The 57,671-nt window shown below is 66.4% G+C and carries 46 protein-coding genes, 1 tRNA gene and 3 pseudogenes (1 of these 50 running past the window's edge); 25 read left to right on the top strand and 25 right to left on the bottom strand.

What is annotated here, in order from left to right; genetic code table 11:
• The 3 genes in view from AWX74_RS09475 to AWX74_RS09465 are tightly spaced (each overlapping or abutting the next) and all read left to right on the top strand, a layout consistent with a single transcriptional unit that may run on beyond the window.
• On the top strand, positions 1-1,101 hold the 3' portion of the coding sequence (locus AWX74_RS09475; protein ID WP_091273881.1) for a glycosyltransferase. 234 nt of this gene lie to the left of the window's left edge; only the last 1,101 of its 1,335 coding nucleotides appear in the window; its start codon lies off the left edge, out of view; the stop codon is at positions 1,099-1,101.
• Positions 1,098-1,997, top strand: a complete 900-nt coding sequence (locus tag AWX74_RS09470; RefSeq protein ID WP_091273877.1) for a CDP-alcohol phosphatidyltransferase family protein — start codon at positions 1,098-1,100, stop codon at positions 1,995-1,997. The genes AWX74_RS09475 and AWX74_RS09470 overlap by 4 nt, the downstream gene beginning before the upstream one ends.
• Positions 1,994-2,479, top strand: a complete 486-nt coding sequence (locus tag AWX74_RS09465; protein WP_091273875.1) for an FAD synthase family protein — start codon at positions 1,994-1,996, stop codon at positions 2,477-2,479. The genes AWX74_RS09470 and AWX74_RS09465 overlap by 4 nt, the downstream gene beginning before the upstream one ends.
• 72 nt (positions 2,480-2,551) lie before the next feature.
• Here the strand turns inward: AWX74_RS09465 and AWX74_RS09460 are convergent, their stop codons facing one another.
• The 4 genes from AWX74_RS09460 to AWX74_RS09450 form a co-directional block, all read right to left on the bottom strand.
• Entirely contained in the window at positions 2,552-3,313 is a 762-nt protein-coding gene (locus tag AWX74_RS09460) for an SDR family oxidoreductase (protein ID WP_091273869.1), read from the bottom strand.
• Positions 3,314-3,408: 95 nt separating this feature from the next.
• On the bottom strand, positions 3,409-3,564 hold the full coding sequence (locus tag AWX74_RS39920) for a hypothetical protein (protein ID WP_165615545.1): 156 nt from the start codon (positions 3,562-3,564) through the stop codon (positions 3,409-3,411).
• A 212-nt stretch (positions 3,565-3,776) separates the two neighbouring features.
• Positions 3,777-4,361: a HEPN domain-containing protein gene (locus AWX74_RS09455; RefSeq protein ID WP_226931283.1), complete on the bottom strand. Its 585-nt coding sequence runs from the start codon at positions 4,359-4,361 to the stop codon at positions 3,777-3,779.
• Between the two features lies 1 nt (position 4,362).
• Entirely contained in the window at positions 4,363-5,574 is a 1,212-nt protein-coding gene (locus AWX74_RS09450; protein WP_091273866.1) for a DUF262 domain-containing protein, read from the bottom strand.
• Positions 5,575-6,407: 833 nt separating this feature from the next.
• Here AWX74_RS09450 and AWX74_RS41195 point away from each other — a divergent pair.
• Together AWX74_RS41195 and AWX74_RS09440 are read left to right on the top strand one after the other, a co-directional pair.
• The gene (locus AWX74_RS41195; protein WP_091273864.1) at positions 6,408-8,552 is read left to right on the top strand and encodes an NACHT domain-containing protein; all 2,145 of its coding nucleotides are present in this window, start codon (positions 6,408-6,410) and stop codon (positions 8,550-8,552) included.
• 208 nt (positions 8,553-8,760) lie between these two features.
• Positions 8,761-8,837 (top strand) — tRNA-Ile (locus AWX74_RS09440).
• Positions 8,838-9,102: 265 nt separating this feature from the next.
• Here the strand turns inward: AWX74_RS09440 and AWX74_RS09435 are convergent.
• Positions 9,103-9,651, bottom strand: coding sequence for a GNAT family N-acetyltransferase (locus AWX74_RS09435; protein WP_091273862.1), 549 nt, complete (start codon positions 9,649-9,651; stop codon positions 9,103-9,105).
• A 116-nt stretch (positions 9,652-9,767) separates the two neighbouring features.
• Entirely contained in the window at positions 9,768-9,989 is a 222-nt protein-coding gene (locus AWX74_RS09430; RefSeq protein ID WP_226931284.1) for a hypothetical protein, read from the bottom strand.
• 159 nt (positions 9,990-10,148) lie between these two features.
• Between AWX74_RS09430 and AWX74_RS09425 the strand changes: the two genes are divergently transcribed.
• Entirely contained in the window at positions 10,149-10,430 is a 282-nt protein-coding gene (locus AWX74_RS09425) for a hypothetical protein (RefSeq protein WP_226931285.1), read from the top strand.
• Between the two features lie 4 nt (positions 10,431-10,434).
• Complete coding sequence (locus tag AWX74_RS09420) at positions 10,435-10,671, top strand: hypothetical protein (RefSeq protein WP_006539717.1); 237 nt, start codon at positions 10,435-10,437, stop codon at positions 10,669-10,671.
• Between the two features lie 242 nt (positions 10,672-10,913).
• Here the strand turns inward: AWX74_RS09420 and AWX74_RS09415 are convergent, their stop codons facing one another.
• The 5 genes from AWX74_RS09415 to AWX74_RS09395 all read right to left on the bottom strand — a co-directional run bounded on the left by AWX74_RS09415 (position 10,914) and on the right by AWX74_RS09395 (position 14,835).
• Positions 10,914-11,141 carry a helix-turn-helix domain-containing protein gene (locus AWX74_RS09415; protein ID WP_091273853.1) on the bottom strand — a complete coding sequence of 76 codons (228 nt, stop codon included), beginning with the start codon at positions 11,139-11,141 and terminating at the stop codon, positions 10,914-10,916.
• Positions 11,142-11,399: 258 nt separating this feature from the next.
• Positions 11,400-13,625, bottom strand: coding sequence for an FtsK/SpoIIIE domain-containing protein (locus AWX74_RS09410; RefSeq protein WP_091273850.1), 2,226 nt, complete (start codon positions 13,623-13,625; stop codon positions 11,400-11,402).
• A 247-nt stretch (positions 13,626-13,872) separates the two neighbouring features.
• A complete protein-coding gene (locus AWX74_RS09405) occupies positions 13,873-14,064 on the bottom strand; it encodes a DUF2304 family protein (RefSeq protein WP_091273847.1) in 192 nt (63 codons plus the stop codon).
• 49 nt (positions 14,065-14,113) lie between these two features.
• On the bottom strand, positions 14,114-14,476 hold the full coding sequence (locus AWX74_RS09400; protein ID WP_091273846.1) for a hypothetical protein: 363 nt from the start codon (positions 14,474-14,476) through the stop codon (positions 14,114-14,116).
• A gap of 167 nt (positions 14,477-14,643) precedes the next feature.
• The gene (locus tag AWX74_RS09395) at positions 14,644-14,835 is read right to left on the bottom strand and encodes a hypothetical protein (RefSeq protein ID WP_091273843.1); all 192 of its coding nucleotides are present in this window, start codon (positions 14,833-14,835) and stop codon (positions 14,644-14,646) included.
• 492 nt (positions 14,836-15,327) lie between these two features.
• On the opposite strand from AWX74_RS09395, the gene AWX74_RS09390 reads away from it, so the two are divergent.
• The gene (locus AWX74_RS09390; RefSeq protein WP_091273841.1) at positions 15,328-15,735 is read left to right on the top strand and encodes a hypothetical protein; all 408 of its coding nucleotides are present in this window, start codon (positions 15,328-15,330) and stop codon (positions 15,733-15,735) included.
• 842 nt (positions 15,736-16,577) lie between these two features.
• Here AWX74_RS09390 and AWX74_RS09385 read toward each other — a convergent pair.
• The 3 genes from AWX74_RS09385 to AWX74_RS09375 are packed head-to-tail and all read right to left on the bottom strand — an operon-like array spanning position 16,578 to position 19,751.
• Positions 16,578-17,477: a glycosyltransferase family 2 protein gene (locus AWX74_RS09385; RefSeq protein ID WP_091273839.1), complete on the bottom strand. Its 900-nt coding sequence runs from the start codon at positions 17,475-17,477 to the stop codon at positions 16,578-16,580.
• Positions 17,470-18,036, bottom strand: a complete 567-nt coding sequence (locus AWX74_RS09380) for a hypothetical protein (protein ID WP_242666147.1) — start codon at positions 18,034-18,036, stop codon at positions 17,470-17,472. The genes AWX74_RS09385 and AWX74_RS09380 overlap by 8 nt, the downstream gene beginning before the upstream one ends.
• The gene (locus AWX74_RS09375) at positions 18,033-19,751 is read right to left on the bottom strand and encodes a hypothetical protein (protein ID WP_242666146.1); all 1,719 of its coding nucleotides are present in this window, start codon (positions 19,749-19,751) and stop codon (positions 18,033-18,035) included. Before AWX74_RS09375 ends, AWX74_RS09380 begins: the two co-directional genes overlap by 4 nt.
• Positions 19,752-20,048: 297 nt before the next feature.
• On the opposite strand from AWX74_RS09375, the gene AWX74_RS09370 reads away from it, so the two are divergent.
• Both AWX74_RS09370 and AWX74_RS39460 read left to right on the top strand, forming a co-directional pair.
• Positions 20,049-22,067 carry a TIR domain-containing protein gene (locus AWX74_RS09370; RefSeq protein ID WP_091273837.1) on the top strand — a complete coding sequence of 673 codons (2,019 nt, stop codon included), beginning with the start codon at positions 20,049-20,051 and terminating at the stop codon, positions 22,065-22,067.
• Positions 22,068-22,706: 639 nt separating this feature from the next.
• Positions 22,707-23,660: a hypothetical protein gene (locus tag AWX74_RS39460; RefSeq protein ID WP_131799437.1), complete on the top strand. Its 954-nt coding sequence runs from the start codon at positions 22,707-22,709 to the stop codon at positions 23,658-23,660.
• Positions 23,661-23,688: 28 nt separating this feature from the next.
• On the opposite strand, the gene AWX74_RS09365 is transcribed toward AWX74_RS39460, so the two are convergent.
• On the bottom strand, positions 23,689-24,831 hold the full coding sequence (locus AWX74_RS09365) for a site-specific integrase (RefSeq protein WP_091273835.1): 1,143 nt from the start codon (positions 24,829-24,831) through the stop codon (positions 23,689-23,691).
• Positions 24,832-25,927: 1,096 nt separating this feature from the next.
• Between AWX74_RS09365 and AWX74_RS39455 the strand changes: the two genes are divergently transcribed.
• The 3 genes from AWX74_RS39455 (at position 25,928) to AWX74_RS09355 (ending at position 31,032) form a co-directional block, all read left to right on the top strand.
• Entirely contained in the window at positions 25,928-26,488 is a 561-nt protein-coding gene (locus AWX74_RS39455; RefSeq protein WP_131799436.1) for a hypothetical protein, read from the top strand.
• Positions 26,489-26,725: 237 nt separating this feature from the next.
• Complete coding sequence (locus AWX74_RS09360) at positions 26,726-30,448, top strand: CHAT domain-containing tetratricopeptide repeat protein (protein WP_091273833.1); 3,723 nt, start codon at positions 26,726-26,728, stop codon at positions 30,446-30,448.
• A 191-nt stretch (positions 30,449-30,639) separates the two neighbouring features.
• Positions 30,640-31,032 carry a DDE-type integrase/transposase/recombinase gene (locus AWX74_RS09355; RefSeq protein WP_193209834.1) on the top strand — a complete coding sequence of 131 codons (393 nt, stop codon included), beginning with the start codon at positions 30,640-30,642 and terminating at the stop codon, positions 31,030-31,032.
• A 46-nt stretch (positions 31,033-31,078) separates the two neighbouring features.
• On the opposite strand, the gene AWX74_RS09350 is transcribed toward AWX74_RS09355, so the two are convergent.
• The gene (locus AWX74_RS09350; RefSeq protein WP_091273829.1) at positions 31,079-31,258 is read right to left on the bottom strand and encodes a tetratricopeptide repeat protein; all 180 of its coding nucleotides are present in this window, start codon (positions 31,256-31,258) and stop codon (positions 31,079-31,081) included.
• Here AWX74_RS09350 and AWX74_RS09345 point away from each other — a divergent pair.
• The 4 genes and pseudogenes from AWX74_RS09345 to AWX74_RS42830 all read left to right on the top strand — a co-directional run.
• Positions 31,224-31,559: pseudogene (locus AWX74_RS09345) on the top strand (DDE-type integrase/transposase/recombinase); the annotation flags it as partial. The gene AWX74_RS09350 and the pseudogene AWX74_RS09345 sit on opposite strands and share 35 nt — an antisense overlap.
• Before the next feature lie 102 nt (positions 31,560-31,661).
• Positions 31,662-32,106, top strand: a pseudogene (locus tag AWX74_RS09340) (DDE-type integrase/transposase/recombinase); the annotation flags it as partial.
• A 424-nt stretch (positions 32,107-32,530) separates the two neighbouring features.
• Complete coding sequence (locus AWX74_RS09330; protein ID WP_091273827.1) at positions 32,531-34,465, top strand: TIR domain-containing protein; 1,935 nt, start codon at positions 32,531-32,533, stop codon at positions 34,463-34,465.
• An 84-nt stretch (positions 34,466-34,549) separates the two neighbouring features.
• Positions 34,550-35,146 carry a helix-turn-helix domain-containing protein gene (locus tag AWX74_RS42830; protein WP_091273825.1) on the top strand — a complete coding sequence of 199 codons (597 nt, stop codon included), beginning with the start codon at positions 34,550-34,552 and terminating at the stop codon, positions 35,144-35,146.
• On the opposite strand, the pseudogene AWX74_RS09320 reads toward AWX74_RS42830, so the two are convergent.
• The 5 genes and pseudogenes from AWX74_RS09320 to AWX74_RS39910 all read right to left on the bottom strand — a co-directional run.
• Positions 35,070-35,690 (bottom strand): annotated as a pseudogene (locus tag AWX74_RS09320) (IS6 family transposase); the annotation flags it as partial. The gene AWX74_RS42830 and the pseudogene AWX74_RS09320 sit on opposite strands and share 77 nt — an antisense overlap.
• Before the next feature lie 156 nt (positions 35,691-35,846).
• Positions 35,847-36,344 (bottom strand): PIN domain-containing protein, encoded by a 498-nt coding sequence (locus AWX74_RS09315; RefSeq protein WP_091273823.1) that lies wholly within the window; start codon positions 36,342-36,344, stop codon positions 35,847-35,849.
• Complete coding sequence (locus AWX74_RS09310) at positions 36,341-36,727, bottom strand: helix-turn-helix domain-containing protein (RefSeq protein ID WP_091273821.1); 387 nt, start codon at positions 36,725-36,727, stop codon at positions 36,341-36,343. The genes AWX74_RS09315 and AWX74_RS09310 overlap by 4 nt, the downstream gene beginning before the upstream one ends.
• Positions 36,724-36,978, bottom strand: coding sequence for a hypothetical protein (locus AWX74_RS39915; RefSeq protein ID WP_091273819.1), 255 nt, complete (start codon positions 36,976-36,978; stop codon positions 36,724-36,726). Before AWX74_RS39915 ends, AWX74_RS09310 begins: the two co-directional genes overlap by 4 nt.
• 98 nt (positions 36,979-37,076) lie before the next feature.
• Positions 37,077-37,214, bottom strand: coding sequence for a hypothetical protein (locus AWX74_RS39910; protein ID WP_165615542.1), 138 nt, complete (start codon positions 37,212-37,214; stop codon positions 37,077-37,079).
• Between the two features lie 77 nt (positions 37,215-37,291).
• On the opposite strand from AWX74_RS39910, the gene AWX74_RS09300 reads away from it, so the two are divergent.
• The 6 genes from AWX74_RS09300 to AWX74_RS09265 all read left to right on the top strand — a co-directional run bounded on the left by AWX74_RS09300 (position 37,292) and on the right by AWX74_RS09265 (position 41,575).
• Positions 37,292-37,819, top strand: coding sequence for a helix-turn-helix domain-containing protein (locus AWX74_RS09300; protein ID WP_091273817.1), 528 nt, complete (start codon positions 37,292-37,294; stop codon positions 37,817-37,819).
• A gap of 128 nt (positions 37,820-37,947) precedes the next feature.
• The gene (locus AWX74_RS09290; protein WP_091274594.1) at positions 37,948-38,583 is read left to right on the top strand and encodes an ATP-binding protein; all 636 of its coding nucleotides are present in this window, start codon (positions 37,948-37,950) and stop codon (positions 38,581-38,583) included.
• A 107-nt stretch (positions 38,584-38,690) separates the two neighbouring features.
• A complete protein-coding gene (locus AWX74_RS09285) occupies positions 38,691-38,981 on the top strand; it encodes a nucleotidyltransferase family protein (protein ID WP_035912985.1) in 291 nt (96 codons plus the stop codon).
• A gap of 19 nt (positions 38,982-39,000) precedes the next feature.
• Positions 39,001-39,342, top strand: coding sequence for a HepT-like ribonuclease domain-containing protein (locus tag AWX74_RS09280; RefSeq protein WP_226931291.1), 342 nt, complete (start codon positions 39,001-39,003; stop codon positions 39,340-39,342).
• Between the two features lie 278 nt (positions 39,343-39,620).
• Positions 39,621-39,992: a hypothetical protein gene (locus AWX74_RS09270; RefSeq protein ID WP_091273815.1), complete on the top strand. Its 372-nt coding sequence runs from the start codon at positions 39,621-39,623 to the stop codon at positions 39,990-39,992.
• Between the two features lie 329 nt (positions 39,993-40,321).
• Entirely contained in the window at positions 40,322-41,575 is a 1,254-nt protein-coding gene (locus AWX74_RS09265) for a phosphatidylserine decarboxylase family protein (protein ID WP_091273814.1), read from the top strand.
• Between the two features lie 99 nt (positions 41,576-41,674).
• On the opposite strand, the gene AWX74_RS09260 is transcribed toward AWX74_RS09265, so the two are convergent.
• The 4 genes from AWX74_RS09260 to AWX74_RS09245 all read right to left on the bottom strand — a co-directional run bounded on the left by AWX74_RS09260 (position 41,675) and on the right by AWX74_RS09245 (position 46,721).
• Positions 41,675-43,210 carry an MFS transporter gene (locus tag AWX74_RS09260; protein WP_091273812.1) on the bottom strand — a complete coding sequence of 512 codons (1,536 nt, stop codon included), beginning with the start codon at positions 43,208-43,210 and terminating at the stop codon, positions 41,675-41,677.
• A gap of 85 nt (positions 43,211-43,295) precedes the next feature.
• Positions 43,296-44,258 (bottom strand): SDR family NAD(P)-dependent oxidoreductase, encoded by a 963-nt coding sequence (locus tag AWX74_RS09255; RefSeq protein WP_091273811.1) that lies wholly within the window; start codon positions 44,256-44,258, stop codon positions 43,296-43,298.
• A 42-nt stretch (positions 44,259-44,300) separates the two neighbouring features.
• Positions 44,301-45,548 carry an aminotransferase class I/II-fold pyridoxal phosphate-dependent enzyme gene (locus tag AWX74_RS09250; RefSeq protein WP_226931292.1) on the bottom strand — a complete coding sequence of 416 codons (1,248 nt, stop codon included), beginning with the start codon at positions 45,546-45,548 and terminating at the stop codon, positions 44,301-44,303.
• Positions 45,549-45,593: 45 nt separating this feature from the next.
• On the bottom strand, positions 45,594-46,721 hold the full coding sequence (locus tag AWX74_RS09245; protein ID WP_091273809.1) for a sulfotransferase family protein: 1,128 nt from the start codon (positions 46,719-46,721) through the stop codon (positions 45,594-45,596).
• Positions 46,722-47,667: 946 nt separating this feature from the next.
• Here AWX74_RS09245 and AWX74_RS09240 point away from each other — a divergent pair.
• Both AWX74_RS09240 and AWX74_RS09235 read left to right on the top strand, forming a co-directional pair.
• The gene (locus AWX74_RS09240) at positions 47,668-47,916 is read left to right on the top strand and encodes a hypothetical protein (protein ID WP_091273808.1); all 249 of its coding nucleotides are present in this window, start codon (positions 47,668-47,670) and stop codon (positions 47,914-47,916) included.
• Between the two features lie 1,498 nt (positions 47,917-49,414).
• On the top strand, positions 49,415-57,671 hold an 8,257-nt coding region (locus AWX74_RS09235; protein ID WP_091273806.1), incomplete at its 3' end, for a DNRLRE domain-containing protein.

The following is a 57,671-nucleotide window of genomic DNA, read 5'->3' as shown; positions in this document are numbered from 1 at the left end:
CGGCACCGGCCGGACGTCGCGCTGCTCTTCAACGCCGCCAACGCCCCCCTCTTACCCCTGCTCCGGCTGCGGAAAATCCCGGTGGCCGTGCACGTCGACGGGCTGGAGTGGCGCCGCGGCAAATGGGCCGGCGCCGGGCGGCGCTACTACATGATGGCCGAGGCCCTCGCGGTGGCCTGGGCCGATGACCTGATCGCCGACTGCACGGCCATCGCGGACTACTACCGCTGGAAGTTCCACGCGGACTCGACCGTGCTCACCTACGGCGCCCCACTGCTCGAATCCGCCGCTACCGCCCGGGTCGCCGAGCTCGGCCTGCGCGCGAAGGAGTTCCACCTGGTCGTCGCCCGGATGGAACCCGAGAACAACATCGACCTCATCGCCCGCGGATACCTGGCGAGCGGCTCCCGACATCCACTCGTGGTCGTCGGCGGAAACCCCTACCCGACGCGGTACACCCGCGACCTCACCCAGCTCCTCGCCACCGACCCGCGGGTCGTCTCCCTGGGCGCGGTCTACGACCAGGAACTGCTCAACGCGCTCTACGCGGCCAGCCTGACCTACCTGCACGGCCACAGCGTCGGCGGCACCAACCCGTCGCTGCTGCGCGCGATGGGCGCGGGCGCCACCGTGATAGCCACCGGGAACCGCTTCAACCGCGAGGTGCTCGGCGACGCCGGTTTCTATTTCACCGAGCCGGACGAGCTGGCCCGCCACCTCGAAGCGACCGAAAGGAACCCGATCATCGGCGATCGGTACGGCCTGCTCGCGCGAAACCGGGCCGCCGCGAAATTCGACTGGGACGAGGTCGCGGTCGGCTACGAGAAACTCTGCCTCCGCCTCGCCGGCCGTGACCCGCACTGGCGGCCCACATTGACCAGCTCCCTTCGCCGATTCACCGAGAGCGGGGACCTTGCGCCCGTCACCGCTCCCGGTCCCGTCCCCGTTTCGGTTCCTGCCGCTGTTCAGCTTCAGCTCCCGCTCCAGCTTCCACTTCCGCTTCCGCGCCCGCTTTCGGCCCCGCTTTCGGCTCCGCTTTCGCTTCCGGGTTCGGTGCCGCGGCGGCAGGCGCTGCGCCTCGCGAGCCGGAGGCACGCATGAGCGTCTCCCCGCCGGCCGGTTTCCGCGCGGCTCTGGATCGGCTGAACTCCGCGCAGAAGTCACCGAAAGGCGCACCCGCCTACTCGCGTTTCGTGAACCGGCGGCTGGGTCGACTGTTCGCCGCCGCCGGCTACACCGCCGGGCTCACCCCGAACCAGGTGACCGCCATCAGCGGGCTGTTCACCTTCGGCGGCATCGCCCTGCTCGCGTACGCCCGCCCGACCGCACCCGTCGGCGTCGCCGTCTGCCTCGCCCTCGTGATCGGCTACGCCCTCGACGCGGCCGACGGCCAGCTCGCCCGGCTGCGCGGCGGCGGCAGCCCGGTCGGCGAATGGCTCGACCACGTCTGCGACTCGGCGAAGATCCCGCTGCTGCACCTGGCCGTCGCGGTTTCCTGCTTCCGCTTCTCCGCCCTCGGCCGCGGCGAGTTCCTCCTGGTCCCGCTGGCCTTCGCGGCAGTCGCCACGGTCACCTTCTTCTCGATGATCATCAGCGACTTCCTGCGCCGGACCCGCCCAGTGGCCGCCGCGACCGGGACGAACGCTCCGATCTGGCGGTCGCTTCTCGTACTGCCCAGCGACTACGGGCTGCTGTGCCTGATTTTCGTCCTGCTCGGCGCAGGCACCGCGTTCAGCGCCCCGTTCTGCGTCGCCTACGCGGCCCTCGCCGCCGCGAACGCGCTCTACCTGCTCGGCGTGCTGCTGCGCGGCTACCGGGCGATGACCGCACTGGGGGTGACCACCCCGACCGCTGCCACCGGCGCGACCGCCGCGAACGGCGCCGTTGCGACCTCGGCGGCTCCAGGGCCGCTCGCTCCGCCGGCGCCCGCTCCGACATCGTTCATGCCTGGGGTGAACGTTCGCGTCGTGAACGCTGTGCGGGGCGGTCGACGATGACCGTCGTCGGCTACGTTCCCGGTGTCTACGACATGTTCCACATCGGGCACCTGAACATCATCCGCCGTGCCCGGGGGGCCTGCGACCATCTCGTCGTGGGAGTGGTGACCGACGAGGTCGTACTCGCGGTGAAAGGCCACCTGCCCGTCGTTCCGCTCGCGGAACGCCTCGAGATCGTCGGCAGCCTGCGCCTGGTCGACGAGGTCGTCGTCGACTCCCATCACGACAAGTTCGCCATGTGGCCGGCGGTCCACTACGACGTCCTGTTCAAGGGCGACGACTGGCAGCACACCCCGAAAGGACGGAAGCTGGAAGCCGACCTGGCCACGGTCGGCGCCCGCGTCGTCTACTTCCCGTACACCGTCCACACGTCCAGCACGGAGCTGCGCCGCTTCCTCAGCCAGCAGCGTGACGAACTCGCGAGCAGCGAGGCACACGGCCCCGTCCCCTCGTCGTCGGCACGAACACCGCGGCGAACGTGAACATGTGCCCGCCGCCGGTCGTGCGGCCTGGGCTCGGTGGCCCGGCAGGGCGGGTGACGCTGCCCCGTGAGGTCAGACGATGCCGCCGTTGACGCGGATGTTCTGGCCGTTGACCCAGTGGCCTGCGGGGCTCGCGAGGAAGGCGACGACACCGGCGATGTCGGCCGGGGTGCCCAGGCGTTCCAGCGGCGGCTGCGCGGCCAGCCGGGCGATCGTCTGCTCGTCCTTGCCGTGCAGGAACAGGTCGGTCGCGGTGGGGCCGGGTGCGACGGCGTTGACGGTCACGTCCCGGCCGCGCAGCTCCCGGGCCAGGATCAGGGTGAGGCCCTCGACGGCGCCCTTGCTGGCCGCGTACGGGCCGTAGCGGGGGAGGGCGAGCCCGAGAATCGACGTCGAGAAGGTGATCAGGCTCCCGCCTCGGCGCAGCCGGCGGGCTGCCTGCTGGGCGACGACGAAGGTGCCGCGGATGTTCGTGCGGTACAACTCGTCGAGCACCGCCAGATCCAGGTCGGCGACGGTCGACAGGGGCATCCTGCCAGCGGCGTGCACGACGACGTCGACCCCGCCGAACTCCGCCTCGGCCGCGTCGAACATGCCCGCGACGGCGCGCTTGTCGGCGACGTCGGCCTGCGCGGGGATCGCCGAACCCCCGGCGCCGGCGGCCTCGGCGGCGGCCTCGGCGGCGGCCACGGTGTCCTGCGCCGCGTCCGTCCGACCGGCGTACCCGACGACGACCGCGAAACCGTCCGCGGCGAGCCTCAGGGCCACCTCACGGCCGATGCCGCGGGAGCCACCGGTGACGACCGCAACACGGTGCGTCGATGTGTTCGTCATGCGCCCACCATCGGCGTACCGGGCCGGTGCGACCAGTGGATGTTCAGCCCACCGCAGCAGGCGGGCCGCCTCCGCTCAGCGCGGGTCGTCTCCGCTCAGCGCGAACCGACTCCCACCCGCTCGGGCTTGGTCATCACGTCCGCGACCCTGCCCGTGAGGGATTCGATCAGCCGGACTGCCTGGGAGAGAGACAGATTCAAGACGATCTCAGTGCCGGCCTCGGCCGGCAGACGCACCGATACATCCGCCATCGTCGTGCCTTTCCTAGCGAAACAGGTCACCCCATCCGCATTGCGGGGCCATGGTGACGCTACGAGGGAACACCGCCGTGGTGTCAGCAAAGGTGGGCAGTAGCACTCTCGCCGACTGGGGGGAGAGAGAGACGGTCGCGCCGGGCGGCCGTTCCAGATGGCCGAGCCAGGCGGCCGTGCCGAGATCGCCGTGGCACGGCGTGCGGAAGGTCTCAGCGCGGCCGGAAGCGAAGGATGTACCAGTCGGCGACCTCGCAGGCGACTTCCTTGAGGATCAGCGCCTTGGCCACACCGACGTTCTCGTTCTGCCCATGGGCGATCTTGTTCCGCAGCTCGACCAGATAGTTCAGCTCACGTCTCAACCGCTGGTCGTTCGCCCCGAGCAGGGCTCTCAGTTCGGACTTCAGCGCCGGATCGAAGCGCAGCGCCAGCTCTCCCAGAGCGTCGGCGCTGGGGTTCGGCGCGCGTTTCAGCGCACCCAGCGCGAAGTTTCGCACCATGCCGTTGGACGTCCGGCTGATGTAGGCCCGGGAGGTCACGACGACGGTCTGCTCCAGATAGCCGCAGCTGCGGACCACGAGCAGCCGGGCCAGCCACGACGCGACTTCCTGGTTGTCGGGGATCCGCGCCTGTTCCTGCACCAGGGCCGATAACTCCCCGAGGCGACCGAGAATGAGCTGGGTCTCGGCGGGCGGCCACTCCTCGCGGGCATGGCGGCGCGGCCCTCTGCCGCCCGTCTGGCTGCTGCCCGTCTGGTTGCCGCCCGTCTGACTGGTGCCCATCTGTCCGGTGCCCATCTCAGATGCGGGAGAAGGCCCTCGTGGCCAGTCCGAGACGCCTGCGCACACTGTCCTCGTCCGCGGTGGCCCGGGTGGTCACGTAGTCGATCCCGGGTTCGCCGAGCAGGTTCGTGATCGCCATGCTCACCTGGCCGGCGCTCGGCTCGTCACCGGCGTCGAGCCGGCGGGCCAGACCCACCAGCAGAGCCTCGGTGAGAGAGGCGTTCAACTGGCGGCCCCGAGCACGCAGCGCGTTTCTCCCGGCGTCGGCCAGCACCAGCTCCGTCGCCCGGGTGAAACGCCGCTCGATGAGCTCCACCGGCAGGTCATCGAGGTCCCGGTGGGTCCCGACGAAGTCGTTGAGGTACTTCTTGAGCGGACGTCGGTAGTTGCCGGGCGAGATGTAGAGCGCGATGAACCTGAGCACGATCTCCTGGTCGCGCAGCCGAGGGGAGCGCGGGCCGTAGAGCGCCCGCCAGGCCGGCTTGTCGTTCAGCGCGGTCAGGAACCTGATGAACTCGCCGGCGTAGAGCGCGACGCGGATCTCGTGCGGGGTGAGCTGGGTGCCACCCGAGTTCAGCCGCTCGAAGATCTGGTAGACACCGTCGAGCGACTGCGTCGTCCCGTCCGTCCGGACGACGGTCGCCTGGATGAAGGTGTTGTCGAGGGTGCGGCGCTGTTCGTCCGAAAGTGTGCTGTACGTGAGATCCCGGAAACGGGGGGCGACGTTCTGCAGCGCGAACTCGCGGTTGCCGATGCTGCCACCGTAGAAGAGGCTCAGCGTCCTGATGCGCTGCTGCCCGTCCAGGACGAGATAACGGCGGTCCTGCTGCTGGACGAGGAAAATCCCCGGGATGGGATAGCCGAGCAGCAGCGACTCGATGAACCGGTCCATCTGGCTGCGCTTCCAGACGAACTCGCGCTGGAATCCCGCGGTCTCGATGCTCGGATCGTCGTTGCCGAACGACGGCACCACGATGTCGCCCCGGTCGTGCCGGCGAACGATTCCCTCGATATCGAAGTCGGTGCCGCTGTAGCTGATCTGGGGCGGATCGGGATCCACCTCCTGCAGCTCGGCGACATCCTCGGCGAGCAGTTCCTCCGAGTCGCGGCCGTCTGCGGATCCCCGGCCGTCTGCGGATCCCCGGCCGTCTGCGGGACCACGGCTATCTGCGGAATCGCGGCCTTCCTCGGCGGGAGGCAACGGCACGGTTCCGGTCGTCTCAGTCACCTTCTTCGAACCGCCGACCCGCTGGCGACCTCGCGGGGCGCCAGCTCGTCGGCGAGGAGCGGGTTCTCGTGGCCCAGCCCGCTACCCGACCATCGAGCGCGTACGTCTCGATCCCGCGCCTCATCCCGGCGAGAAGCCTACTACCGGCTCGGTTCTTGTCGCCGGCCGCGGAGGCGAGGGCACCCGGTGCCGGACTGCCACCTGGTCGTTCGATCCGGTGCCGGCTACTTCAGGTGATCGGTGCCGGCCACCGGTCGCGTTTGGTCGGAATTCACGACTCGCACTTCCAGGCTCGCCCCTGACTGTTTCCGCACGTCAACGTGCCCTGGCGTCGGCAACTCGGCTGGCGATGTCGAGAAACACGTGCACTTGTCCATCTGACCTAACGTGATTGTCGGTCGGGGATGCCGGTCCCCATGCCAGCTCTTCGGCGTCGACGCGATCGACGCGATCGACACGGCGACACGTCCGGGCTTGCCGTGCTCGGTCGTTTGACGGTGCTTATGCACATGCATCAGCACAATCGTGCTACGGTCTGCATCGTCGGATCATGAGGGCGGAAAGCACGAGGTCTGTCCATGGAGCATCGTCCGGAGGTTCCCCGTCCGGGGTCGAACCGGAGCGGGCCCCACTCCTGCGGCACGTAGGCAGCGCGAGGAAACGCGGGCGGGGCAGTCTCGATCCGCGCAGGTGCGTCGATATCGGCGCCGGTGCCAACGCACCGGAACGCCCTGACATCGGCTTCTCCTTCTGACCGGTGGTTCGGCCATCCACGGCCTGGACAACACCGGTGGTAACCCCAGGTCCATCCAACTTGAGGTGGAAAAACTTCAATGTCGCGGATTTCGCGCCTCCGGCGGGTCAACCGAGCTCGGCTCGCGGGCCTCACCGCCGTGTTCGGGAGCGTCATCACCCCCGCACTCCTGTGGAACTGGGCCGGGGTGGACCGCCTGCTCGCCGCGGCGAGCCTCGCCCTGGCGATCATCGCCTTCGTCGGCGGCTCGTCGGTCGCCGCCACCGCGGAGCACACCGCCGAGAACCTGCCGCGGCTCCTGACCGAACTGGCAGCCCGGGTGCGGGTGCGGTGGGAGGACGAACTCGTCCACCGCGGCCTCACCGGCGGCGCGATGTACTCGCTTCGGCTGGCGGCGACGAGCGCGTCGGCGAGCGTCAGCGCTCCCACCTGCGCGGTGCGCCGGCTCGCGGCGGTCGCCCCCGGGCGCGTCCGGAGCGGGAACACCGCCCCGGACTGGCAGCCCCATCTGCTCGACGGCCGCCAGGAGCACCTGGCCGACCGGTACCGGCAGATCCCGACCCGGCGCCTGGCGATAGTCGGCGACAGCGGAGCCGGAAAGACCGTGGTCGCCATCCACCTCGTCCTCGACCTGCTGGCCGCACGGGAGACCGCACAGGCACCGGTACCCGTCCTCGTCGACGCCGGATCCTGGGACCCGACGAACCAGAGCTTCTGGGCGTGGTTCGAAGCAGAGCTCGTCCGCTGCCATCCCGCGCTGGGCGCGCCCGTCTCGAACGCCGGTGGCTCGCGTGCCGGTCGGACGGTCACGGCGGTGCGAAGACTCCGCGAAACCGGCCTCCTCCTCCCGGTCATCGACGGCCTGGACACGCTCGCCCCCGCCTCCCAGACGGACGCGATCCGGTCGATCAACCGCGCGCTGCGGGCAGGAGACCCGCTGGTGGTCGTCTGGCAGACCGCCGCCTACGCCGCGGCGATATCACCGGACGGAGCCGGAACCCCGATCGAGGCGACCCCCGCCGTCGAAGTCCTCCCACTCGATGGCGACGAGATGATCGCCGTCCTGGACGCCGCGGCCGGAACCGACCCGAACCGCTGGTCCGCGGTCTGCTCGCTCATCGCGACGTCCACCACCGCCCCCCTCGTCCGCACACTGAGCCTGCCGTTGATGCTCTCCCTCGCCCGCTCGAACTACCACCGCTCCTCGGCGGCCCACCCGGCGGAGCTCTGCGACCAGGCCAGGTTTCCCGACCAGGAATCGATCGAGAACCATCTCCTGGACGGACTGATCGGCGCCGTCTATCCCGGAACCGAAGCGACCACACGTTCCGGAAACCAGCGCTCCGCCTGGAACGCCGACCAGGCGCTGCGATACCACCGCTATCTCGCCCGACGACTGGTCCACGAGGAACGTCCCGGAGCAACCCCCGCCTACGACCTCGCCTGGTGGCGGCTCGGAACAGCGGGCTCACGGCTGCTGCTCGCACTCGTCACCGGAATCCTGGCGGGAACAGCGGCCACCCTGGTCGCCGGCTTCGCAGTCGGCGTCGCCGACGGCACCATGGCCGCGTTCATCCAGGCCTACGCGGTACGCCGGTCAGGCGGACTGTTCACCGAACCGCGCAGAGTCGCCCTCACCTGGCCCGCCACGGCGGACATCCGTACCGGCCTGCTGTTCGCGCTCCCGCTCGGCGCACTCGGCGGCATCCTGGCCGGCTGCGTCTACGGCCTCGCCGCCGGCCTCGGGACGGACCCCGTCCACGCCCTGACCGAGGGCGTCGCGGGCGGTGTCGCGGGAGGCCTCGCGGGCTCCGCGCTGGTCACCGCCACCCTGGCGAGCCTGACACCACCCGCAGACCTGACCCGCGCCACCGCCGCCCGGGCGCTGCTTCGGTACGACCGATTAACCGGGCTGGTCAGCGGAACCGCGACCGGCCTCGCCGTCGGCCTCGCCGTCACCGTCGTGAACGGCGCGGCGACCGGCCTCGCCGGCGGAATCTCCGTCGCCCTGGTCGGCCTGGCCTCCACCCGATCATCGCTGTACTCCGCCACCGTCTGCTGGCTGGCACTCACCGGCCGAACCCCGCTCCGGCTGATGGCCTTCCTGGACGACGCCCGCCGCCGTACCGTCCTGCGCAAGGCCGGCCCCTACTACCAGTACCGCCACGCCGCCCTCCAACGCCGCCTGGCGACCCGCGAACCATCGGACCAGCCCAGACCCTGACCCACCAACCGCCCCGCACACCCCGGACCCGTCGCCGGGCCACATCGACGGCACCGCGCCTGGGCCGCACCGCACCGCACCGCGCCTGGGCCGCAGCAGGTCGAGCGGCCTACACCCCGGACCCGACCCGATCACCGACCGCGTGACCCACGCCCGATCCGGACCGCTACGCTTGCAGTGCCATCCTCACACCGAGGGTGGCTCATCGGGGGCGGTAGCTCAGCCGGTCAGAGCAGCGGACTCATAATCCGTCGGTCGTGGGTTCGAGCCCCACCCGCCCCACCAAAACCCCTGGTAGATAGCCACTTTTGAGCCCACTGGGCAGGCCCTGAAGATCGCAAACCCCACGGAAACCCCACGCTTTGCGAAGCTGTCGACCGCCATCGTTGATCTTCGATGCCGCTCGTCGTTGGCTGTCGACGCATCTGCTTGGCCGGCCCGGAGGAGGCAAATCGCCGGGATCGATGGGCGCGCTGACCGGTCCTCTGCGCCCGTCTCGCCGTGGCCGAGGATGCCTCGGCCCCGGTTGCGGGTGGTCGCGCCCTGGCTGTCACAAGGCTGTGGCGTAGATGCGTACCGCCTGGCCCGCACGGGTCTGGGCGTCGCGTTCGTGGGCGAGGCCGGTCTTCTCGGCGACGCGCTGGGAAGGGATGTTATCTGGGTGGATGATCGCGATGAGGCGCTTGATATCGAGGATGTCGCGGGCGAGGTCTCGGCAGGCGGTGGCGGCTTCGGTGGCGTAGCCGCGGCGTTGGGCGTCGGTGCGCAGGTGGTAGCCGATCTCGATGTCGGTGGTCCCTTCGATTTCCTGGGGGGTCAGGCCGCAGTCACCGATGAACTCGCCGGTGGACCGGAGCGTGACCAGCCAGAGCCCGAAGCCTTCCTGCCGGTAGAGGCGCTGGTTCCAGTCGATCCAGGCCATGGCTTCGTCACGGCCTTTGGTCCGCGGGTAGTACCGCATCACGTCCGGGTCGCCGAGGAGCGCGGCCATGTCGTCAAGGTCGCCTGTGGTCATCGGGCGGAACGCGAGCCGCGGGGTAGGAGCCGGGATGTGCTGCTCGTGATTCACAAGGAAGCACTCTCCCACCTCACCCCACATCCTCACTGTCACATGATGATCGATATGGAGTCGAGAGTTCCCGCCTGTCCTCCGGCCATCACGTGACGATCGGTGTCGCCTGTGTCCGCCCGGATGATGTTCGCGGTGGGGTGCTGTTATCCGTTGTCGAGGTCGGTGTCGTCTGACGAGCGGTTCGCCGCGATCCACGTGCGGACGTCGTCCTCGTCCCAGAAGCGGCCGGCCGGGGTCTTCTGCGCGGGCTCCGGGAAGCCGACCTTCCTCGTGATCTGGTCCGCGCGGCGGCGGGAGAGGTGCCCGTCCGGCGACGACGGGCGCAGTAGCTCCTGCACCTCGGAGATCGTGATCAGCCGGCCCACCACTACTAACCTAGGGACTACCACCCTAGGACTACCGATGGTGGAAGACCGCGTGTAGCGTGCCCAGTAGCCCGAAAAGAGGGCGGGCCGCCTCCGGTGAGTCAGCACCAGGGGCGGCCCTCGGCACCGACCCTTCAGGAGGTCGACACCGTGTCCGACATGTTGTCAGCTCCCAAGCGCGCCACCCGCGCTGGGAGCATCCCCGACACCGCGCTCACGATCCGAGAGGAAGGAACAGGCCCGTACCGCTACGTCACGGTGACCGTCCCGGACGGCGTCCATCCCGCGACGCTGGCGGCCGCACTGCGCACGCTGCCCATTGCGTGCACCCTGGCATCGATGGTGGACGGCGAACTGTCGTTCAAGGTCATCGGCCACGATGAAGAGGACGCCGACTGGAAGGCCGTTGGCGCGGCCCTCGGCGCCCGCACCGGTGGGTAGGGCCGTGGGCGCGACGACGGCCGCCCGTGTCGTGATCCTCGCGAGCGACGATCCAGGGCCGGTACACCTGATGTTCGTCGAGTCCGACGGTCAGCCGTCGCCGCTACGGCACCGGCCGTCGGCCATGCTCGCCGTGCGGTACGTGGAGGCGATGACCGGGATCATCGACCCGAGCGTCTCCGCGCGGCGGACGTGGCTGGTCAGCCCGTGTGGCTGCGGATCGACACAGGGAGGTTCCTGACCATGCCGGGGCGGCCGTCGGTCGCCTGACGGCACCGTCGGTCAGCTCAGGCACGGGAAAATCCGAACTCCATCACCGAAAACCGAAACGACCCCCAACACCTCACCGGTGTTGGGGGTCGTTTTACTTCACGGATTTCTGTTATCCGGCGTTCGGGTACCTGGTTGGCCGGTTCGCTCGTCGTATCTGGTTAGCGTTGACTCGCGGGTCGGTGGTTCCTGGCTGGCCGCGGATTCCCGCTGCTATTCACTCCTCTGCTTCTCAAGCCAGTCGGCTACGTCCACCGCGTCGAAGCGAAGGTACCGTCCGACGCGATACGCCGGAGGACCCTCCCCGGTACTTCGCCATTTGTAGATGGTGTTTATGGGTACGCCGAGATAGCGAGCCAGATCGTTAGCTGTCCATAGTCGCGTGCCGCGTTCTTCGGAAGTTCCGGGAGTCGTCGCCGATCCGGAGATCCTTGTAGGCATTTTGTCTCCTCTTCGCGAGTGCGGTGTTCCGGTTGGTCCCGTGCGAACCTCGTCGCCGTGCGTGACTACGCTAGGTCACGTCCGACTCTGGTGGTCTAGCAACGGGTGGGGAGGGGCGGGAACCCCTCTCCGGCCCGTTTCGCGGCTCCCCGCTGGAGCCCTGCTAGGCGACTAGAGCCCAGCTCAGAGTCAGTTTTGGCAGCTAGAGGTGCTGCTAGACCTAGCAGGTAGGGGTGCTAGACCTAGCAGCACACTCCGTCAGCCACCGCCCCCGCTTCTGCTACGATCCGTGATCGCTGAGACGATCTGCTGTCGCTCGATCCCGCGCCTGTTGGCGCCTTTACCGCCGGGGGCTGTGCCCCACACCTGGCCGGGGGAAATCCCGTAGGGCTTGAGAGCGACGGTAAGTTGCTCGGCGCCCCATCCGGTGTACGCGTCGGGGCGTAGCTCGGCAAGTCGAGCGACGATGGTCTCCGACCAGACCTTGGTTTCGCTGGCAGGAAGTACGGCCAACACGTCGTCCAGAATGGTCGACGTCCTTTCAGTTGGTTCCGGTGGGGTTTCACCGGCCGCGATTCCGGCGAGTGTTCCAGCCTGGATACGGGCTGCGCGTGCCCGATCGGCAACCTTCTCGGCTGTTGGCGTGTCGATGTAGGCGGCCCGGACGATGAGCGGGTCGTCCGTCGCGCCGACGAGGTAGCCGATTCCCTTGTCGGTGGGCCGGAGCGTGGTAGCCCGTACGCCGTTCTTGTACATCGACGTTCCGAGGATCATGTCGTTTTCGACCTGGCCCATGACCCGCAGGCAGAACCGCACCGAGACGCTGGAGGACACGCCGGTCGGGAGGCTGTTCGCGTCGGGGCGTTGGGTGGCCAGGACGAGGACGACGCCGAGGGCGCGTCCGAGCTTGATGACGTCGGTGGCCAGGGTGCCGGCTTCCTCCCCGTAGACGGGGTGGGTGAACAGGTTCTGGCACTCGTCGAAGAACGCGACGAGCAGGTGCAGGCCGAGGGATCGGCGGTTGGCCAGTGCGCGGGTGACCTTGCCGTCCGGGCACAGGTCCTTCGGGAGGTTCTTCAACGCGGTGGCGCGGCGGACGACCTCGGCGCGCAGGTCGCGAAGCGCGACGAGTGCGGCTTCGATGCTGGCATCGTCGATGCCGGTGACGTACCGGTGGGCGAACTTCTCGGCGGAGTCGAGGTCGCCGGTGCCCTTGAGGTTGTAGACCCAGACCTCACACGTGGGGTCCAGCCCGCAGGCGAGCAAGAGCACCCGCACCGCCGAGGTCTTGCCTGCGCCCGGCAGAGACCCGACGAGCACGTTGTTCTCCGGCAGCAGGACCGCGACCGGTCGGCCGCGGGCATCGGACCCGAACGGCAGGGGCGCGAACACGTCCGCGGTGCCGCGCCGCGCCAACGGCCACTCGGCGGCGGGAGCCGCGGACATGTCCTCGTCCCCCACCCACAGCACGAGCCGACCGGCGTGCGCGTCGTGGACCGCTTCGGGCCACACGCACCCCAGCGGACGCCGCAGACCGGACGCGAGACGTTCCCGGCGGTCCAGGATGTCGGACACGGTCACGCCGTAGGGAAGGTCGACGTCCGCGCGCCATCCGGGCCCGTCACGGGTGATCGGCGCGGGAAACGTGATCCCACCACCCTCCCGACGTGCCTTGTTGATCTCGGCGATGCCGAGCGACTCCAGCGCGCGGACCACGATGTCAGCGGTCAGCCGGCCGACCTTGGTCGGAGTGACGGCCGGCCCGACGAGTGGCCGGTCCGCCGGCGCGCCGAGCATGCCCAGGACGCCAACCAGAATCGCGAGGATGGCCAGATGGACGGCCGGGGGAGTGGCCATCCACGTGATCGTGAATGCCGCGATGGTCGGCAGTCCCGCGGCGATGGCGACGATGGTGCGGACGCGAACGCGCGCATCCCGCAGCTTCGCCAGCCTGAGGTACTCGCTCGTCTCCTCCCGACGGATCGCGGTTGCACGGGCCGGTCGGGTCTCGGCGTCGGTCAGCCAACCGGCGGCGCCGGTCGTTGCGCGTCCGAGGCCACGGGGCGCACGCCAGACCAGAACCGCGGCGTAGAACGGTAGCCGGACGGCATGGAACAGGGCCGTGTGGAAGCAGTAGCCAGCGAACCACCGGGCTGCCGATCGCAGCGCCGCCCACGATCGCAACCAGGTCGGCATGACCGGCCGCCGCGCGCCGGACCGGGCAAGCGCCCATGGACTCGGCGGCGGTTCGGGCGGGTTGACCGGGACGCCGGTCACGACCACGTCCTCGGTGTCGGACCGGCCGTCCCGCGGCGCGGCCTTCACGAGGTCGTAGACGATCTGCGCCGGTGCGGCGGGCAGCCGGTCGCCGGACCCGTAAGGGATGAGGGAGCCTGCCTCAGGGCTGACGTCAGGCACCCATCCGCCGGTGCCGGGCGGCGCACCGGCCGGATCGGACGGTGTCGAGGGCAGATTCTCGGACATACTTATGGTTCCTCCGTGAGAGCGGGGAGCCCGGGGCGCGGCGTCTGTCTTGGCGGTCAGGACCGCGCCCCGGGGCGAATTTAGTAGCTCGGTGTCGTTTGTTTCTTACGTCGCCATGTTGCCTCCAGGCGGTGAAGGCCGGCGGTCTTGCGGTTTCCTTGCACGATAAGAATCGGCAGTATCACCGGCGGGCTTTCATCCGACAGGGCAGCCATCGCGAGGACGAGAGGCAGAACTCGATTTCCCTCTAGACTCCGACGGTCGAAACGATCCCGATGACTTCGCCGATGATGTCGCCGATCGTCGGGGCGAGGCTGGAGGAGGCCAGGTAGAAGCCGAGCGCGATGCACAGCAGTGCCGACGAGATGGAAAGTCGGTACGAGCGGACGAGAACCACGACCGCGAAGAGCAGGAGAACGACGACGGAGATGCTCACCATTGTGAGTGCCGGACCCTTTCCTTGAGGAGGTGAACAGGACGATGCGGTGTCACATACTGTCGGAGTCGAAGCCGTAATCGGTGCCGAGCTTGTCGCCGAGAACCTCGTCGGGATCGTCGGGAATGGGATCCAAACCCGCCGCCACCGCCCACGCGTTGTACAGGTCGTGCCACGCCTTTCGGGTCCTCGCGTGATACCTCTCCAGCTCGACGAAGACGAGGTTCAGCGCCTCCCGGACGGACTCGCCGGCGTGGTCCATCCACAGCACATGCAGGACAGATGACGCGGTGTAACCGTCCCCGTGCTCGGCGTACGCTCGGGTGGCACGGTTCTCCAGATCGGCCAACGCCAGACTTCCAAAAATCATGGTGTCGCCGGTCTCGCTGGTGTGAGCGTTACGTGAGTTGGACATCGTGATAGCTCCTTCTGCTGTGCGTCAGGGAACGGAGTGAGGAAACTAGGCGCCGGATTCATGGCAGGCGTCATGAAGTGACGGGTGAGTCCTACAGGTCGATCGGTGGCCCCGGCGAGTTCCACCGAAAAAGGGAGCGCTCCTGCTACGAGAATTGATGTTCTTCGCTACTCCCAGAGTCGATGGACGCTCCACACGACCGCGATGACGAGGATTCCGACGACGGTGAACGGAAGAATCGCGGGCAGTGCTTTGACGAAGAGCCACTGAAGGCCGGTCAGGAAGAGGATCAATGCGCCGGTTCCCAGGGTCCATCGGAGGATGGTCCCGAAGGGAGATCGATAGTAGTAGCGCCGCATTCTTGTCTCCCATAGGTTGATCTTCTGTCGGCGGCCATCCTTCGGCGGACCCATGACCGGACCGCTTTTGGTGGCTGCCGTTCGACGTTTCCCATGATGGGACAGCCGACTGTTGGGATTCGCAGATGAGAACGCCGACTTCCGGATGGGTATCAGCTGAGAAACGGCGAAGAACTGAGCACGGAACGTCGGCGTTGCGCGGCGAAAGTGTGGGAGAACTGCTGAGGAAGTGCTGGCCGACAGCCATCCGCGCAGCTCAGGGCAGGTGTGACTCATCGCGACGTGACGGCCTTCGACTGCCCTTGCACGCCACAAGCGTCATCTGTAGCAGGCAAACGCAGGCAAACATGGCGATCAAGCTGCAAACCTGGCATGCTCTTGGGTCGTCCCGGACGGAACACGTCCCCCGGCAAGGTCCGGGACACCCGCCACAGAGAGGAGGCGAACCGACGGGGGACGCCGTGGGGTCACATTGGCCCCTGTCGAACCGCGATGATCACACCGACCGTTGACTTCGAGGCTCTCCGCTCCGAGCTGCGCGCGACCCTGCGCCACGGCGCACGAGCCCGGTCGCTGCTCGACCGCATGGCGCTCGTCGACCTGCTCAACCCAGCTAAGCCGAGTGAGGAGGCACCGCCCGACGCACAACGGGCGCTCGAAGCTGCGCGGTTGGTGGCTGACACCGTCGATGCGCTCGACCCGCCGATAGACCGGATCATGTCGATCATGTTGTGCCTGGCACCGGGCACCGCAGGTATGACCCTCTCGGCACGGCGCACGCGCGCGGCCGACCTGGTTGACATCCAGCCGTCCACGTTCCGGTCCGAAGAGCGCTACGAACAGGCGTTCGTCACCGAACTCGCACTGGCGCTCTACGGCCAGCTGACCGGTTGCACCTGACACTCCTGACACGCGATGAGGGCCGCTGCGCTGAAGTGCGGCAGCGGCCCTCAATCACTTTGAAGCGGTCAAGGTAAGAGTCGGGAGCGGTTCGGAATTATACGCCTCACCTGAGGAATACAGTAATTAGCCGCCGTTGCGTGTGTGGACAGGTGCATCGGGTAACCCAAGGTGGGACCTGTCGCTCACACTGTCGAATGGATTTATGATGCCCGACTTGGGAGATTTCGCTGCCCTTGGCTCGACGGTTATCGCGGTTATAGCGATATTCATCTCCTTGAGGACGCAGAAGAGTCTCCAGCGTGTTATGGTCACACAGGTCTTTCTGGATCTTCGCTCTCGCTTTCTGGAGATCTTTCTTAAGCTAGGGGATCTAGATTGTGGGCCTGCGAACAACGAGGAGCGCGCAGCGCGAATTGCATACTGGCACCACAGCTACGATGAATGGTATATCGCTAAACATGCACCTAAAGAATTTGGTGACCTATGGAGAGGCTTTTATAGAGACGCCGGACAAGCTGGCCTTGGGCATGCTGCCTTGCGGCGGTCGCTTGGCGAGCTAGCGGAAAACAGATCAGCTGGATTTGGAATGTATGCACAAGATTTTATTTCGGAAGTCTTCCAGGTGTATGCGGAAAGGGTGGGGGGAGGTCGGCAAATTCGACCCTTGCGCAGGGTTGATCCGGAGGGTTAAGGGGGAATCGAAATTGTTTTGCGATCTGAGTCGTGGTGTCGGACGCGTTCGTAGATTAATCTAGATGCAGGTAGTCGTCCCGCTTCGGGCCGGGTTTTGACGGAGGTTCAGGTCAACGTGGGCTCCATTGCCGCCCGATCGGACTGGTTTAGCCCGTGCCGTCAGGCGGCCATATGGACCTAATGCCCTCGCGAAGTAGCATTTGCTCGAACTCCTCGACGTCATCAACATCGGGCCGGTAGGTTGCCATGCGATGCTGAGTCTGCGTGAACCAGGAAGACAGTGATTCAACCTCTCCGGGGAGAATACGTCCCTTCGTCACCCCGTGGGCGGTGATGATGTCGAACTCCTGCCGGAGCAACTCAGGCTTGGGGCGTTGAGGGTTAACCCAGTCATCGACAGGCACCGGGCGGACGCGTGCCTGTGCGTCGTTCCATGCCAGGTTGAGAGTGAGATCGACCGTGAAGCCGTCGGGTAGGTCAGCCGGCCACAGGGACCGGACCGCGGCTCGTTGCCCTGACCAGGGGGTCGCGCCGACCTTGGATAGCATCTCGGGGAAGATGCGGCCCGCCAGCGGGGCCAGGAAGCCGTACAGCCACATCTGCGGATAGAGGGGGCGCCAGTAGAGATCGGCTATCGTCGCGTCGACGATTCCCGCCATGATCGGCCGAAGCAGCGTCGCGGCGATCGGTTCAGAGCCGAAGTATCGGAAGTCGCCATCCACAGTCGCCACGACCGTGCCGGTTGCTTCCGAGAGTGCGGCTTTGACCGCGTTGCCCTTACCTTTCCCGGCTTCGACCACGCGTGCGCCAGCCGCACGGGCGAGCGTCACAGTCTCGTCGGTGCAGGCGCTTGCCGCGACGATGACTTCACCGTCCGCTCCGAGCATCCCGATCGCTCGGCGAGCCTCGCTGACGACCTCGGTGATGGTCTCGGCTTCGTTGTGGGCAGGGATGCAGATACTGACCGGTCCTGTCCGATCGGCCAGGGAGCGGTGCCCGACGAGCGTGAGGCCGAGGGCAGGGTCGATGAAGGGCTCGTCAGCCAAGGAACGCCCCTTGCCACAGTGGGTTGCGGTCCCGATGCGGTCCGATGATGGATTCCTCGTGTGGGTCGAGCGGGATCAGCCGCGGGTCGGACCACGCGGCTTGAACGTCGGCCGGTGGTGTCTGTTCGGTCCAGAGCCCATCTTCGACCGCCGGGGCGGTACGTGTGCCCGCCCGGCCGAGGATGAGCAGCCGGACCGAGTACTCGCAGCCATCGGGAAGCGATCCACCAGCGCTTCCCTCGGCGCCGATGGCGGCGAGGTGCCTGCGGACCCGACCGATCCAGGCCGCGTGGTCGGCCTGGGCGGCGGCGTACCTGTCTGGCGCGCCGCCGAGGTCGCTCGGCGGGTCGTAGAGCAGGACGCGCCGGAAGCAGAAGCCGGTCTGCTCCTTGAGCGCCCGGAGGAACAGGACGAGGTCGAGGTCGTCCCGGACCCGTTGGTGGTCGGGATCGGTGAGCCATGGCGTCGCGACCTGCACCGTCCACACGGTCGCGGCAGTCTCGACCGCGGGCAAGCTCCGCCGCCACAGGTCCGGCGCGGGGGTAGGACCGGTGCTCACCGGAGGATCGCTTCGACGATGCCCAACAGTTCCTGTCGCCGTGCCGGTCGGTCGCCGAGGCGATCGGCCGTGCGGGGTGACCAGGTGAGCATGACCGGCTCTGCAGGTCCGTCGGTGGTCAGCGAGAAGCGGGCAAGCTGCAAGGCACCGGCGACGAGCGGCTCAGGCAGGCGATCGACGAACTCGCGTGCATCGTCCGGTCGGTGCATCTGGAGACAGCACAGGGCCGCGAGAGTCGTCGCGGCCGGCCGGGCGTCCGGCCCGTGTAGGTCGAGGGTGCCCGGATGCCCGGCGGCGGAGACCGCGGTGTCGACGGTGCGCCATAACGAGCGTCGGGTCGGGAACTGAGACAGCGCGGTCGAGAGCCAGTCCAACGCGCTATCCGGGTCGGGAAGGCAGTCGTATGTGGCGAACATCGTGATCTGTGAGCGCAGATACCGCCGGTCGGTCGAGAAGGTCGGGTCCTGCTCGAAGCCAGCCGGTGGGGTGTAGCGGGCGTTGCGCAGACCCGCGATGACGGTCGCGCACAGCTCCAGCGCGACGGTCTGTAGCCCTCCACAGGCCGCGACGACCTCGGCGGCGCGCCCGTCCTCGGTGCGGTGCGGCCGGGATCCGTCGGCGCCGATCCGCCGCTCGATCTCGGTGAAGATGCAGTCGTCGTTCCAGTAGTTGCCGTAGAACTTCTCGCCGGTGATCACCTCGGCGAGCACGTACAGGCCACTGCCTACCCAGGACCCGCCGAATTCGCACATGGACCAAAGCCACACCAGGACCGCGGCCGGATCGCTCAACCCGTACGGCCAGGGGTCCTCTGCCTGCCGGTAGAAGCCGGGCGGGTCCGGATCGACAAACTGAACGATCCGTAGCCGGCCCTTGGCGACCGACGAGATCACCTGTCGGGCGCTCACGTCGTCCGGCCGTTCCTGAAGCCGCTCGTGTGCGGCTTGCTGAAGCCAGCCGATTACACGGCAGACCTGGCCCAGGGTGACCGCCGCTTCGAGATCGCTGACGTGATCCTCCGGCGCCGCTCCGGTGCCGGTCAGCTCGGTGAGTCGGTAGCTGGAGTGCAACGCCCCGTCGATTAGGTGGGGTAGCGCGACGCGCGCCGCATCGCCGGTCAGATCGTGGTAAAGCACCGCGCGCCCGACCCGCTCGATCAGGTACGTGAGCAGCGCCAACCGCCACCGGGCGACCTCGGCGTGCTCGTCGTCGCGTGCCTGCCGTGCCACTTCCGTCATGCGCTGACCGAGAGCCGCGACGTCCGCGCTATCGATGGCCGTCTCGACCGCCCCCAAGTACCCGGCAAGCGCGTGCGCCCGGTCGACCTGAACCGGCCGGCCGGACCGCGCGGCCCGCCTGAGATCCTCGGATGCCAACCGAGCAAGGAAGAGTTGCCGGCCCTCACCGGCGAGCACCCGCAGAAGCGCCTGTAGCGAGTCGATGCCCAAGATGAGCTGCGCGACCACGAGCCCGAGACTGAGGTCGGCCAAGACACCACCGCGTCCGGTGATGTCCGCGGCCGCAGGAAGCAGCACGGAGAAGGTACCCGCCGTCAGCCAGAGGACGAGGCCGGTCTCTTCCACCAGGTCGAGGAACGACGGCCAGACCGTCTCAGGGTCCGCGCTGACCGCGAACACGATCGTCTGCGCAGTCAGCAATGCGGTGAACAGGCCCAAGCCGAGCTGCCATAAGACACCGGCCTTCGCCGCTGACACCGACTCTCCGGTAGCCCACAACCCAACAGCACCAACCGCAGCGACCACGACCACGAGCGATCGAAGCACCAGCTTGCGACTCGTCGACACCATCCCCCCGCCGCCAGCCCGGCCCGATGTCGTCAAGTGTTCCACGAGTGGTCCACTCGTGGGCCTGAACGTCAGTGCCAACCCGCTACCCCGTGCGGGCCGGCATGCCAAAAGTCAGCCTTGATCGCGTGGCCTGTCCGCTCGCAGCAGCACCGTCGATCGTGGGGCGAATCAGATCTTGTCGACACGTTGTGAGATGCTGCCAGTGTGTCCGCTGGGGGGGAGGACCGCGCTCCCGACTTCTATGTCTCCTATGAGCAAGGAGATCAGGCATGGGCCGAATGGATTGCCTGGACGCTTGAAGACGCTGGTTGGAACGCTCATATACGTAAATGGGACATCGTTCCTGGCGCGCACTCAGTTCACGAGGCCGATCGCGCTATTCGATCATCGGCACGAATGATCGCCGTATTGTCGAACAGATATCTCGCCTCTGATGCCGTATCGCACGAATGGCAGGCTGCATTCGATGCCGATCGTACTGGCAGGCAAAGGCGTCTTCTTCTGTTTCGGATCGAAGATTGTAAGCCGGACGGCCATCTCGCCCGGATTCTTTCTGTGGATCTATTCGGAATCAGTAGACTGGATGCTGTGCGCCGCATTGAATCGGCGGTAGCTGGGATTCGGGCGAAGCCAGATTCGGAACCAACCTTCCCTGGCGTCACTAAGGCACACACCGCAGCGGGTCCAAGAGAGAAGAACGGAAGGGAAGAGCCGACTTTCCCTGCCGAGTTTCCTAGGATCGAGGGTCTGGCGATGCCGGCCGACTTCGGGGAAATCATGGATAGGACTTGGGAGAGATCGTACGGGGCTCACTTCAAGCAGGAAGTTCCGGACGTCATAAAACTCGCTGACTACCGCCACAGTTGGCTGCAGGTCAGGGAGGATCTCCTTGAAAGACTTGGTCGCGGATACTCGCCAAGTCCTGCGCAGATTATCAACTTCCCTAAATCCGAGCTTCATTTTCGACCAATCGCGCGAATGAATCCACTCGATCAAGTTGTTTACGAATCGCTCATCTACTATCTTGCGCCCAAGATAGAGAAGTCGCTTTCCAAGAACGTGTGCAGCGATCGATGGGATATTGAGCGAAGTCAGATTCGCCGACCAGTCAGCGCCTGGCTAGAGATGCGCCGCGAGATATATCAGAGTCATAGAAAGAATCCGGCGTACTCTCTGGGTAGGATCGATGTCTCTAGTTTCTTTGAAAGCATTCAAATCAAGGTGCTCGTGTCGAGACTGAGAGCATCGATCGACGAACCGTGGGTACTGGCCAACCTTTCGAGCTTTCTCGAATATTTTTCGGCTCTCAATGGAGTCCGCGGAATACCGCAAGGGCCGCCCGCATCAGGCATCATCGCTAACGTCTACCTTTTGCCGATCGACTCGTATTTGACGCAACGAGGAGTCGAATACTGGCGCTTCTCGGACGATATTACTCTCCTAGGAGATTCGTTGGATGGCCTACGTCAGGTAGTGCGTGACGTAGCAAGGCTCCTTAGTTCCATGGGGATGGCGCTCGCTCCGCAGAAATCAAAGGTCGTCAACTGGGCGGATGTGGAGTCAGAGCTCGAGGGCGCGGAGAAAGATGCAATTAATTATGGTATCGCCACGGGTGATCCGAGGGTCGGAGAGAAGCTAGAGGCGATCTTCGATGACTCGATAAAGCACAAGAATGATAGGGATACAAGATACTCTCTGACGCGTCTAAAGACTCTTAATAGTGACTATGCGGTTGCCTCGGTGCTCGACCAACTTGTGAACTCGCCGCATATGGTAGGGCATTTTCTCACCTATCTTCGAGCGTTCTACGGATCCGATATCGAGGATCGACTCATCGCAACGATCGAAGAAGGAGGCCTCAAACACGACGATTACGCAGAATCTCAGATCTTGCTAACATTCCTACGTAAGTCCACTCGCCGCTCAAAACGCATAAGGACGCTGTCCCTGGAGATTCTCTCGGATCTAGATCGCCAGGGCTATGTTAGGGAATTTGCTGCGCGACTTGTGGGTAAGCACTGCGATCTTAGTGACGGTGACACACTACTAGGGCTTTACAGTTCGGAGCCAGACCGGAGAGTCGCGCGAGCGATTATTGTTGCAATACACGAGGCCGGTCAGGTTAGCCGGCAAAAACTCCTCGCGGCGATCTTCCAGAAGGAGGAGAATCCGTACCTACTTTTGTACATGGAATCTCGCCCAGCCAAGATACCAATACCTTAAACTCGTCGACGACGCTACCGCACTGTAGCAAGTTCGAAGCTAGGATCTGTCGGTGGATGTTGCGGCCGCAATCCGCCGGAATCAGGGTTACGTCTTCCTAGAGGATGCAGATGCTGTTTTAGTTGCTCGCCTACTAGGGAAACCGGGGGCGCCCAAGGTGCTTCGGCCGAGCCGAGAGTCCGAGGCCGATTCTTGGAGTCTGTCTGGCACGTATGGGAGAGGGGCTTTCCCCTGGCACACAGACGGCGCAATATCTGACACTCCGCCCCGTTGGGTGCTGATGCGGGGGCTGAACTTCTCTCATGCAACCTCTACAGAGTTGCTTTCTCCGGACGAGTCTGTTCTTTCGCAACTACGGAGGACGGTTCTTCGAGTAACGTACCGGTCAGGCAGGGCGCGGTACCTCCCTGCTGCGGTGCCCTGTAGCTCTTCTTGGCGTCTTAGATGGGATCCTAGAATAGGTTCCCCGAAGGTCGGTGTGGCGGTAGAAGAAATTGACAGTCTGCCCCCAACTGCAGTCATTCACTGGGAACCTGGAAAACTTTTGGTATTTGACAATCAAAAGTTGCTTCATAGAAGGCCAAGTGTGCCTCTATGTGCGATTCGAGAAATTGAGCGAACCTACGTGTGGAGTTTGTGATGTGGAGCTATGACGGATTTTTAGGAAAGTCTCGTCTTTACTTCAGTCGCGCACAAGATCACAGTGATTTTGAAGAATCCCCCGAGCTTCTAGCTCACTGGCTCATTCTGGGGCTAGAGTTTTTGCTACGCGCTCCGCTCGCAAAGGTGCATCCGGTACTACTGGCAGAGCCTAGTGGGTCCTCTATAATGGCTGCCGCCGGGTATCCTATGGATGCGGGAAAGCCGAAGTCGATACCGATAAAGACTGTGATTGGTAGGCTCTGTGCGATAATCCCGGAGTTCAAGGATGTGGAAAAAGACGCAGAGTTTCTCTCTGGAATGAGAAATGAACAGATGCATTCCAGTGAGTCGCCGTTCGATGTCAACGAGGAGCTATGGATTCCTCAGTTCACGAGGGTGGTTGAAGTCCTATGTCGCTATCTCGAAACTGATCCGATAGAGATGGTTGGCGAGAGTATCGTCACAACCGGTAGGATGCTAGTTGCGGCGCAGGATAAAAAGCTAGAGAATGAGGTTCGTCGGCGTGTTGCCGATGCTGTTCGCAGATTTGAAGGCCTATCTTCGGAAGAAGCAAGTCGCCGCGCTGAAGGAGTCGTTCCTCCGCCGATACGCCGATTCTGGGATCCTGGGGTACGTCGGACCATCTTCAGTCCGGTGTCGGTAGACGGCGATCGAGTATTCCGCACGATTGAATGTCCGGGGTGTCGGAATATTATTCCGGCACCAATGCGGGAAGTTCGAATTTCGAATGAGAGAATCTCCGGGGAAGAGATATACTGGGATATTACTTACGATGTTGATCGGTTGATCTGTCCAGTCTGCGAGTTGGAGCTGTCGAGTACGGCGGAAGTGCGTTGCGCTGGCATCGAATACAGATATGTGGTATTCAAGTCGGAAAGTATTGACGAGCGTTATATGAACAACTTTGAGCCGGACTATGGGAACGACTAGAGCGGTGCGTTCTATTTCGAAGGTGATACTAGAAATCTAGTTCTTCAAGTACTGATGCGGCCCCGGTCTCTGCTACCTTGCGCCCGAAGTAGCGGTCTTGGGTGAGGCTGACTTGGCGGTGGCCGAGTTGATCGGCGGCGGCACGGGCTGTAAGGCCAGCGTTGTCCATTGCTGAGGCGACGGACTTGCGGCCGACGATGTGGGAGGTCGCCCACTCCATACCGACGGCCTTGAAGGCGTCGCGTAGGTCGGCTTGCGTGTTCGACGGGTCGCGTAGTCCGCCGAGCTGAGCGGGGAAGATTGTCACGTCGTCCGGCTGGTTGTCGAAACGCTGCTTCAGGGTCCGGATCATCCAGGACGGGAGTTGCAGGCGGCGATGACCGGCCTTTGTCTTGGGCTTCGGCTTGTTGAACAGGCCTTGGCCCTTGATCCGTACGACGGTCGAGCGGATCTCGATCCAGCCCTCGTCGAGGTTCACGGCACCCCACGTCAGACCGGCGGCTTCGCCGATGCGGACGCCGGTGCTCATGAGGAGGTCGACGAACTCGGGGATGTCGCGCCCGACGGCCTTCGGGTCGTTCCGGAGTGAGACGCGCAGCTCTCGGAGCTGGTCGAGGGTGAGGGCCCGCGGCTGTTCCTTGGGGGTGGCCTCGGCGATCGGCCCGGCGTCGCGTACGACGTTGCGGTCAAGGGCGTCGTGACGGGCCGCGAGACCGCACATGCCAGAGAGGACGGCGCGGGTCTGCTTGGCGGCGGCCGGTCCGTGCTTCTCGGTGATGATGGACAGGAAGCGGTCGACGACGCCGACCGTCAGCTCCCGGATGCGTAGCTCACCGAGGCCAGGGATCACGGACTTGTCGAGTCGTGTCCGGTAGGCGGCGGTGGTGTTGGGGGAGCGGTCCTGGCGCTGGACGGACTCGTACCAGGCCTCGGCGAGAACGGCGACCTTCGCTTCGGCGGAGATGGCGCCGGTGCCGACGTCGACACGGGCGCGGTCCCGTAGGGCCGTGCGTAGGGCTTGCTCGGCCGCGCCCTTGGTCTTGGCGTGGCGTTCGACGAGCCGTGTGCGCCCGTCGAAGTCGCGGTACCGGGCACGTGCGCGGTAGCCGTCGCCGTACTTCGCCGTGTAGAGGTTGCCGTAGGTCCCGAGGTTCAGTGAGGGCCTGGCCACGAGGTCACCGCCGTCCGTTCTGGGCGCTTCGCCGATGTCTCTGACGGTAGCGTGGTCCCCACGGAAACCCCACGGAAATCAAGAAAAATCTTGCTAGATGATGATGGTCGCCGACTCGTGCTCGGGAGCAAGTTTCCCTAGTGGCAACAGGTTTTGAGGGCCCACGACGTATATCAATAGATGATCAATAGTAATCCGTCGGTCGTGGGTTCGAGCCCCACCCGCCCCACCAGCCGACCCTTGGGTGGGCGGCGCATGCCGCCTGGCCTGGGCGTTTGGCGGTTTTCATGTCAGGATTTGCGATGTTTTTACCTGATCGTTACATCAACGGTGTCCTGACCTGCGGGTTCGACTCCGGTCGTGGCGCGCGAGTCCCCGGCCGAACCACGGGTCAACTTCAGTCCGCGGCGGGTTCCGTCACCTCCGTCCGAAGACCTCCCAGCCGGCCAGTGCACCGAAACTCAGCCGCCCCGGACCCGGCCACCCTGCCGGCAGCACGAACCAACGACACGCCGCCACCCAGCCCGCCGGCAAGATCAAGGACGGCTCACCCCAACACAGCAGGCGAAACAGGCAAGTTAAACGACAAGTTAGAGGTTAAGCGACAACGCCCGAACAATCACTCCTGCTCGCGTTCTAGTCATACCGGGCATTGTGCGCAGAAAGCGCACCCTAGTTGCGCCATCGAGTATGTTGCAGTCCCCTGAGAGCACTAGGAAAACGATCGGGGCGCGCCGATCGTCTGGTGCCACCGATGCGCTTGACGGTCCGACCGGCGCCCCCCTTCAGGGGAGCATCGTATGGACATACCATGGGAGATGGAGATCATCGACCGTCCCAACCTCGCTGGTTGGAGTTTCAAACGTCGCGATGACCCGCCGGGATGGTATGTCGCCGGCCCCTGCCCCGGCTGCGGACATCCTGTCGACCGAACCTGGCCAGACGACGTATATCGCGGCGACCAACTGCGGAGCTCCGAACAGCGGACGACGACGCCTTCCGATCGGGTCGAGATCCCCATCCGATGCGTATGTAAGACCAAGCATGCCGACGGCGAGGTCGGTTGTGGCAGATCCTGGCAAGTGGATCTTATTCTGTGACCCCGGACATTGTTGGCGGAGCCGCACCGTCGCCGGCTGATCTCGACGCGGCCGACCGTGTCGAGAAGATGCGTGAAACCGAACTGGCTAGAATTCAGGCGCTTGCCGCGCGGTGGAGGGATGGACTGGCTGGGCTCATTGCTCTGTTGGCGGCGGCCGTCATCATCAAGGGTACGGATTCGGTGGCAGACCTGCCGACCTGGGCGCGGTGGTCGATCGGCACAGGGATATTGGCATCCCTGGTGGCCTCGATCACCGGCGGAATCTTCGCCATGCTTGCTGCCTACGGATGGAGTTCAGGTCCACAACCAGTAGGGTCCTTGACCGATCTCGACGAACGTCTGCGCAAATGGGACCGCGAGGTTTGCGACGCGGCGGCAGCTCGGCTTCGAACCGCCGTGGTGCTCACGGTGATCAGCCTGGGATTTGCCACGGTTGTCATTGGACTCACTTTCTTCGCGCCGACGAGAGCGAAAGGCGGGGTGGCGCCGGAATGCCTGCTGCTCGGATCCACAGGCTCAGGCGAGGTCGCTGCTGGTGGTGAGAAGGAGCACTAGCTGTGCGTCGCTCCGCGCTAACTAGAAAAATTGTCTGACAAGGACCGTATCGGGCCGTTTCCGATAAGATCCAACCTGATAATGGTTGGCATGTCGGCCTGACCGCGTCCGTGATCCTTAGCTGGCTGACTAGTCCGTGATCTAGCATGCGTCCGCACATCTCGGCCCTGTCGGTGTTTTCCGGAGCAGAATACCTTCATCTTTCAAGTCGAACAGCACCAGCACGTGGAGGTTGAAATGCGAGAGCAACTGTTGGCGCAAGTTGGGGCGCGCATCGCGAAGTTCACCGCCGACCGGAACGTGGATCTCGTGCTGGATCCAGCTGCTCTGGATGAGGTCAGTTCCCTGCTGGCGGTGGCTGCGCGGCCCGGCCCAGATCTTGAAGTGCTGAGTTTGGCCGGATGGCTTCACTGGTTTCGGTATCTATCCCTCGATGCCGGCGATGATCAGAATGATTTACGGCTCGCGGTCATCTTATTTGAAGAGGTCTACCGGGTTCGACCGGAGGCCGTGCCGACCCGAATTGGTAACCTAATGGACGGGCTTGGAAACGGCGGCTCAGATGAAGGAGAGCGGTACTACATACAAGGGTTTGCCGCTTTTCAGCAGTCGGTGAACTCCAGAGGAATCGCCCTCGCCGGTATTGCCGCTGACTGGCTGAGAAGGTCGGTTGCCGCCACCCCGTCCGGTCATGCGGAACGCGCCAGGAGATTGTCAGTTCTCGGCCTCGCCCTGCAGAGCCTGTTTGAGTTGGCTTGGTCGGCTGAGTTAGGTTGGTGGGCCGAGGACCTCGATGAGGCCATCACTGTCGGGCGCGACGCCGTCACGGCTACCTCCCTCGACGATCATAATCGTGCCAGACGGTTGTCGGACCTGGGAATAGCCCTGTGGGCGCGGTATGACATGGCGAAGTCAATGAAAGACCTGGACGAAACCATCGCCGTCCGTCGCGATGCTGTGACGGCTACTTCCCTTGACGATCACGAGCGCGCCGGACGGCTGTCGAACCTAGGTATCTCCCTGCAGAAGCGGTACGAGGTGGCCAAGTCGGCCAAAGACCTCGACGAGGCCATCGGCGCCTCTCGCGACGCCGTGGCGACCGCCTCCCTCGATCACCCTCTCCGCGCGGAGTTCTTGTCCAATCTAGGCTTTGCCCTGCGGTCCCAATATAGGCGTACCGGGTCGGTCGAGGATCTGGACGGAGCGGTCAGCGCCTTCCGAGATGCGGAGGCGGCCATTCCTGCCGACAACCCCGAGTGGCTGAGATACTCGGCGGACCTGGGCCTCGCCCTACAGGCTCGTTTTGAACGTACCGGTTCTTCAAATGATCTGGAAGAAACGGTGGGGATTTGCCGTGAGGTAGCGGCTGCGGCCTCTGAGGACCACCCTGACCGGGCAAGTTTTCTCTCACATCTCGGCGTTGCCTTGCAACTTCACTTCGACCAGGAGGGCTCGATCCAGGACCTGGAAGAAGCGATTGTCGTTAGCCGAGACGCGGTGAAGGCAGTTCCGGTCGGTCATCCCGACAGAACGATGTATCTGATGAACCTTGGCCTCGCCATGGAGAGCAGGTACGTGCGTACTGGGTCTCTAGTTGATCTCGATAACTCCATCGTTATTCTCCGGAAGGCCGCGACTGCTGCCGTGTCCGCTAGCCTGGATTCGGCGATGTACCTGTCAAACCTCGCTCTCGCGCTGAGGGTCAGGTTCGAGCGCCGAGGGTCGATCGAAGACCTCGAGGAGGCGGTGATCGCGTGCAGGGAGGCAGTGGCGGCCACCTCCGCTCACCATTCTGACCGGGCGATGCGTCTGTCCAATCTCAGCGTCGCCTTGCAGCTTCGCTTCATGCGGGAAAAATCGATCGGCGACTTGGAGGAAGCAGTCACTGTAGGCCGGCAGGCAGTGGCGGACATTCCCACCGACCACCCGAACCGCCGCGCAATTCTGGTGAACTTTGAAGTCGCCCTGCGTCTTCGATTCCAGAATGACGGGTCTGCCGAAGACCTAGAAGAATCTATCGCCGTGGGCCGGGACGCGGTAGCGGCTGTCCGCGTCGACGATCCCAACCGGGGAAAATATCTGGCTAATCTCGGCTCCGACCTGTTGGTTAGGTTCAAACGCTTCAAATCTATCGCGGATATCAATGGGGCCATCCACCTTCTTCGGGAGGCCGTGACCGCCGCCCCCGCCGATCACCCGGACCGGACCTTGTGTCTGTCGAATCTCGCTCTCGCCCTCCAAGATCGGTTCGATGCCATTGGGTCATTTGATGACTTGGACGCGGCCATCGTCGCAGGCCGAGAGGGCACTCATTCGACGACCGCGACGACCCGGCTAAGGGTACGAGCAGCGATGAGATGGGGCACATCTGCCGCCAAGAGGGAGATGTGGGATGAGGCGGTGCGAGCCTATGAGTCCGCGATCGGACTGCTGGGAGAGTTGGTGCCCAGGGACCTGGGGCGCGTTGATCAGGAGAGTCTTCTGGAAGTTATTGCTAGCATTGGGGTGGACGCTGCGGCGTGTGCTGTGCGTGCCAATCAACCCGGCCGCGCGGTCGAGCTTTTTGAGCAAGGCAGAGGGGTTCTTCTAGGTCATGCGCTGGACGACAGGATGGAGCTGACGTCCCTCGACAGAACTCATCCTGATCTTGCAAGGCGGTATGTCGAATTGCGAGATCTTCTGGACTTTCCAGCCGGCAGCGGAGCCGGCGATCGGCTGTCGGAAGGTAGCGGGAAGATGTCGGAGAGCCGAGAGGCGGTTGGCCGACGTCGTCGCGCGCAAAGAGCCGATCTTGATCGACTGATAACCCGGATTCGGCGATGTGATGGCTTTGGCGCCTTCCTGGCGTCTCCTGGGATCGCTGAACTAGCGGCCGCCGCTCACGGCGGGCCGGTCGTAGTGGTCACAGTATCCGAGTTTAAGTCGTACGCGCTGATCGTCACGACTGGCGGGGTTGAGGATACGGTCGAGCTGGCCGAAATGACCCCTGATATCGTGTTTAGCCATGTTTCGCCCTTTGTTGGGGCGCTGGAGGTGATAAGATCAGGGAAGGCTTCTCTCAAGGAGAAGGTAGCCGCCGAGAACCGGATCGCTCGAACTCTTCAATGGATGTGGGACAGCCTCGCTGGACCTATAGTCGAACTTCTTGAAAGTCGCGATCTACTCGGAGACGATAGCCGAGTTTGGTGGTGCCTATCAGGCTTCCTATCTTTCCTGCCAGTCCATGCGGCTGGATATCACGGCACGCGGTCTGATGCCACCCCATTGACCGTGATGGACAGAACTGTCTCCTCGTACACACCGACACTGCGAACCCTGATCTACGCTCGCCGTGATCGCGCCGTCGAAAATACTTTCGATGGCCCTCGTCACCGAGTCCTGGTTGCGGCGATGCCGACGACACCCGGCGCTTCACCGCTGCCTGGAGTAGCTCGAGAAGTGGCAGCGCTGGCGGACAGATTTTCCGGAAGGGTGCTAGTCCGCCAAGGGCCGGAGGTGACCTTCAAGAAGATATGCGACTTGCTCCCCGGAACGGAGTGGGTGCATTTTGCCTGTCACGGTGCCAGCTACCTGGATCGCCCGTCCGACAGCCACCTACTTTTCCAAGATCACGAGCAAAGGCCGTTTACCGTAGCCGATGTGGCGCGACTACGTCTGGATCACGCTGGGCTGGCCTATCTGTCGGCGTGCTCCACGGCCCGCCCCAGTGGCCGGCTTACAGACGAGGCTATCAACCTCGCGTCCGCGTTTCAGCTCGCCGGCTACCGACACGTCATCGGCACTCTCTGGCCCGTTAGTGACAACATTTCTGCCTGGCTTACTGGCGAGATCTACGCGGCACTTACCCGATCCAGGCCGGCTTCCCCGGCCGCAGCTGTACACGCTGCAACAAAGCGACTTCGTAATGAGTACCCGGACCACCCTTCCCTGTGGTCGTCCCACATGCATATCGGGTCCTAGCCGGAGGACTGTTTCAAGTTCGACTCTGGCTCACTTTCGGTGGTGACGGAGTGTGGTCTCCGGTGAGGCTTGAAGCTGGAAGGCGGCCGGTCCGCGCGACGGGCGCTGTTGCGGCGGCGGATTCCGCTGTCCTGCGGCGGCCGATCGGTCGTGATCGAGTGACGCGTCGACGTCGTGCCCGCCTACCGGTTTTGGCGTCGGAGTTCGCGGGATTCCGGTTCCCGCCGGAGATCATCGTTCTGTCGGTGCGGTGGTACCTGCGGGTCGCCCTGTCGTACCGCGATGTGGAGGAGCTCCTCGACGAGCTGCTCCCCGAGGCCTGCCACGTCGACGCCGCCCGGGAGAACAACCGGATCGAAGCCGACCACGGCCGGCTCAAAGCACGGCGCCGCCCGATGCGCGGGCTGACACGCCTGCGGTCCGGCCAGACCGTCAGTGCCGGACACGCCTTGGTGCAGAACATCCGACGCGGCCACCACGAGCTCGGGAGCGACACGCGCCCACAGTTGAGGCTGGCAGCCACTACCGACGGAGGGGGAGGGAGGGGTCCCGGCCGACGGTGGGTCGGCGGTAGACACGATTGAAGATCACCCGCGTTTGCACCTGGTGACACGTTTCTTACCAACACCCCTAGCCGCGGGAGGACTGTTCGTCGATCCAGCTGATGAGGCGTGTGGTCGTCAGGGTGTGGGAGTGGTCGGGGCCGAGGATCCGGCGCTGGCGGGTCAGGGTGTCCTCATCCAGCTCCCGGGCGGCCTGGTGGTGTCCGAGGGCACTGTACCGGGCCGTTGACCAGCACCGACAGGTCATGGACGTCCTCGCCAGCACGCGCCGCGACCAAGCCGCCGCCCGCCGGTTCTTCGTCCGGGTGCTGTCCCATGGCCGGCGGCCGGTGGAGGTCACCACCGACAAGGCCCCGGTCTACCCGCGGGTCCTTGACGACCTGGTGCCCGAGGCCTGTCACGTCGATGCGACCCGGGAGAACAACCGGATCGAAGCCAATCACGGCCGGCTCAAAGCCCGACTCCGGCCTATGCGCGGCCTGAAACGCCTGCGGTCCGTCCAAGCGATCAGCTCCGGCCACGCACTGGTCCAGAACATCCGCCGCGGCGTGGAGAGCCGGATGCCCGGGAACGGGCACGTCCGGTTCGGCGAGCGGTCTGGAGAAACGGACTGACGGCAATGTCAGTACCGCGCTCCAGGCCGACTCAACACCTACATCAAGGTCGCCGGCCGCTGGACCTACCTGTACCGGGCCGTTGACCAGTACGGCCAGGATCGACATCCTGGCCAGCGAACGTCGCGACCAGGCCGCCGCCCGGCGGCTATTCGTTCGGGCGCTGACGCACGGGCGCCGCCCGGTCGAGGTCCCTACTGACAAGGCGCCTGTCTACCCGAGGATCCTCGACGAGCTACTCCCTGGGGCCTGCCATGTCGACGCGGCACGGGAGAACAACCGGATCGAAACCGATCACGGCCGGTTGAAAGCACGGATCGGGCCGATGCGCGGACCGAAACAGCTGCGGTCCGTCCAGACGATCAGCGCCGGCCACGCCCTGGTCCAGAACATCCGCCGAGGCCACTACGAACTCGCCATCGACACCGATCCGCACCTGCGGCTGGCAGCCGCGTTCACCGAACTCGCCGCCGCTGTCTGACCGGCGGTCACCCGGGCCGGGCCGGGCCGCTGGCATGCCCAGCTTCCCCGCAATGCAACAGCGCCCTGGGCACGGCGTAGCACTGCGACCTCATGCCGCGGCACCACCAACTCGGTGTCCTTCGAGGCCGACGAACGACCGAGTAGCATCAACCAGCCGAACACCCGAACGAAGATCAGATAGAGCAGGCGGATGGACATAGCTGACCATCATGCCGGCTGCCGTACCGTCGCATCATCCCAGCTCACGGGCCCAGGCCGACTTCTGACACCCCACAGGACAATGCTCGGACGGCATTGCCGCGTGAGCCATCGGCGAGACGGCGAGACTACCGTGCACAGGCCAAGATTAGCGGATCGCACAGCAACGGCTACCATCGTCGGCGCGGCAATCACCGGCCGCTGACGACGCGACGGGGGATACGGTGGAACGGGCGCTGACCGGGGAACAGATCGACGCACTGGCCGAGCTTTTCAGCGACGCCCAGTCGGCGGCGATGCTGCTCGACATTGTCGGATTCCCACGCGCGCGGCAGCCAAACTGGGGTGACTCGACCCCGAAGCTTTTCTGGCACACCGTCGCTAGGCTGCTAGAACACGGCGTGATCCGAGACGGACCCGATCGTCTCATCGAGGAGGCCCGCAGACTGTACCCAGCCAACTCCCTCCTTTTGGCAGCAGGCGGGCGGCGTGTCGAACCCACGACGAGTGCCACACCTTCCGGAGATCCACCCGGCGATTCACCGACGCGGCACGGCGAGGATAACTGGGACTTCTTCATCTCTTACACGGCAATCGACCGTCCGTGGGCGGAGTGGATTGCATGGACGCTGGAGGAAGCAGGCTATAGCCTGCTCGTGCAGGCATGGGATTTCGTGCCCGGTTCCAATTGGGTTGCCGGAATGGATCGCGGCATGGCGCTCTCGCGACGCACCCTGGCAGTGGTGTCGTCTTCCTACCTCGAGTCGGTGTACGGCCAGGTCGAATGGCAGGCCGCCTTCCGGAGCGACCCCCGAGGAATGGCGCGCAAGCTAATCCCGATTCGGGTCGAGAATGTCCACGCGACGGGCGTCCTCCGCAGCATCGTCAGTATTGATCTGGTCGATCTCGGCAGGGACGAGGCCAGAGTGGCGCTGCTCACCGGAGTCAGGGGCTCACTCCAGGGACGCGCGAGGCCCCAGACCGCACCGGAGTTTCCTCCCGGCGCCTCCGACGGCATCCCGGATGGCATCGCAGCACCTCCGGTGTTTTCCCGGGAAGGGGTCGCCCCCCGCTTTCCGACGACGGTACCCGACAGTAGTAGGCCGGAATTTGAACTCGGCGATGTCTTCATCTACTCGCAGGTTCCAATCGTTACGTTCGTTCAGCAAAAACTGTTCATACCCTTCAAGATGAAACTACGCCAGCCGGGTCTCAGTATCGTCGTTGAGGGGGCGTCAGGTCTCGGAAAAACAACGCTGCTCAACCACGCGATAGAGCAGGACCGCACAAGATTCACCAAAGTTGATCTGCTGACCGCCAATGAACCGAGAGACGTCGAGAAGATCCGGACTATCGTGGATGACGGGCATGACGGCGTCGTAGTGATCGATGATTTTCACTGGCTGCCCGAGGATCTCAAGAAGCGTGTGGTCAGCTACATAAAGAAACTCGCCGACCGGCGTGCTGTTGCCGCCCCGCGGAACGATAAAATAGCGCCCAAGGTAGTGATCGCCGGCATCCCGGAAACAGCGCAATCTCTCATACGGATCAGCCACGATATCGCTACCAGGATCTATGTTCTAGAGCCCAAGCCTGCCACGCGCCGTGAGCTGAGCGCACTCATCGACCTCGGCGAGCGGGCCCTGAACATCGAGTTCGACGATCGCGAAGCAATCGTCGAAATGGCGTCGGGGAGCCTCGTGGGCGCGCAGCGATTGTGCTGGTGGCTGGCTGCGCTCAACGGAGTCGAGAGGACCGCGCGCAGCACCCAGCGGATCAAGACCAACATCGAGCAGGCCGCACGAGAGGTTCTTGACGAACTCAAGCGGATTTTCAGTGCGCCGGTAGCGGAATTTGTGACGCTGGACGGCGAGAACGAGTCGGTCTGCGTCGACCTCCTGCTGGCGCTGGGACATGATTCGCGGGGCGTTGTCTCCCTTGACGATCATAAAAAGAACCACCCCGGACAAGCCCGCGCGGTGGACCAGGTATTTATTGCCAAAGTATCCGAGAGGCTCGCAGCTAGCGCGACGGTTTCCAGGATTATCTACTATGATGCGCAGGCCCGGCGCCTCGCCGCGGACGACCCACAGTTCTGGTTCTTTCTGAAGCTGATCAACCGTGACTATCTTCTGGAAATAGCCGGCAAACGACCGTGAGATGGTTCTAAGGGATTCTTCTGGCCCCACCTACCGACTTGGGTTCTAACGGTGGTTGCAACACCAGTCACGAAAGGTGTTGCGATGACCGGATCCCGACCGAACGGGCGCAAGCGAGGCCCTGAGCCGCAGGCAGCCAAGCGTGATCACTACCATCTGCCGATGGCGCAGGGCGTGAGCAACTCGGCGGCGTGCCGGGAAGTCGGGATCAACCGCAGGACCGAGACACGGTGGCGCTACGGACGCACCAGCACCGACCAGGCCGACCGGACTTACTCATACCCGCCAATCACCGAACAGCCGCGGGCCCTGTCGTCCCGGTTCCTGTCCGAGGACGGACGGGTCCGCATCGCGGACCTGCGGCGCGCCGGGCACTCGCTACGGGAGGTCGCCCGCCAGCTCGGCCGCGCCCCTGCCACGATCAGCAGCGAGATCCGCCGCGCAACAGCGACCCCGGCTCGGGGGGGCATGAACGTCGTTACCGGACGCCACTCGCCTGCCCTTGCAAGTAGGCGAGGTTGTTCCGGGGGCGCTGTTGCGTTCCGAGGAAGCTGGGCATGCCAGCGGGCCGGGGCGGCGTCCGCCGGTCAGACTGCTGTGGCGTCAGCTGCGGGCTGCTGTCGATCCCGAGTTCGTAGTGGCCGCGGCGGATGTTCTGCACCAATGCATGTCCGGCACTGACAGTTTGGGCCGAACGCAGCCGTTTCAGGCCGCGCATCGGCCGGAGTCGGGCTTTCAACCGGCCGTGGTCGGCTTCAATACGGTTGTTCTCCCGGGCAGCGTCCACATGACAGGCCTCGGGGAGCAGCTCGTCGAGGATCCTCGGGTAGACAGGCGCCTTGTCGGTCGTGACCTCGACCGGCCGGCGCCCCTGGGCCAGCGCCCGAACGAAGAATCGCCGGGCGGCGGCTTGGTCGCGTCGTTCGCTGGCGAGGACATGCTGTTCAGCGGCCCGGTACAGATAGGTCCACCGGCCGGAGACCTTGACATACGTCTCATCGATAAACCACCTGGCACCGGGCCGGTGCCGACACAGCCGGGCCGCCTCAACCAGCAAGGGCGTGAAGCGCTGCACCCACCTGTAGACGATGACGTGATCAACCTGGAGCCTGCGTTCGGAGAGCAGCTCCTCGATATCCCGGTACGACAACGCGAACCGCAGGTACCACCGCACCGCCAGGACGATCACCTCGGGCGGGAACCGGAAGCCCGTGAACCCCGACACGGGCGCCGGCGGAGCGGCTACACCTCGACGCATCACCTGATCATGGTGGCCGCCAGTCTGAATGCCTCCCTGGCCGGACGCGACAGCGCCGATCGGCGGTTGTCGAAGCCCCGGCTCGGCGCAGGGCCGCGATTGTCGAGCTGTCGGTCGCGCCGGTCAGGGCCGGACGGCCGTTCGGTGCGCGGCGATCATCTGTGTCTCGTACTCCGCCACGAGGCGGCAGAACAGTTCGTCGGGGGTGAGTATCTCGATTCCGGCGACCGCCGCGGCGTCGGCCGGGAAGTCCTTGACGTTCCAGGTGCAGAGCACGGTCGCCTCCGCGGCGACGGCGGCGGCCAGGACATGCCGGTCGTCTTCGTCTGGTAGCCACACGTCGGCGAGTGCACGGAAATCCTCGTCGGAGGGCTCGATCTCGGCGAAGGGGAACGCGCGGTTCATCGCTGTCACCAGGCGCTGGGCGGCGGCATGGTCGAAGTGGGCCACGTTCAGTCTGAGGTGTTCGACGGCCTCGGCGAGGATCGCAGGGCTCCAGGCGACGGTGATGATCTCCTGGTCGGCGGCGTAGAGAAGGTAGTCGCGTAGGACGCGGGAGTAGAGCACGTTCGCGTCCGCGAGGACGACGCGGATCAGGTCGGCGTCGCCGATGGCGGTCATTCGGTCAGGCCGAGGTCGTTCTGTATGGCGGCCAGTTCGGTGAGTGCGTCGCGCCGGCGTGGGCGCTCGTTCTCCAGGAACGCTCGGATCGATGAGACCCGGACACGGTGGTGGGTGCCGACCTTGCGGAACTGCAACAGGCCGCGGTCCATCAGTTTGCGGACCTGGGGGCGTGACATCCCCAGCAGCACCGCTGCCTCCGTCGGCGTGACCTCGGCGGCGCGGGGGGTCGCGATGAGCTCCTCGCCTCTCGCCCGGGCGTCGAGCAGGCGGGAGACCAGCTCGGCTGTCTCGCGCGAGAACGCCACCTGCACCTCGCCACCGGATGTCGCCAGGGCGCGGTGCAGGGCCTCGGCGTCGCGTAGCAGCAGTAGCTCGGTCACGCCGACCCCTCCATCTGATCCAAGTGCAACAACTGCATCAACTGTAGGGCGTCGCGGTGTGCATCTGGGTGGCGAGGGCTGGGCTCGATCGCGGCGACTGTCGCAGCCGGCACCCCGTTATCTGTATCAAGGGGGAGGTGCGTGCCGGCGGGCAGGCGTCGCCGCTGGATCTCCATTACCGGCTCTCCGCGTCGTGCTTCCTTGTGGTCCTCGACGACTTCATCGATCTCGGTCTCGTCAAGTGCCAGCATTCTCATCGAGCCGCGCCGCTGCGGACCTGAGTGCGGCGATCTCAGCCGTGAGGTCGGTCTTGTCGGGATGAGGACCCCCACCGTCCGGCCGTGCCGCGTTACGTGATCGGGTGGTCGGCGGCGAGGTAGTCCGCGAGTCCAGCGCGGAACTCACGGATCCCCACCTTCGTCGTGGCCACGGAGCCCTCCTTGTGCGCCGGTGTGCACACAAACGTCTCCTGGCTGGCCTTCGTCATGTCCACGAACCTCATAGGGGCACCCGACCGCCGACCGCCACCAGCAGTGATCGGTTTCGATTTTTTCGATTTGGGTTATGCTGGCGGGTGTGAAGGGCGCGACGACGACGGCACAGGCGGGTGTGGCGTTCCCGCCGCACGACCTGGGCGCGCTGCTCGACCTGGCCCGCTTCCTGGACCTCCACGCCGAGCCCGCGCTGCTGCTCGGCCCGGACGGTGAGCAGGTACCGCTGCCGGAGGAGGTCTACCGGCTGCTGGTCGAGGTCGTGAACTCGATGCGCCAGGGAAAGATCATCACGCTGGTGCCGCACACCCGGCGGCTTACCACCCAGGAGGCGGCCGACTTCCTCGGGATCAGTCGCCCGACCCTCGTCCGGCTCCTCGAGGAGGGTCACATCCCCTTCGACCAGCCCGGCCGCCACCGCCGTGTCCTGTTCACCGACCTGCTGGCCTATCAGGAGCGGCGCCGCGCCGAACGCCGGGCCGCACTGGACCGGATGACCGAGGACGCCAGCGAGGCGGGCCTCTACGACGCCAGGCCCGAGGACTACGCGGCCGCGCTCAAGGCGGCCAGGCGGCGATCCGCCGGCACGACCGCGCCCTGATGCCCCCGTACACGGTCGTGCTGGATGCCTGCGTCCTCCTGCCGGTCTCGCTCGCCGACACGCTTCTGCGCGCCGCGGAGAAGGGTTTCTACCGGCCTGGACGGAACGCTGTTCGCTGATGGTTGGTGATGTTGGTCTGTCTGGGCCTGACTATTCTTCGGCCGGTGGCGACCCTCATCTGGATCAACGGTCCGAACGCCGTCGGGAAGACCCAGGTCGCCCACAACCTGCACCGCAGACTGCCTGGAAGCTTCGTCAGCGACCCTGAGCACCTCGGCTTCGCAATGCGCCGGATGCTCCCGAAGCCCCGGCGCATGGACTTCCGCGACGTGCCGCTGTGGCGCCAGGCGGTCAGCGAGATGCTCCACCTTGCTCTCCGGGGGCCCGAGGACCCGGTGATCGTGCCGATGACCATCCTCGACCCCGGCGTGCTCGTCGAGCTGACGGCCTCGGCCCACCTCGCCGGACACCGCGTCGTTCATGTCACGCTTCTTGCCGACCGCGCGACGATGATTCGACGCATCCACCGGCGCGGGGAAACGTCCCGCAGTTACAGCGCCCGCCAACTCGACCACGCCCTCGACGTCCTGCGAGCCCCCGAGTTCGCCCGCCATCTCCGCACCGACGCCCTGTCGATCTCCGCCGTGACGGATGACATCGCAAGCCACGCCGGGTTCACGCTTGGTCTCGACACGTCAGGGTGGCTCCTGCGACGTGGATATCAACTCGCCGTCCAGCTACGCCACATTCGCCTTGACGCTTGAAGATCACCGGACTCGATTGTCGGCTGGTGCCGCCGAAAGCACGCCAGAGCCCGCGAGGCGGTGCCCGAGCCGTGCGGTCGTGGCTGCCTGGAGGCGATAATGGCGATGTGACCGTCGACCTTCGTGACAGCCGGATCGCCGAGGTGTGCCGACGCTACGGGGTCGCCGAGCTCTCCGTCTTCGGCTCGGTGGCTCGTGGCGACGACACCGACTCCTCGGACGTCGACCTGCTGTATGTACTGGCGCCCGACTCGAAGCTTGGCTTCGAGATCGTCGATCTTCGGGACGAGCTCGAAAAGATCGTCGGTCGGCACGTCGACCTGGTACCCAAATCCCGGCTGAAGTGGGTCATCCGCGACCGGGTACTCGCGGAGGCTCGGGTCCTCTATGCGGCGTGACGAGCTCTAGCTCGTCGACATGATCGAAGCGGCGGCCGCCGCGACGACGTTCGTCCAGGACGTCGACGAGGCCGCCTTCCTGGCGAGCGACCTGATCCAGAGCGCCGTTCTGCAGAAACTCCTGGTGATCGGCGAGGCGGCCGGGCGAGTCTCGCCCGAGATCCGCGACCGCTGGCCGGATGTGCCGTGGCGGTCCGTCACGGGCTTCCGTAACATCGCTGTTCACGCGTACTTCGAGGTCGACTGGTCAATCGTGTGGCGCATCGCCACGACCGCGCTGGGTGAGCTTCAGGAGCAACTGGCAACGCTCCTGAAGGCAGAGTTCCCGCTCGTCGCCAGTCAACTCGACCAGCCGCACTGACCGCGGGGACAGCCCCTGACATTGTCCTGGTCAGTGGCCGTACATGCGCACGAAGACCCGCACGCCTCCGGCGACCAGCCGGTCGATCTCGGTGTCGTCGAGAGGCGTGGTGCCGTACCAGGATCGGTTGTTGACACGCCCGGTCACCAGCAGGCCGGGCCCGTCGTCGTCAACCTCGTCCGCCTCCGCACCGGCCGGGGCCTGTCGACCACCCGCGCAGCCTGGGCGACCGGGCTGGGTGGTGTCGGTCAGGTCGCCGGCCGGTTCTCCACCAGCCCATGGTCGCCCGGCTGTCCGTGCGCGGCCGGACCGCCGTGGTCATCGGCGCCGGCGGGCTCGCCACCCTCAACCTCGGGGTCCTACCCGGCCCGGCCTTCGCCTCAGTCGGCGTCGCCGTCATAGTCGGCGCGAGCCGCGGGATGTTCAGCCTTGTCGAGGCCGCGCCCGTCGCCGACCTGTGGGGAGCCGAACGCTTCGCCCGCCGCAACCGCACTCGCACCCAGCATCGGCGCCGCCCTCGCAGTCGCGGCGACAGCGGCAGCCTCGAGCCCCTCCGCCGCCGTCCCCCGCCGGGAACCGCCCGGCCGGTGTCGCCCCTGACAGCCAGACGGCCACAGCCAGACGGCCACAGCCAGACCGCCACAGCCTGACGGCCCGGGTCCGGCCGGACCAGAGGCCCGCGGCAGCGGAGCCGTTCTGCCCTACCTTGCCGGTGCCCAGCAGATCGGCGCGAGGCGAGAGACCTTGAACCGCCATGAAGCCGGCGGGACCATCACCCGAAATCCTGCCTATTCGGATGACGGCTTCCCGTAATCGGCGCCACGCGTTCCCGTGTTAGGGTCAGGCCCCGCGCGGCGAGGCCGCGGACGATCGAGAAAACCGTGGCCGTCGACATCGTGACATGTCGACCAGAAGACGCGGCCGGTGGTCGACGGTATCAGTCATTCCCCTTTCCATCGGGAAGTGAGGGACTCATCGTATGAACAACGATGCCCAGACAATTGCAGTCCAGGCCAGCCGGCGCGGGCGGTGGCTACCCGTCCGCGAGGAAGCACTCGTCGCCTTCCGCCGCAACCTGGCCGAGAAAGCCAAAAAACGAGCACCCGGCGCACGGCTCACACCGCCCGTGCAGGATCTCGCGACCCTCGTGAACACCGACCCTGTGCTGCGGATGTACCTCACCCAGGCGATCGAGCAGGCGATCGCGGCCGGCTACGACCTCGGCTACCACACCATCGACGAGCTCATGGTTCTGATCGACGAGCTCATGACCTACGCCCCGCCGTTCGACACGACCGAGCTGGTCGGCTGTCCCCTCAACGCGCTGCTCGACTGGCCGATGTGCATGCCCGCCGGCTTCCCGCTGTTCCGCTTCCCGCAACTGAACGGCCAGCTCAAGGCCGTGCTGGAGTACTGGTGTGAGTTCCTCAGCGGAGCCGGCTCGCGGACGTACCTCACCAAAGACGACGCAGGCGGATGGTTCTCCCAGAAGGCCGACGCCTACATCCACATAGCAGATTACGTCCACGACGAGACCCAGCCGTACTACGGCTTCGCGTCGTGGAACGCGTTCTTCACCCGAGTGTTCAAAAAAGGCGTCCGGCCCGTAGATGGACCGGGCGACGACACGGTCATCGTCAGTGCCTGCGAGGCAACCCCCTACAACATCCAGAACAACGTGCAGCTCACCGACCGCTTCTGGATGAAGGCCCAGCCATACTCCCTTCTGGACATCTTCACCAGCGAACACCGGGCACTCGCCGAACAGTTCGTCGGCGGCGACATCTACCAGGCATTCCTCAGCGCCTACAACTACCACCGCTGGCACGCACCCGTCACCGGCACCATCGTCACCACCTACAACCTGGACGGCACCTACTACTCCGACCTCGAAGCCGAAGGACTCGACCCCGGCGGCCCCAACGACTCCCAGGGCTACATCAGCCAGGTCGCGACCCGCGCCGTGATCGTGATCGCCTGCGACGACAAGAACATCGGCACCGTCGCCTGCGTCTTCGTCGGCATGGCCGAGATCTCCTCCTGCAAGATCGGGGTCAGCGCCGGACAGCGTGTCACCAAGGGCGACGAGATCGGCTACTTCCAGTACGGCGGCTCCACCCACTGCCTGATCTTCGAGCCAGGCGTCATCCGAAGCTGGGTTCCCAAGCCGCCGTTCGACTTCAACACGCCACCCATCCAGCTCAACAAGCAGATCGCCACCGCGAACCGCTAAGAACAGACCTCGCCCAGCGGAGCGGCAGCGGGGGCACCGGCCCCGCTGCCGCGACGGCGTCGAACTCCGTGACCCGCCGGATGCGGGTTTCCGCCCCTTTTACCTGCTCGGCGCGGGCGGTGGCGGGGATGGCACCTCGGGCTCGGGTGGCGCCGGCCGGGGGGTGAAGAGCGCTGCGGTCCGGGTTGCGGTTTCCCGCGCCCAGCGGCCGGTGGTGAGAACGCCGAGCGCGGCGATGGTCAGTCCGCAGCCGGTCATGATCCACCAGGGTGGTGCGCTGGTTGGGTCGATGGCCGCCGTTCCGGAGCCATCTGTGACGCGATGGGCGGCCACCGAGCCGAAGACCGCGACACCGAGGGCGATGCCGATCTGCCGGCTGGTACCGGCGATCGCCCCCGCGACGCCTGCCTGGGCGAGTGGCATGCCGGACACCGCGATGTTCGTGGTCGGCGCGCTGACCATTCCGAACCCGACGCCGAACAGCACGTACGCGCAGATGACCGGCGCGAGACTCTCGTAGCCGCTCAGGAAGGACAGGATGACTCCGCTGGCGGGTATCGCGATCCCGGCGATGATCAGTGCTGGTCGGGGGCCGCGGCTGGCCACGAGGCGACCGGAGATCGGCGACGTCAGCGTCGCGACGGCCGCCATCGGGAGCGTCAGCAGGCCGGCGTCCAACGCGGAGTAGCCGCGCACGGCCTGGAGGTAGAGCGTGTTCAGGAAGAGGAATCCGGCCATTGCCGCGTACGCGCAGATCGCGATGGCCGTGGCCCCGGAGAACGGTGCGCTGCGGAAGAACCGCACATCCAACAGGGCGTCCGGGCGCCGCTTCTCCCATGCGACCAGCCCGGCGAGAGCGAGTGCGCTGGCGATGAACATGGCGACTGTCGGTGGGGAGGCCCAGCCGACCTTCGGCGCCTCGATGATCGCGTAGGTGACCGTACCGAAGGTGACGGCGACGAGTACCTGGCCTGCCGGGTCGAAACGCCGGGCCCGCGGCGCCAGCGACTCGGGCAGGTACCGTCCGGTGAGAATCAGCGCGAGGGCGCCGACCGGTACGTTGAGCCAGAAGATCGACCGCCAGCCGATCGTGTCGACCAGCAGCCCGCCGACAACCGGCCCAAGCGCCAGGCTCAGACCGACGATCCCGCCCCACAGGCCGATCGCACGCGCTCGTTCGCGGTGATCGGTGAAGGTGTTGGTGATGATTGCCAGCGCGGCGGGGTTGAGCATCGAGCCGCCGACCGCCTGGACCATCCGGAATGCGGTCAGCCAACCGAGCCCGGGCGCCAGGCTGCACAGCAGCGAGCCGATCGAGAAGAGTGCCAGTCCGGTTCGGAACACGCGCCTACGTCCGAACCGGTCGCCCATCGAGCCGGAGAACAGCAGCAGGCTCGCCATGACCAGGCTGTAGGCGTCCACGGCCCACTGCAGCCCGGAGTCCGTGGCGTGTAGGTCGCTCCTGATCGACGGCAGGCCGACGTTGAGGATCGTCGCGTCCATCGCGACGACGAACACGCTTGTGCAGCAGATCGCCAGCACCACCCGCCGCCGGCCGGCGGCCAGCCCTCCCGACACCGCGTCGCCAGCACCGCGGACGACGTCGACGCCAGGTGGCTGCCCAGTGGACGCCATCAGCGCTCCGATCGTTGTGGGCGACGAAATACCAGGTCAGAAGCTCGGAACTACGCGCCGTGGGTGCTCGGCCGCCCGGCGGCGGCTACGGCCGCAGGCCGATCAGCCGGCGGGTCAGCCGCTCGTAGACCGGCCAGGGGAGCAGGGCGTGCAGCGCGAGTTTGATCCAGGCGTCGGTGCCGATCGGATGACGCAGGCGCAGGTGCCTGCGGGCGGCCAGGGTCGCGACCAGTTCCGCGACCTCGTCGGGGTCACGCAGGTGGTGGGCGATGTACTCGCCGTAGAACGCGCGCAGCCGGACGAAGTCGTCCGCGTAGGGCGACCCGACCGGGACAGGGGCGTCCAGCAGCGGCGTGTCGTAGATCGGCGTCCGGTAGGAGCCCGGTTCGACGAGCACCACGTCGATGCCCGAGTGCCGCAGTTCCAGCCGCAGGGTCTCGGCGTACCCCTCGAGAGCGAACTTCGAGGCGCAGTAGACGCCGAGCAGGGGAGTCGGCGCTCGCCCGCCCACGCTGGAGACCATCACCACTCGGCCCCGGCCCCGTGCCCGCATCGCGGGCAGGACGGCGTTGGTCATCGCGACCTGGCCGAACAGGTTGGTCTCGAACACCGATCGCCACTGCGCCAGCGGTGCCTCCTCGACGAAGTTCGGCGGCGCTGTCCCCGCGTTGTTGACCAGTACGTCGATACGGCCGGTCGCGGCCAGGACGTCGGCGACGGTCTCGTCGATCGTCCGCTGGTCGGTGACGTCCAACCGGAGCACCGTGACGTGTTCGTCGGCGACCTTGTCGAGCGCGCCGCGGCGGCTCAGGTCGCGCAGGGTGGCGACGACGTGGAACCCGCGGCGGACCAGCGCCGGGACGCTGCGCAGGCCGATGCCGCTCGAACACCCGGTGACCAGGGCGACTGGCCGAGACGCCGGTCGGGCGACCAGCGGGGCGGCCAGTGGGGCGACCAACGGGGTGCGCGGCGGGGTGAGCGGCCGGGGGACCGCCGCGGACGGTGACGCAGGGTCTGGTGACGCAGGTTCTGGTGACTGGGAATCCATGGTGCCCCTCGCTCGGCCCGGCCCGCGGCAGGTTGGGCGCTGTCAGAAACCGTGGATCGTGCGGAGCTCGGCCAGCGTGTCGACGAATCCGTCGAGCTGCTCGTCGGACAACCGATTGTTCACGAGCAGACGGATCACCGCCTCGTTCCTCCGGACCGCCGGATAGACGAACATCGGCACGAGGTAGCCGCGCTCGAGAAAATCCCGCCGTACCCGCACAGCGGTCTCGTTGGAACCGACGGCGATCGAGGTGACGAAGGTCGGCGTGGAATTGATGGCGCAGCCGACCGCGATCAGACGTTCCCGCAGCCGGTCAATCCGGTCGAGATATCGCTCCATCACCGACGGGTCGCGCCGCATCCGCTCGAGCACGTGTGTGATGGCCTGCGCGGTGGGCGGCTGGATGTTCGTCGTGAAAATCGACGTGCCTGACAGGAAACGGAACGCGTCGATGGCGTCCGCCGGCCCGACGACGGCGCCGCCGGACAGGCCGACGGCCTTCCCGAACGACACCATCCGGAAGGTGGCGCGGCGCAGCGCCTCGTATTCCGCCGCGAACCGGTGGCCACCGTTGCCGTACGCCATGAACCCGTTGGCGTCGTCGACGAAACTGACCGCCCCGAACTCTTCGCAGGCATCGAGGATCTCGCCCACAGGCGCCATCGAGCCGTCGGACGAGTAGACCGTCTCGAAACCGACGACGACCCGCCGGTCGCCCAGCTCGGCCAGCAGCGTCCGCAGCGCCGCGACGTCGTTGTGCTCGAAGGCGAACAGGTTGCGCCCGTACTTGAACCCGTCGGCGGCCTTCCACATGCTCCAGTGGCTGTCCCAGTCGAGCACGAGGACCATGTCGGAGTTGTTCACCCCGGGTTCGTCGGCGAACGAGAACCGGGCCTTCATCGCGTGGACGAAACCGAGGTTCGCCAGCAGGCCGGTGGCGAAGGTGAGCGCCTTCTCCTGGCCGGTGATCTCAGCCACGAGCTTCTCGAGTTCCAGGTGCGGCCGGGAGAGGCCCTGGACCAGCCGCGAACCGCCGACGACCAGGCCGTACTCGGCCGCCGCGGCGGCGAAGACCCTGCGGACGTCCGGGTCATGCTGCCAGCCCAGGATGCCGATGCCGGAGAAGTTGACCACAGGGCGGCCGTCGACGCTGATGACCGCGTCGTTGACCCCGTCCAGCTCGGGGGTGTCGATGAACTCGCCGGTCCGCCGGGTCTGCGCGATCCATTCGGAGAAACCCCACCGGGCCAGGGCCGCTTCCGCCGTCCCGGTGGGCGCCGTCGTGGTCATCATGTCTCCGTTCGATGCGGTGCGTCGGTGCGGTGCGGTGGGCGGTCAGACCACACCGGCGAGGCGGGCGTCGGCCTGCTCGGCGGTGACGCCGAACTCGGCCAGGTCATAACGGTGGGAGCGCAGCCGGTCGTCCTCGGCGAGCACCTCGGCCATGGCGGCGCGGGCGTGCTCGGGCACCGGGCGGCCGAGCCGCTCGTAGATTCCGGCGACGACCCCGTGGGGGTCGGCGGTGAACTCGTCGAACTCCACGTCGTGGAAATGGGCCTGGTCCTGGCGGGCCCGGTCCGCCGCGAAGCGGGTCAGGGCACGGTCGGCCAGCTCGAGCAGGGCCGGGCCGATCGCGTCGCCGTGGAAGCTGGTCGACTTGCCCGCCGAGAGCCGGCTCACCATGCTGCAGGCCGAGCCGAGCACGGTGCTGGCCGGCCGGCGGTGGGTGTGCACGATCAGCGCGTCCGGATAGGTGGCCAGCAGGGCGTCCAGGCACAGCATGTGGCCGGAGTACTTGAGCACCCAGGTCCGGCCGGGCGTGGGCAGCCCGATCAGCTGCAGGTTGCGGCGGTGGCGCTCGTAGGCGGCCGTCCAGTCCTGCCCGGCCAGCCAGCTCGAGTAGGTCGGCACGTGCCCGGTGAACTCGAAGAAGGCCGACATCATCGACTGACGGGTGAGCAGCCAGCATTCCTCGACCTTCGCCGCGTCCCGGTTGTGGATACCGAGATAGCCCGGGTTCCGATCCAGGAATGCCTGGATCGCCCCCTGGACGAGCTGGAAGATCGGGTCGTCGGCCCAGCTCGGGCGCGGCGGACGGGGACGCGGAGCGGCGCCCAGCCACAGTTCCAGGCCCTGATGGGCCGGATCGGCGGTCAGCAGCCGGTGCAGCGTGGTCGTGCCGGTTCGGGGCATTCCGATGATGAACAGCGGCCGTTCGATCGGAACCTCGGCGTACTCGGGATAGCGCCGCCAGCCGGCCTCGCTGAACAGGCGGGCCACCAGAATGTCGCGCAACTCGTCGCGGGCCATCGCGACGCCGAGCGGTGTGAGGTCGGCCTCGTCCTGGTAGGCGGCCAGGATGATCTCAAGCCCCTCGTGATAATCGGGTGGACCGAAATCGGTGAGGCCGGTCAGGGCCGTGGCGGCGGCGTGAATGTCGTCAACTGTTCCGACCTTGTCCACTGCGGATGCTCCCGTGATTCGCCGATGGCCGTTTCTCGAGAAGCTGGATCCCTTCCAGTGGATGTTCGCAGGAAGTGAGAAACCCAGACAAGTAATGCGTCGAACCGATTCGTACCCGCAATCGATCCATCGCCTCGTGCTGCAGTGCGGCCGGAGGGATCGCGAATCATTGCCACTCGATGGATTCTCCTAAATCCCGATCGGTCAACTTTTATTGGTGGCCGATCCTTGGCCGAACGGGATATGACCAGCCAAAGGTGTCGACGGTTGTCGGCTGCTGAGCAATGGGCCGACGGCCGACAGGTTGACCGCGGGCGCTACCAGTAGCGCTGCCGACCAAAATCGCTGCTCTTTCTCCAGGTGCGTGGCAAGCCAGCGTGCGTCCCGGCCGCCGTCCGGCCCGTCGCCGTACAGCTACGGTGCCTCTGCCGAAGACCACCATCATCAGCGTTTGCGGCGTCGGCTCACGGTGGGTAGGCGCCCACCTCGATCGGCGCCGCCCCTTTGTCGGGGTTCGGACGACCGCGTGGGCTTCGGGCGAGTGCCCCGGCGCTGATCAGACGGCGCGTGGACGTCAGGCGCATCGTCCGAGTCGGCGATGGCGTGGTCGGCACCGCGCGGGCCTTCTTCGTCGACCGGCTTGGTGTCGACCCCGCCGATAGGACGTCAGAGGCACGGACCGGCAGTTCCCAACCGCACTGGGCCGCACATCATCCGGTCGCGGACTGGCGCCGCACGATATCTACTGTGGAGCGCATTCGCATCTGCGGTTGGACCGGATTTGGCCGCCATCGGTTTGGGATTGGTCTCGCAGGACGACCGCGGCACGCCAGATGCCGGTGCGGTCCGACACCTCGGGAGGCGCGTAGTTCGGGTCGGTGTCGCTGCGAGAGGCTGGCCCTCGTACGAATCGAACAGATCGCTCCCATGTCCCAAGGAGGCTCCCTTGACCGACACGAACACCTACGCGTTCGTCGACGCTGACACCCTCGACGTCCGGATCGTCCGTGGCGAGGCTGACACGGAAGGCACCGTGGTCGGCCGCCTCGACGCCGCCGACGTCCCCGCCCTCAGCGAGGCCGCCGACAAGCTGCTCGCGACTCTCGGTTTCCGCTCCGTCGGCGACTGGAGCACTGTTGACGGTGGCCTGTTCACCGTCGTCGAGGAGACCGCGGCGGTGCCGACGGCCGGCTGACCGGCGATCAGGAACACCCCGGCCTGGGTCCAGGCCGGGGTTTCTCTTTGCCCGGAAAGGACGGTGGGGGTGGCACGCGGAATGTCCTCCACCTGTAGCAGACGGGACGGCGCGTTTGCGCCGGCATCGTTCGGCGCTGGGGCGGCTCGGGGGAAAGGCCTCGCGGCGGTTGAAGGTGCGGGGAGCGTGCCGTGTACCGCGTACTCGGGAACAGGCCGCGACGAGGTGGCCGGCCTGCCTGGTCGGCGGAAGAGGCGGCCATGCTGGCTCACCCGGGCCTGCTCCTTTCTGGAACGGGCCGACCACATCCGCGCTGTCGTGGTGTTCTCGCAGGTGAAAACACCGGTGGCGGACGTAGCTGGCCTGGTTGTTTCTCGCCCCGGCCGCCCCGCGGCGCGATGCCGGCGGGGGATATGGGGCATGGTGGGTTTCGGGTCGGTGAGCCGCGGGTTTGCGTGGCGGGCCAGATTCGGGCACGGACGGTTGCCCGGGTCGTGTCTGGCGGGGTGCTGGGGGTAGGCGGGTCGGGTTGTGTGCGGAGGACTTTGGTGCGGGGTGGTGCGGGCTGATGCGGTGGTAGTGCGGGGGCGGGGAGTCACTATGGCAGACCGCGGCCGGCCCTCGCTGACGGTTTGCTGAAAATTCTGTGTGTTGCCTGTGAGCTGGGTGCTGGGTCCGTGGGCTGCCGACCTGGCGTCCGTGGGCTGCCGACCTGACGTCCGTGGGTGGTTCCTGCCCGCGCGGCGTGACGCCGTCAGTCGTCGGCCCACGGTCCGCTGACGACTTCTCGCTTCTGCTGGACGCCGATCCTTGCTGGTGGTATTCGCGCGCGTCTTCCTTGATGACGGCGTGAGATAACGGAGCGTTATCTTTGATCTCCAGCAAGGACTTTGAGTAGTTTCTTGCACCTGATTGTTGGGCGTGCCATGCTTTGCGGCGCCCACTTCAAGGCTGCTTCGGCGGCCTGGGTTCCCTGCTCGTTGTCCTGCCGGTTGCCCCAGGTTCATCCTGGCTGCCGGTGGGTTTTCGCCGTGTACGGCGCTGTGCCGGCGTGTCTTTAGTTCTTCCCGTTCCATCGCTATCGATCTGTGCTGCCCGCGTATCGCCAGCCGCCTGTCAGCTGGTGTGGCTGGGCAGGTCACCGGCACTGGCGCCGGCCTTTCACCGCCTGCACCTGCCGGCGGGTACTGCCGCATCCCCTGTGTCCGCGTGGCCGGGGCGGCCTGGCCGTTCCCTGGTCTCGTTTCTTTGTGGTGTGCGCACGCCGGTGAGTCTGCCGTGCCCTCCTCGTCCTCGTCGGCGGGGAAAACGGCGGCCGGGTCCGGGTGTGTGTGGCCGTCGGGCTGTCCGCCCGGGGGTCGTGTTCTGCGTGTTTCTGCGTGGCTCGTGCCTGTTCCCCGCGCGTTTCGGAGCTGTGATGACCGCCCGGCACCCTTCCCCGCGTCGTGCTTTGTCGTTTGGCCATCGGATGTTGCGGCGGCACCGCAGGTTGCGCCGGGTGGCGCTGCTGCTGGTGCCGGCGCTGTTCCTGACCGGGTTCGCGTTGGTGGTGCTGGACCGGGTGACGGAGCCGAAGCTGGTGCCGATCTCGGAACGGAACCCGTTCCGGGACGTGAAGCTGCCGGAGTCCTCGGATGGCACTGCGGAGGGTCGGGAGCATCAGGTAGCGGCGGAGGAGACGTCGCGGGACGCCGCGCCGGGGGAGGCGGAGCTGGCGTCGCAGGTGAAGCCGGTCGAGGGCGCGGTGCCGGTGACGCCGGAGGTTGAGCCGCGGCGGGTGGTGCACCCGACCGGCCCGGACGCGCCGCAGGGGGAGGTGGAGCTGCCGGAGGTGCCCGCGGGCGCGGAGCTTCCGTCGGAGGAGGAGCTGGCGCCGGGGGCGCGGGATCCCGGCACGGTGCAGTCGGGCCGGGTGGAGGTCGAGTCGGCCCGGTCGGAGAACGCGACGGTGTTCCATAACCCGGACGGGACGTATTCGACGGAGCTGTCGGCGGAGCCGGTGCGGTTCAGGGATGCCCAGGGCGAGTGGGCGGAGGTGGACACCGCGCTGGTGGAGCAGAGCGGCGGCGGGTTCGAGGCGCGGGCGGTGGAGGCGCCGGTGACGTTCGCCGAGGAGGCGGACGATCCGCAGCTGGCCCGGGTCGAGCTGGGTGAGGACGTGTCGGCGGGGTTCGCGCTGGAGGGGGCGGCGGCGTCGCCGGGGGAGGCCGACGCGCAGTCGGTGACGTTCGCCGAGGTGCGGGAGCAGGCGGATCTGGAGCTGTCGGCGACGGGGTCGGGGCTCAAGGAGGTCATCGTCCTGCGGTCGCCGGACGCGCCGACGAGCTGGACGTTCCCGCTGGCGCTGGAAGGGCTGACCGCGAGCCTGGACGAGCAGGGCCAGGTGGTTCTCTCCGACGGGTCGGGCTCGCCGGTCGCGCTGATCCCGCGCGGGTGGATGGAGGACTCGGCGCCGCAGCCGGCGACGTCGGAAGGTGTTACCTACAGCCTGGTCGAGGGGACGGACGGCGGTGCGCCGGCGCTGCGGGTCGACCTGGACGCCGACTGGCTGGCGGCGCCGGAGCGGGTGTTCCCGGTACGGGTGGACCCGACGGTCACCCAGTTGGCGGCGGGTACCGATGACACCTGGGTGTCGTCGGCGACGCCGAGCACGCCGCAGCCGTCGGACGGGAAGCTGCGGGTCGGGCTGCGGGCCAGCGGCGACCTGAACCACGGCTACCTGCATTTCCCGAACAATTCGGCGCTGGCGAACACGAACGTCCTGTCGGCGCAGGTGTCGCTGTTCAACACGGCCTCGAACGACGCGTGCACTGCGCATCCGGTGTCGTTGTACCAGGTGACGCAGGCGTGGAACGGCACCACGTTGGTGTGGCCGGGTGCGACGGTCGGCGGTGAGGTCGCGCAGGGCACTTTCTCGCATCAGAGCGGGAACACGGGGTGTGACGCCGGCTGGGAGACGTTCTCCGACTCGCGGCTGACGGAGCTGGTCGAGGACTGGAACGACGGCACCACGGCGAACCAGGGCCTGTCGGTGCGGGCGTCGTCGTGGAATGTCGCCGAATACAAGGAGTTCGACTCGCAGGACTGTGCCTGCACGGCGGCGGGGACGTCGGGGGACCACCGGCCGAAGATGACCATCACCTGGTCGCCGTATGACGCGGCATACGCGTGGCCGTCGGGGTCGCCGGTGTGGGACCAGGCGTTGACCGCGACCCAGCCGGGCAAGATCAAGGTTCGGGTGACGAACCGAGGGAAGAACACCTGGCCGGCTGGCGGCCAGTACAAGCTGTCGTACCACGTGTATGACATCACTGGGGCCACCGAAATCGTGGCGCAGGGATATCAGACGAATCTGCCGGTGGCGGTCGCGCGTGGGCAGTCGGTCGACGTGCAGGCGATCGTCAGCCCACCGCCGGCGGGTAGTTACATCGTCAAGTTCGACATGCAGGACACCGGGTCGGGTGGGGCGTTCTTCTCCACGCACGGTGTTTCGATGCTGCCGGTGGCGCTGGTCGCGCCGCCGGCGACCGGGGTGCAGGTGACCGGTTCGACGCCGTTGGACGCGGAGCGGGTCAACACTCTCCGCCCGGAGCTCACGCTTTCCAGTAACCAGTCGAGTCCGACGTATGAGTTCCAGATCTGCTCGAACCCGGACGCGGCCAGCGGTTTCTGCTGGTCGTCGGGGGGGTTCATCACGAGCTCGTCGTGGCGGGTGCCCGCGAACGCGTTGAGCTGGGGGTATCCGTACTACTGGCGGGGGCGGGTCAAGTCGGGCGGGGTCACCAGCGCGTGGACCGCGCCGATGACGATCTACACCCAGATCCCGGAGCCGGCGACGAGCGCGCATTTCGGCGGGGACCCCTATGCGCCGTCGGTGGATTCGGTGTCGCCGCTGATCCGGAGCTACGCGTCGTCGTCGACGGACGTCTCGGTGGACGGAGTGGGGCCCGAGCTGGGGCTGACCCGGACGTACAACAGCGGTAACACGTCGGTGGGCATGTTCGGGGCGGGCTGGTCGTCGCAGTGGGACATGAGCGTCCGGGCCGACGACTCCGGTGAGGGCAACCTGGTCGTGGGCTACCCGGACGGACGGGACACCAGGTTCGGCCGGAACGGCCTGGGCATGTTCACGCCGCAGGACGGCTACTACTCGCTGATGCAGGCGCCGAGCCCGCAGGTGGCGTCGTTCACCGCGGCGAACTCGACCGTCACGCTGGGCGACGCGGACACGGGTGAGACCTGGCAGGTCCTGTCCGGCACGTGGGGGATCAACGGGAACAACGCCTACCTGGTGTCGGGGACGTATGGCACGGCGGTGATGCCCGCCCCGTCCGAGGGGCTGGTCCGGTTCACCGCCCCGGTCGCGCAGGACAATCTCGGGGTCGCGTTCCGGGTGCAGGACGCCAACAACCTGTGGATCCTGCAGACGCAGCCCTCGAGCAACGCGCTGATCCTGGCGAAGCGGGTCGGCGGGACGAAGTCGACGGTCGCGACGTTCACCGGCGCCTGCTGCGCCGCGGGTGACACGTACGCGGTGCGGATGGCGGGCTCGGTCCTGACGGTCTACCGCAACGACCAGGTCGTTGGGTCGGTCACCGACTCGCAGTTCTCGACCGCGACGCAGGCGGGCCTGTTCGCGCAGGCCACCGGTACCGGGCGGATCGGGTCGGTCACGATCGTCGACGACCAGCACCGCGACAGCTTCACCCGGGCGAACTCGTCGACCGAACTGGGGACGGGCGACACCGGTGAAGAGTGGCAGACGCAGTCGCTACCGGGGCTGGGCAACGGCACCTGGGGCATTTCCGGGAACGCGGCCTACCTGGCCGCCGCGTCGGGGAACCGCAACGTCGCGACCGTGTCCGCGGCCGCGGACGGCCTGTTCTCCTTCAAGATGCCGGTGGCGCAGACCGGGCTGGGGCTGGCGTTCCGCTATGCGGACCCGAACAACTACTGGCGGGTGGTGGCCCAGCCGTCGGCGGGGACGTGGCAGCTGGTCAAACGCGTCGGTGGGGCCGAGACGGTGGTCGCGACGTCGAGCGCGGGGCAGTGCTGCACCGCGTCGGACGTGTTGACGGTCATCACGGACGGGCCGGACATCCGGGTCCAGCGCAACGGGACCCAGATCCTGGCGGTGAACGACCCGGCGGTCGTCTACGGCAGCCGCGTCGGCCCGTTCGCGGAGGCGACCGGGTCCGGGCGGATCGACGACGTCTCCGCGACCGCAGCGACGACGCTGACCGAGAAGTCCGGGAGCGCGTACACGTTCCGCTCCGACGGCCGGCTGGCAGTGGTCACCGACGCGGCCGGCCGGCAGCTGGAGCTGACCTACAACAGCAACGCCCGGCTGACCTCGGTGGCCAACCTGACCACCCAGCGGACACTGTCGCTGACCTGGACCGGCACCCACGTCACCGCCATGTCCACCCAGAACGTCGCCGCCCACGGTGGCGCGCTGACCTGGACCTACGCCTACTCCGGCGACAAGCTGACCTCGGTCACCGCCCCCCACTCGGCCAACCCGACGACCTACGGCTACGCGTACAACGACAAACTCGGGCAGATCACCCTGCCCGAGGGCAACATCGACACGACCATCGGGTACAACACCGACGGCACCGTGGCGTGGCGGGAGAACGGGCTGGGTAACCGCACCACCTACACGGTGCTGTCGACCAGCCCGAACACGGTCGTGCGAGTGACCGACCCGCGGGCCCACCAGACCGAGTTCGAGTACCACGACGGCAAGCTGATCTCCGAGCGCGACGACATCGGGAACCGGACGTTCGTCTACAACGACCTCGGATTCCTGCACCAGGTCATCGACGAGAACGGCAACATCGTCCAGACCGAGACCGACGCCCGCGGCAACGTCCTCGCCCGTTCGGTCGCCCGTGCCTACTACGCCAATGTTCTGTTCGTCAACACCGAGTACTACAGCTACTATCTCGGCCCGCCCGGTGACCCGCGCAACGACCTGATCAGCGTCTACCGGGACGGCCGGTCGGCCTCCCCGACGGACAACACCTACGCGACCTACTACAGCTACAACAGCTTCGGCGACCAGGTCTTCGAGACGACGCCGCCGACGCCGGGCTACCCGTACGGCCGCACCGAGGCCTGGGTCTACTCCACCGGCGGAGAGGCGGCGGTGGCCGGCGGCGGGACGATCCCACGCGGCCTGGAGATCTCCCACACCGACACCGGCGGCAAGACGACCACCTCGGGCTACGACGCCAAGGGCGACCTGCGCCGCGACCAGGAACCGGCCGGGCTGGTCCACACCTACACCTACGACGAGCTCGGCCGCCGGCTGACGTCGACCGAGATCTCCGACACCTTCCCCGCCGGCGTGACCACCACCACCTCCTACACCAAGCTCGGGAAGCCCGCGCAGATCACCGAACCCGGCGTCACCAACCTGATCACCTCGGTGACGCACACCCCGGTCGCGACCAACACCTACGACGCCAACGGCAACCTCACCCAGACCACCATCTCGGACGCCACCGGCGGTGACACCGCCCGCACCACCAGCTACGTCTACGACGACGACGACCGGGAGACCTACCGCACCATCGGCGCGGGCAGCTTCCCCTGGTCGACCTACGCGACGACCTACGACCCGAACGGCAACGTCGCGACGACGACGGACCCGAACGGCACGATCACCTCGTACACCTACACCGCCCACGACCAGCTGGCGACGACCACGCTGGAGGACTTCGTCGACGATCCGGTCGCCGGCTCCTCGCCGCGCGACGTGGTGCTGGAGTCGCTGGCCTACGACCCGGCCGGCCGGCTCGCCTCCGCCACCGACGCCGAGGGCCGCACCGTCCGCCACCTGTACTGGCTCGACGGCCTGCCGTTCCGGGAGATCCTCGACGGCTACCGACCCCCGGACCTGGTCAACGGGCTCCTGTCCGGCCCCGGCGCCTACGACGTCATCCTGGCCGAGCACGCCTACGACGGCGCCGGCAACGAGGTCACCACCACCACCGGCGGCGGGCTGCGCACGACCTCGACCGAGTACGACGCGGCCGGCCGGGCCACCGCCACCATCGCCGACCCCGAGGGCGTGGCCCGCCGGACCGACCTCACCTACGACGCCGGCGACAACGTCACCGCCAAGGACTTCTCCGCGGCGGGCACGACGGCAACCGGACGCGTCGAGGACACCTTCGACGACAACTCTCGGCCGACGTCGAGGACGATCTTCGGCGACGGAGTGCAGCGGTTCACCAGCGCGGTCGCCTACGACCAGCGCGGCGAGGTCACCAGCACCGTCGACCCCCGCGGCTACGTGCCGGGCGGCGCGCCGAACTCGGCCTACGTGACCGACCAGGTCACCGACGCGGCCGGCAACCTCGTCCAGACGGTCTCCCCGCCGGTGCAGGTCGAGGAGAACGGCGCCGCCGCGGCCACCGACCGGCCCTCCGCAGAGGTCGGCTACAACACCTTCGGCGAGCCGACCCACGCCCGCGACGCCCGCAACCAGGTGACGGTCACCAGCTACAACCACCTCGGCCAGGTCACCCAGAAGACCTATCCGTCCTACACCCGGCCCAGCGGCGGCGCCGCGATCACGCCGACCGAGCAGTGGACCTACGACAGCAACGGCAACCCGACCACCCACATCGACACCCGCGGCAAGACCACCACCACCGTCTACGACCGGCGCGACCGGCCCGTCGCCATCACCGACCCCCAGGTCACCGGCCAGGCCGCGGCCGGCGTCACCCGCAGGATCTACGACGACGCCGACAACCTGCTCACCGAGGTCGACCAGGAAGACGGCTGGACGTTCTACGCCTACGACGACCTCGACCGGCGCTGGGCGACCACCGCCACCGAGCAGTGGCTGACCCAGACGTTCACCACCTACACCGTCTACAACGACGCCGGCGACCTCGTCCGCGTCCTCACCCCCGGCAACGTCGCCACCGGCGCGTCCGCCACCTCGGACTACAACGGCGCCGGCGACCTGACCGCCGTGCATGACGAGCTCGGGAAGACGACCACCTACGCCTACGACTTCGCCGGCCGGCGCACCTCGACGACCGACCCGCTGGGCCGGGAGACCCGCACCACCTACGACCGTGCCGGCCGCGCCACCACCGTCGGCGAGTACTCACCCACCGATGTCCTGCTGCGTTCCACGTCGACCGGCTACGACGCGGCGGGCAACGTCATCTCCCAGACCGACGCGAACGGCCACCCGACCACCGCCACCTTCGACGCCCGCAACCAGCAACGCACCATCACCGTTCCCGTCAACGGCTCCACCAACAACACGACGTCGATCGGCTACGACCTGGCCGGTAACACAACCCGGGTCACCGACGGCCGCGGCAACCCCACGATCACGACCTACAACCCCCTGGGCCTGGCCGAGAAGGTCATCGAGCCGTCGACCACCGCGCACCCGAACCTGGCCGACCGGACGTGGACCAGCAGCTACGACGCCGCCGGCCAGCCCATCACCGTCGTCGCCCCGGGTGGGATCACCCGTACGTCCACCTATGACGAGCTCGGTCGCCTGACCGCCGAGAGCGGTTCCGGGGTGGGCACGGCGTCGGCGTCGCGGGCGTTGTCGTACGACCTGCTCGGGCAGGTCGTCGCGGTCAACCATCCGGGTGGCACCGAGACGTTCTCGTACAACGACCGTGGTCTGATCACCGGCGCGGCCGGTCCGGGTGGGGCGAGCAGTTTCGCCTACGACTCGACCGGGCGGATGTCGCAGCGCACCGACCCGGCCGGTACGTCGAACTTCACGTACACGGCCCGCGGTGAGCTCGCCACGGTCGCTGGCACGGTCACCGGTGGCACCCGGACCCTGGGCTACGACGACGCGGGGCAGATCACCTCGGTCACCTATTCCGGGGCGACCCGTACGTTCGGTTACGACAATCTGGGCCGTACGACGAGTGACACGCTCACCGCCGGTTCCACGGTCCGGCGGACCCAGACGTACACCTATGACAACAACGACAACCGGCTGACGACCGTCATCGGCCCGGCCGGTGTCGCGGGTGCCGGTACACAAAGCTATGGCTACGACTGGGCTGACCAGCTGACGTCGTGGACGAACCAGTCGTCGGTGACGACGACCTACGCCTGGGACGCCGCCGGTAACCGCACCTCGAAGAACGGCGTCACCTCCACCTTCGACCAACGTAACCGGCTGACCTCGGACGGTACGGCGACGTACACGTACACGCCTCGTGGCACCCTGGACACGAAGATCCAGGGCTCCACCGTGACGACGACGGTGTTCGACGCCTTCGGCAGGCTGGTCGCCGACAACCAGGGCGGCACGGCGCAGAACTACACCTATGACGGTCTGGACCGGCTCGCGACCCGTAACAGTGCGCCGTTCACGTACGCCGGGTTGGAGAAGGAACCGGCGACGGACTACTCGTCGTCGTTCTCCCGTGATCCGGATGGTGACCTGGTCGCGGTCGGTTCGTCGGCGGGGAACTGGGCGACGCTCACCGACACCCATGGTGATCTCGTCGCGGCGTTCACGACCGCCGGTGCGCTGACCGACAGCCGTAGCTACGACCCGTTCGGTGATCCTGTCGTGGCGGGGAACCCGGCGGTGCATGTGGGTTTCCAGGGCAGCTGGACGGATCCGGATACCGACCGGGTCTCCGCGCAGGCCCGCTGGTACACCCCGGGCACGGGGACGTTCGCGAGCCGTGACACGGCGAGCCTGCCCATCAGCGGGACCGCGGCGGCGAACCGGTACACCT

The organism is Parafrankia irregularis (assembly GCF_001536285.1).
GTDB lineage: Bacteria > Actinomycetota > Actinomycetes > Frankiales > Frankiaceae > Parafrankia > Parafrankia irregularis.
This window is presented reverse-complemented; position numbering and strand designations above follow the sequence as displayed.

Excerpts from the sequence above, each read along its gene's own strand:
- AWX74_RS09470 (WP_091273877.1), top strand. The coding sequence starts at position 1,098 with ATGAGCGTCTCCCCGCCGGCCGGTTTCCGCGCGGCTCTGGATCGGCTG.
- AWX74_RS09465 (WP_091273875.1), top strand. The coding sequence starts at position 1,994 with ATGACCGTCGTCGGCTACGTTCCCGGTGTCTACGACATGTTCCACATC.
- AWX74_RS09460 (WP_091273869.1), bottom strand. The coding sequence starts at position 3,313 with ATGACGAACACATCGACGCACCGTGTTGCGGTCGTCACCGGTGGCTCC.
- AWX74_RS39920 (WP_165615545.1), bottom strand. The coding sequence starts at position 3,564 with ATGGCGGATGTATCGGTGCGTCTGCCGGCCGAGGCCGGCACTGAGATC.
- AWX74_RS09455 (WP_226931283.1), bottom strand. The coding sequence starts at position 4,361 with ATGGGCACCGGACAGATGGGCACCAGTCAGACGGGCGGCAACCAGACG.
- AWX74_RS41195 (WP_091273864.1), top strand. The coding sequence starts at position 6,408 with ATGTCGCGGATTTCGCGCCTCCGGCGGGTCAACCGAGCTCGGCTCGCG.
- AWX74_RS09435 (WP_091273862.1), bottom strand. The coding sequence starts at position 9,651 with ATGTGGGGTGAGGTGGGAGAGTGCTTCCTTGTGAATCACGAGCAGCAC.
- AWX74_RS09425 (WP_226931285.1), top strand. The coding sequence starts at position 10,149 with ATGTTGTCAGCTCCCAAGCGCGCCACCCGCGCTGGGAGCATCCCCGAC.
- AWX74_RS09415 (WP_091273853.1), bottom strand. The coding sequence starts at position 11,141 with ATGCCTACAAGGATCTCCGGATCGGCGACGACTCCCGGAACTTCCGAA.
- AWX74_RS09410 (WP_091273850.1), bottom strand. The coding sequence starts at position 13,625 with ATGTCCGAGAATCTGCCCTCGACACCGTCCGATCCGGCCGGTGCGCCG.
- AWX74_RS09405 (WP_091273847.1), bottom strand. The coding sequence starts at position 14,064 with ATGGTGAGCATCTCCGTCGTCGTTCTCCTGCTCTTCGCGGTCGTGGTT.
- AWX74_RS09400 (WP_091273846.1), bottom strand. The coding sequence starts at position 14,476 with ATGTCCAACTCACGTAACGCTCACACCAGCGAGACCGGCGACACCATG.
- AWX74_RS09395 (WP_091273843.1), bottom strand. The coding sequence starts at position 14,835 with ATGCGGCGCTACTACTATCGATCTCCCTTCGGGACCATCCTCCGATGG.
- AWX74_RS09390 (WP_091273841.1), top strand. The coding sequence starts at position 15,328 with ATGATCACACCGACCGTTGACTTCGAGGCTCTCCGCTCCGAGCTGCGC.
- AWX74_RS39460 (WP_131799437.1), top strand. The coding sequence starts at position 22,707 with ATGTGGAGCTATGACGGATTTTTAGGAAAGTCTCGTCTTTACTTCAGT.
- AWX74_RS09360 (WP_091273833.1), top strand. The coding sequence starts at position 26,726 with ATGCGAGAGCAACTGTTGGCGCAAGTTGGGGCGCGCATCGCGAAGTTC.
- AWX74_RS09350 (WP_091273829.1), bottom strand. The coding sequence starts at position 31,258 with ATGACCTGTCGGTGCTGGTCAACGGCCCGGTACAGTGCCCTCGGACAC.
- AWX74_RS42830 (WP_091273825.1), top strand. The coding sequence starts at position 34,550 with ATGACCGGATCCCGACCGAACGGGCGCAAGCGAGGCCCTGAGCCGCAG.
- AWX74_RS09315 (WP_091273823.1), bottom strand. The coding sequence starts at position 36,344 with ATGACCGCCATCGGCGACGCCGACCTGATCCGCGTCGTCCTCGCGGAC.
- AWX74_RS39915 (WP_091273819.1), bottom strand. The coding sequence starts at position 36,978 with ATGCTGGCACTTGACGAGACCGAGATCGATGAAGTCGTCGAGGACCAC.
- AWX74_RS39910 (WP_165615542.1), bottom strand. The coding sequence starts at position 37,214 with ATGACGAAGGCCAGCCAGGAGACGTTTGTGTGCACACCGGCGCACAAG.
- AWX74_RS09300 (WP_091273817.1), top strand. The coding sequence starts at position 37,292 with ATGCTGGCGGGTGTGAAGGGCGCGACGACGACGGCACAGGCGGGTGTG.
- AWX74_RS09290 (WP_091274594.1), top strand. The coding sequence starts at position 37,948 with ATGTTGGTCTGTCTGGGCCTGACTATTCTTCGGCCGGTGGCGACCCTC.
- AWX74_RS09280 (WP_226931291.1), top strand. The coding sequence starts at position 39,001 with ATGATCGAAGCGGCGGCCGCCGCGACGACGTTCGTCCAGGACGTCGAC.
- AWX74_RS09270 (WP_091273815.1), top strand. The coding sequence starts at position 39,621 with ATGGTCGCCCGGCTGTCCGTGCGCGGCCGGACCGCCGTGGTCATCGGC.
- AWX74_RS09265 (WP_091273814.1), top strand. The coding sequence starts at position 40,322 with ATGAACAACGATGCCCAGACAATTGCAGTCCAGGCCAGCCGGCGCGGG.
- AWX74_RS09260 (WP_091273812.1), bottom strand. The coding sequence starts at position 43,210 with ATGGCGTCCACTGGGCAGCCACCTGGCGTCGACGTCGTCCGCGGTGCT.
- AWX74_RS09255 (WP_091273811.1), bottom strand. The coding sequence starts at position 44,258 with ATGGATTCCCAGTCACCAGAACCTGCGTCACCAGACCCTGCGTCACCG.
- AWX74_RS09250 (WP_226931292.1), bottom strand. The coding sequence starts at position 45,548 with ATGACCACGACGGCGCCCACCGGGACGGCGGAAGCGGCCCTGGCCCGG.